This window comes from Citrobacter sp. RHB20-C16, from assembly GCF_013890155.1.
In the GTDB taxonomy this organism is placed as follows: Bacteria; Pseudomonadota; Gammaproteobacteria; order Enterobacterales; family Enterobacteriaceae; genus Citrobacter_A; species Citrobacter_A amalonaticus.
This window is the reverse complement of record NZ_CP057630.1, coordinates 3566586-3624256: the sequence shown is the minus strand read 5'-3', so window position 1 is coordinate 3624256 and position 57671 is coordinate 3566586. Positions and strand designations below refer to the sequence as shown.

53 protein-coding genes, 1 tRNA gene, 3 rRNA genes, 1 pseudogene and 1 other annotated feature (2 of these 59 cut by a window edge) are annotated in these 57671 nt (G+C 53.7%); of the genes and pseudogenes, 37 read left to right on the top strand and 21 right to left on the bottom strand.

Annotation, left to right across the window (positions count from 1 at the left end; all coding sequences use genetic code 11):
- Together HVX64_RS17370 and HVX64_RS17365 are read right to left on the bottom strand one after the other, a co-directional pair.
- On the bottom strand, positions 1-102 hold the 5' portion of the coding sequence (locus HVX64_RS17370) for an HlyC/CorC family transporter (protein ID WP_042999686.1). It extends 1185 nt beyond the left edge of the window; only the first 102 of its 1287 coding nucleotides appear in the window; it begins with the start codon at positions 100-102; its stop codon lies off the left edge, out of view.
- Between the two features lie 19 nt (positions 103-121).
- A complete protein-coding gene (locus tag HVX64_RS17365; RefSeq protein WP_042999687.1) occupies positions 122-913 on the bottom strand; it encodes an inner membrane protein YpjD in 792 nt (263 codons plus the stop codon).
- Positions 914-1078: 165 nt separating this feature from the next.
- Between HVX64_RS17365 and ffh the strand changes: the two genes are divergently transcribed.
- From ffh to HVX64_RS17330, 7 genes are all read left to right on the top strand, one after another.
- The gene (gene ffh / locus HVX64_RS17360) at positions 1079-2440 is read left to right on the top strand and encodes a signal recognition particle protein (protein WP_042325920.1); all 1362 of its coding nucleotides are present in this window, start codon (positions 1079-1081) and stop codon (positions 2438-2440) included.
- 270 nt (positions 2441-2710) lie between these two features.
- Positions 2711-2959 (top strand): 30S ribosomal protein S16, encoded by a 249-nt coding sequence (gene rpsP / locus HVX64_RS17355; protein WP_042325918.1) that lies wholly within the window; start codon positions 2711-2713, stop codon positions 2957-2959.
- Positions 2960-2977: 18 nt separating this feature from the next.
- On the top strand, positions 2978-3526 hold the full coding sequence (rimM, locus tag HVX64_RS17350; RefSeq protein ID WP_042325915.1) for a ribosome maturation factor RimM: 549 nt from the start codon (positions 2978-2980) through the stop codon (positions 3524-3526).
- A gap of 44 nt (positions 3527-3570) precedes the next feature.
- Positions 3571-4338: a tRNA (guanosine(37)-N1)-methyltransferase TrmD gene (trmD, locus tag HVX64_RS17345; RefSeq protein ID WP_042999689.1), complete on the top strand. Its 768-nt coding sequence runs from the start codon at positions 3571-3573 to the stop codon at positions 4336-4338.
- Between the two features lie 40 nt (positions 4339-4378).
- The gene (gene rplS / locus HVX64_RS17340) at positions 4379-4726 is read left to right on the top strand and encodes a 50S ribosomal protein L19 (protein ID WP_012134695.1); all 348 of its coding nucleotides are present in this window, start codon (positions 4379-4381) and stop codon (positions 4724-4726) included.
- A 135-nt stretch (positions 4727-4861) separates the two neighbouring features.
- The gene (locus HVX64_RS17335; protein ID WP_042999690.1) at positions 4862-5278 is read left to right on the top strand and encodes a DUF2946 domain-containing protein; all 417 of its coding nucleotides are present in this window, start codon (positions 4862-4864) and stop codon (positions 5276-5278) included.
- A gap of 56 nt (positions 5279-5334) precedes the next feature.
- Positions 5335-6693 carry a PepSY-associated TM helix domain-containing protein gene (locus HVX64_RS17330; protein WP_044255209.1) on the top strand — a complete coding sequence of 453 codons (1359 nt, stop codon included), beginning with the start codon at positions 5335-5337 and terminating at the stop codon, positions 6691-6693.
- A 3-nt stretch (positions 6694-6696) separates the two neighbouring features.
- Here HVX64_RS17330 and HVX64_RS17325 read toward each other — a convergent pair whose 3' ends face one another.
- The 4 genes from HVX64_RS17325 to HVX64_RS17310 all read right to left on the bottom strand — a co-directional run bounded on the left by HVX64_RS17325 (position 6697) and on the right by HVX64_RS17310 (position 9444).
- Positions 6697-7179 carry an OmpA family protein gene (locus tag HVX64_RS17325; protein WP_042999692.1) on the bottom strand — a complete coding sequence of 161 codons (483 nt, stop codon included), beginning with the start codon at positions 7177-7179 and terminating at the stop codon, positions 6697-6699.
- A 15-nt stretch (positions 7180-7194) separates the two neighbouring features.
- Positions 7195-8418, bottom strand: a complete 1224-nt coding sequence (gene dgcN, locus HVX64_RS17320; RefSeq protein ID WP_044255213.1) for a diguanylate cyclase DgcN — start codon at positions 8416-8418, stop codon at positions 7195-7197.
- Positions 8411-8929 carry a YfiR family protein gene (locus tag HVX64_RS17315; RefSeq protein ID WP_044255216.1) on the bottom strand — a complete coding sequence of 173 codons (519 nt, stop codon included), beginning with the start codon at positions 8927-8929 and terminating at the stop codon, positions 8411-8413. Before HVX64_RS17315 ends, dgcN begins: the two co-directional genes overlap by 8 nt.
- Before the next feature lie 140 nt (positions 8930-9069).
- Positions 9070-9444: a DUF2799 domain-containing protein gene (locus HVX64_RS17310; protein ID WP_042999695.1), complete on the bottom strand. Its 375-nt coding sequence runs from the start codon at positions 9442-9444 to the stop codon at positions 9070-9072.
- A 213-nt stretch (positions 9445-9657) separates the two neighbouring features.
- Here HVX64_RS17310 and aroF point away from each other — a divergent pair, with 213 nt between their 5' ends.
- On the top strand, positions 9658-10728 hold the full coding sequence (aroF, locus tag HVX64_RS17305) for a 3-deoxy-7-phosphoheptulonate synthase AroF (protein WP_042325901.1): 1071 nt from the start codon (positions 9658-9660) through the stop codon (positions 10726-10728).
- A 10-nt stretch (positions 10729-10738) separates the two neighbouring features.
- The gene (gene tyrA, locus HVX64_RS17300) at positions 10739-11860 is read left to right on the top strand and encodes a bifunctional chorismate mutase/prephenate dehydrogenase (protein WP_044255220.1); all 1122 of its coding nucleotides are present in this window, start codon (positions 10739-10741) and stop codon (positions 11858-11860) included.
- 101 nt (positions 11861-11961) lie between these two features.
- On the opposite strand, the gene pheA is transcribed toward tyrA, so the two are convergent.
- The 4 genes from pheA to bamD all read right to left on the bottom strand — a co-directional run bounded on the left by pheA (position 11962) and on the right by bamD (position 14718).
- Complete coding sequence (gene pheA, locus HVX64_RS17295) at positions 11962-13122, bottom strand: bifunctional chorismate mutase/prephenate dehydratase (protein ID WP_044255225.1); 1161 nt, start codon at positions 13120-13122, stop codon at positions 11962-11964.
- Positions 13123-13144: 22 nt separating this feature from the next.
- Positions 13145-13269, bottom strand: a sequence feature (Phe leader region).
- Positions 13221-13268 carry a pheA operon leader peptide PheL gene (pheL, locus tag HVX64_RS17290; protein WP_001386991.1) on the bottom strand — a complete coding sequence of 16 codons (48 nt, stop codon included), beginning with the start codon at positions 13266-13268 and terminating at the stop codon, positions 13221-13223. Its footprint overlaps the feature before it by 48 nt.
- 102 nt (positions 13270-13371) lie before the next feature.
- Positions 13372-13710 (bottom strand): ribosome-associated translation inhibitor RaiA, encoded by a 339-nt coding sequence (raiA, locus tag HVX64_RS17285; RefSeq protein WP_003031244.1) that lies wholly within the window; start codon positions 13708-13710, stop codon positions 13372-13374.
- A gap of 270 nt (positions 13711-13980) precedes the next feature.
- Positions 13981-14718: an outer membrane protein assembly factor BamD gene (gene bamD, locus HVX64_RS17280; RefSeq protein WP_044255229.1), complete on the bottom strand. Its 738-nt coding sequence runs from the start codon at positions 14716-14718 to the stop codon at positions 13981-13983.
- A gap of 131 nt (positions 14719-14849) precedes the next feature.
- On the opposite strand from bamD, the gene rluD reads away from it, so the two are divergent.
- From rluD to HVX64_RS17240, 8 genes are all read left to right on the top strand, one after another.
- Positions 14850-15830: a 23S rRNA pseudouridine(1911/1915/1917) synthase RluD gene (rluD, locus tag HVX64_RS17275; RefSeq protein ID WP_044255232.1), complete on the top strand. Its 981-nt coding sequence runs from the start codon at positions 14850-14852 to the stop codon at positions 15828-15830.
- Positions 15827-16558 (top strand): purine nucleoside phosphorylase YfiH, encoded by a 732-nt coding sequence (gene yfiH, locus HVX64_RS17270; RefSeq protein WP_042999701.1) that lies wholly within the window; start codon positions 15827-15829, stop codon positions 16556-16558. The genes rluD and yfiH overlap by 4 nt, the downstream gene beginning before the upstream one ends.
- A gap of 129 nt (positions 16559-16687) precedes the next feature.
- Complete coding sequence (gene clpB, locus HVX64_RS17265; RefSeq protein ID WP_044255236.1) at positions 16688-19261, top strand: ATP-dependent chaperone ClpB; 2574 nt, start codon at positions 16688-16690, stop codon at positions 19259-19261.
- Between the two features lie 467 nt (positions 19262-19728).
- Positions 19729-21270 (top strand): 16S ribosomal RNA (locus tag HVX64_RS17260).
- Between the two features lie 86 nt (positions 21271-21356).
- A tRNA-Glu gene (locus HVX64_RS17255) sits at positions 21357-21432 on the top strand.
- A gap of 196 nt (positions 21433-21628) precedes the next feature.
- A 23S ribosomal RNA gene (locus HVX64_RS17250) occupies positions 21629-24534 on the top strand.
- A 200-nt stretch (positions 24535-24734) separates the two neighbouring features.
- Positions 24735-24850 (top strand): 5S ribosomal RNA (gene rrf / locus HVX64_RS17245).
- Together the 16S, 23S and 5S rRNA genes with 1 tRNA gene alongside form the textbook arrangement of a ribosomal RNA operon.
- A 324-nt stretch (positions 24851-25174) precedes the next feature.
- On the top strand, positions 25175-26473 hold the full coding sequence (locus HVX64_RS17240) for an MFS transporter (protein ID WP_042999703.1): 1299 nt from the start codon (positions 25175-25177) through the stop codon (positions 26471-26473).
- Here the strand turns inward: HVX64_RS17240 and HVX64_RS17235 are convergent.
- The 5 genes from HVX64_RS17235 to trxC all read right to left on the bottom strand — a co-directional run bounded on the left by HVX64_RS17235 (position 26470) and on the right by trxC (position 32189).
- Entirely contained in the window at positions 26470-26793 is a 324-nt protein-coding gene (locus HVX64_RS17235; protein ID WP_043001845.1) for a YfiM family lipoprotein, read from the bottom strand. The genes HVX64_RS17240 and HVX64_RS17235 overlap by 4 nt on opposite strands.
- Before the next feature lie 44 nt (positions 26794-26837).
- On the bottom strand, positions 26838-28193 hold the full coding sequence (gene pssA / locus HVX64_RS17230; protein ID WP_044253171.1) for a CDP-diacylglycerol--serine O-phosphatidyltransferase: 1356 nt from the start codon (positions 28191-28193) through the stop codon (positions 26838-26840).
- Between the two features lie 113 nt (positions 28194-28306).
- A complete protein-coding gene (gene pat, locus HVX64_RS17225) occupies positions 28307-30967 on the bottom strand; it encodes a protein lysine acetyltransferase (protein ID WP_044253168.1) in 2661 nt (886 codons plus the stop codon).
- Between the two features lie 35 nt (positions 30968-31002).
- Entirely contained in the window at positions 31003-31701 is a 699-nt protein-coding gene (tapT, locus tag HVX64_RS17220) for a tRNA-uridine aminocarboxypropyltransferase (protein WP_042999706.1), read from the bottom strand.
- A gap of 68 nt (positions 31702-31769) precedes the next feature.
- Entirely contained in the window at positions 31770-32189 is a 420-nt protein-coding gene (trxC, locus tag HVX64_RS17215) for a thioredoxin TrxC (protein WP_042999707.1), read from the bottom strand.
- Positions 32190-32395: 206 nt separating this feature from the next.
- Here trxC and HVX64_RS17210 point away from each other — a divergent pair, with 206 nt between their 5' ends.
- Positions 32396-33433, top strand: coding sequence for a tRNA/rRNA methyltransferase (locus tag HVX64_RS17210; RefSeq protein WP_044253165.1), 1038 nt, complete (start codon positions 32396-32398; stop codon positions 33431-33433).
- Between the two features lie 32 nt (positions 33434-33465).
- Here HVX64_RS17210 and ung read toward each other — a convergent pair whose 3' ends face one another.
- On the bottom strand, positions 33466-34155 hold the full coding sequence (ung, locus tag HVX64_RS17205; protein WP_042999709.1) for a uracil-DNA glycosylase: 690 nt from the start codon (positions 34153-34155) through the stop codon (positions 33466-33468).
- A 317-nt stretch (positions 34156-34472) separates the two neighbouring features.
- Here ung and grcA point away from each other — a divergent pair, with 317 nt between their 5' ends.
- Entirely contained in the window at positions 34473-34856 is a 384-nt protein-coding gene (gene grcA, locus HVX64_RS17200) for an autonomous glycyl radical cofactor GrcA (protein WP_044253162.1), read from the top strand.
- A 44-nt stretch (positions 34857-34900) separates the two neighbouring features.
- Here the strand turns inward: grcA and srmB are convergent, their stop codons facing one another.
- Positions 34901-36235, bottom strand: a complete 1335-nt coding sequence (gene srmB, locus HVX64_RS17195) for an ATP-dependent RNA helicase SrmB (RefSeq protein WP_042999711.1) — start codon at positions 36233-36235, stop codon at positions 34901-34903.
- A 131-nt stretch (positions 36236-36366) separates the two neighbouring features.
- Between srmB and trmN the strand changes: the two genes are divergently transcribed.
- Positions 36367-37104: a tRNA(1)(Val) (adenine(37)-N(6))-methyltransferase TrmN gene (gene trmN / locus HVX64_RS17190; RefSeq protein ID WP_044253159.1), complete on the top strand. Its 738-nt coding sequence runs from the start codon at positions 36367-36369 to the stop codon at positions 37102-37104.
- Here the strand turns inward: trmN and nadB are convergent.
- Positions 37089-38711: an L-aspartate oxidase gene (nadB, locus tag HVX64_RS17185; protein ID WP_044253156.1), complete on the bottom strand. Its 1623-nt coding sequence runs from the start codon at positions 38709-38711 to the stop codon at positions 37089-37091. The two genes, trmN and nadB, sit on opposite strands and share 16 nt — an antisense overlap.
- Before the next feature lie 261 nt (positions 38712-38972).
- Here nadB and rseD point away from each other — a divergent pair.
- From rseD to acpS, 12 genes and pseudogenes are all read left to right on the top strand, one after another.
- Positions 38973-39138: pseudogene (gene rseD, locus HVX64_RS17180) on the top strand (rpoE leader peptide RseD).
- Complete coding sequence (rpoE, locus tag HVX64_RS17175) at positions 39135-39710, top strand: RNA polymerase sigma factor RpoE (protein WP_000003307.1); 576 nt, start codon at positions 39135-39137, stop codon at positions 39708-39710. Before rseD ends, rpoE begins: the two are co-directional and overlap by 4 nt.
- A gap of 30 nt (positions 39711-39740) precedes the next feature.
- Positions 39741-40391, top strand: coding sequence for an anti-sigma-E factor RseA (gene rseA, locus HVX64_RS17170; protein WP_042999714.1), 651 nt, complete (start codon positions 39741-39743; stop codon positions 40389-40391).
- A complete protein-coding gene (gene rseB / locus HVX64_RS17165; RefSeq protein ID WP_042999715.1) occupies positions 40391-41347 on the top strand; it encodes a sigma-E factor regulatory protein RseB in 957 nt (318 codons plus the stop codon). Before rseA ends, rseB begins: the two co-directional genes overlap by 1 nt.
- Positions 41344-41823 carry a SoxR-reducing system protein RseC gene (gene rseC / locus HVX64_RS17160; RefSeq protein WP_044253150.1) on the top strand — a complete coding sequence of 160 codons (480 nt, stop codon included), beginning with the start codon at positions 41344-41346 and terminating at the stop codon, positions 41821-41823. The genes rseB and rseC overlap by 4 nt, the downstream gene beginning before the upstream one ends.
- Positions 41824-42105: 282 nt before the next feature.
- A complete protein-coding gene (gene lepA / locus HVX64_RS17155) occupies positions 42106-43905 on the top strand; it encodes a translation elongation factor 4 (RefSeq protein WP_042999780.1) in 1800 nt (599 codons plus the stop codon).
- Positions 43906-43921: 16 nt separating this feature from the next.
- The gene (gene lepB / locus HVX64_RS17150; protein WP_044253147.1) at positions 43922-44896 is read left to right on the top strand and encodes a signal peptidase I; all 975 of its coding nucleotides are present in this window, start codon (positions 43922-43924) and stop codon (positions 44894-44896) included.
- Positions 44897-45169: 273 nt separating this feature from the next.
- Complete coding sequence (gene rnc, locus HVX64_RS17145; protein ID WP_042291512.1) at positions 45170-45850, top strand: ribonuclease III; 681 nt, start codon at positions 45170-45172, stop codon at positions 45848-45850.
- A complete protein-coding gene (gene era / locus HVX64_RS17140) occupies positions 45847-46752 on the top strand; it encodes a GTPase Era (RefSeq protein ID WP_042999782.1) in 906 nt (301 codons plus the stop codon). Before rnc ends, era begins: the two co-directional genes overlap by 4 nt.
- Positions 46753-46781: 29 nt before the next feature.
- Complete coding sequence (gene recO / locus HVX64_RS17135) at positions 46782-47492, top strand: DNA repair protein RecO (protein WP_043001853.1); 711 nt, start codon at positions 46782-46784, stop codon at positions 47490-47492.
- 16 nt (positions 47493-47508) lie between these two features.
- A complete protein-coding gene (pdxJ, locus tag HVX64_RS17130) occupies positions 47509-48240 on the top strand; it encodes a pyridoxine 5'-phosphate synthase (RefSeq protein ID WP_042999783.1) in 732 nt (243 codons plus the stop codon).
- Entirely contained in the window at positions 48240-48620 is a 381-nt protein-coding gene (acpS, locus tag HVX64_RS17125) for a holo-ACP synthase (protein WP_042999784.1), read from the top strand. The genes pdxJ and acpS overlap by 1 nt, the downstream gene beginning before the upstream one ends.
- On the opposite strand, the gene HVX64_RS17120 is transcribed toward acpS, so the two are convergent.
- Together HVX64_RS17120 and HVX64_RS17115 are read right to left on the bottom strand one after the other, a co-directional pair.
- Positions 48617-48877 (bottom strand): YfhL family 4Fe-4S dicluster ferredoxin, encoded by a 261-nt coding sequence (locus tag HVX64_RS17120; protein ID WP_042999785.1) that lies wholly within the window; start codon positions 48875-48877, stop codon positions 48617-48619. The genes acpS and HVX64_RS17120 overlap by 4 nt on opposite strands.
- Positions 48878-48932: 55 nt before the next feature.
- Positions 48933-49781, bottom strand: a complete 849-nt coding sequence (locus HVX64_RS17115) for a MurR/RpiR family transcriptional regulator (protein WP_042999786.1) — start codon at positions 49779-49781, stop codon at positions 48933-48935.
- A gap of 116 nt (positions 49782-49897) precedes the next feature.
- Here HVX64_RS17115 and murQ point away from each other — a divergent pair, with 116 nt between their 5' ends.
- The 4 genes from murQ to tadA are packed head-to-tail and all read left to right on the top strand — an operon-like array spanning position 49898 to position 53368.
- Positions 49898-50800 (top strand): N-acetylmuramic acid 6-phosphate etherase, encoded by a 903-nt coding sequence (gene murQ, locus HVX64_RS17110; protein ID WP_054176529.1) that lies wholly within the window; start codon positions 49898-49900, stop codon positions 50798-50800.
- Positions 50801-50802: 2 nt separating this feature from the next.
- Positions 50803-52167 carry a PTS transporter subunit EIIC gene (locus tag HVX64_RS17105; protein ID WP_042999788.1) on the top strand — a complete coding sequence of 455 codons (1365 nt, stop codon included), beginning with the start codon at positions 50803-50805 and terminating at the stop codon, positions 52165-52167.
- Positions 52168-52170: 3 nt separating this feature from the next.
- Entirely contained in the window at positions 52171-52806 is a 636-nt protein-coding gene (gene yfhb, locus HVX64_RS17100) for a phosphatidylglycerophosphatase C (RefSeq protein ID WP_042999789.1), read from the top strand.
- Positions 52807-52849: 43 nt separating this feature from the next.
- Positions 52850-53368, top strand: a complete 519-nt coding sequence (tadA, locus tag HVX64_RS17095) for a tRNA adenosine(34) deaminase TadA (RefSeq protein WP_072011051.1) — start codon at positions 52850-52852, stop codon at positions 53366-53368.
- A gap of 15 nt (positions 53369-53383) precedes the next feature.
- Here tadA and mltF read toward each other — a convergent pair whose 3' ends face one another.
- Positions 53384-54934 (bottom strand): membrane-bound lytic murein transglycosylase MltF, encoded by a 1551-nt coding sequence (gene mltF, locus HVX64_RS17090; protein WP_044253141.1) that lies wholly within the window; start codon positions 54932-54934, stop codon positions 53384-53386.
- Between the two features lie 261 nt (positions 54935-55195).
- On the opposite strand from mltF, the gene purL reads away from it, so the two are divergent.
- Positions 55196-57671 carry the 5' portion of a phosphoribosylformylglycinamidine synthase gene (gene purL / locus HVX64_RS17085; protein ID WP_044253138.1) on the top strand. 1412 nt of this gene lie beyond the right edge of the window, so only the first 2476 of its 3888 coding nucleotides appear in the window; its start codon is at positions 55196-55198; its stop codon lies off the right edge, out of view.

Genomic DNA, 57671 nt, shown 5'->3' with positions numbered 1-57671 from the left:
ATTCAGGGTCATCATTCCGGTTTCGGAACCGGAAAAATAAGCGGAGATAACCACCATGACGATCAATGTGACGATCAGCGTGGTGGTGGAGATGTGTTCCAGGGGGCGCCTCCTTTAAGGCTTAGCTGACAAACTGCTGCAATATCCGGCTACCAAAATAAGCCAGCGTCAGGATCCCGGCGCCTGCGACGTTAAACCACACAACACGACGACCGCGCCAGCCTTCATGATAATGTCCCCACAACAGAACAATATAGACAAACCATGCGATGATCGAGAGCACCGCTTTGTCGATATTTTCCATGCTGAACAGATTGTGCATGTAAAACAGGCCGGTACACAGGGTGAGCGTCAGCAGAACCACGCCAATCTGCGTGATGTGGAACATCTTGCGTTCGATGCTCATCAGCGGCGGCATTTCATTATTGAACGCCAGCTTTTTGTTTTTAAGCTGATAGTCGATCCACGCCAGTTGCAGCGCGTACAGTGCGGCGATAATGAGTGTCGCATAAGAGAACAGCGACAACCCGATGTGGACCATCATTCCCGGCGTGGCTTCAAGGTGGGTGATGAACTCGTTCGGCATAAAGGTCGCGAAGGCCAGATTGATCAGCGCGAAGGCATACACCACCGGCAACAGCAGCCAGCCACGGTTGCGCGAGGCGACAATCGTCATCACCGTACAGATCATCAGGCTGACCAGCGAACCGACGTTCAGCAGGCTCAGGTTTTGTCCGCTATCACCACCTGGCAGAATGCGGGCTTCAAGCGCAATGGCGTGACACACCAGCGCGACAACCGCAGAAAGAATGGCCATACGCCGCCAGCCGCTGTTTTTTTGCAGCAGAGCGGGGACGATCAGCGCGAGGCTGACGGAATAGGCGACAAGGGCGAGCAAAGCAAAAACGGGCATAGTGGTGTCGACAGTTGGCCAGTGAGAAAGAGAAGCAGTATAGCGTTACGTGACCGCGGCTCCAACCGTTGCATAACAACAAAGACGGCTTCATGTTATACTGCGACAAAATTCTGTTCATGTGTCGCTTGAGCGACCAACCGTTTCCACCCCAGGCGAGAGACAATGTTTGATAATTTAACCGATCGTTTGTCGCGCACGCTGCGCAATATCAGTGGCCGCGGACGCCTTACTGAAGACAACGTTAAAGAGACGCTGCGCGAAGTGCGCATGGCGCTGCTGGAGGCTGACGTTGCGCTGCCGGTAGTGCGAGAGTTTATCAATCGCGTAAAAGAGAAAGCGGTTGGGCATGAAGTTAACAAGAGCCTGACGCCAGGGCAGGAGTTCGTCAAGATTGTCCGTAACGAACTCGTGGCGGCGATGGGCGAAGAGAACCAGAGCCTGAATCTGGCTGCGCAGCCGCCAGCCGTGGTGCTGATGGCGGGCTTGCAGGGTGCGGGTAAAACCACCAGCGTCGGTAAGCTGGGTAAGTTCCTGCGCGAAAAGCACAAGAAGAAAGTGCTGGTCGTCTCCGCTGACGTATATCGCCCTGCGGCGATCAAACAGCTGGAAACGCTGGCCGAGCAGGTTGGCGTTGATTTCTTCCCGTCGGATGTCGGCCAGAAGCCGGTCGATATCGTTAACGCGGCGCTGAAAGAAGCCAAACTCAAATTCTACGACGTGCTGCTGGTGGATACCGCCGGTCGTCTGCACGTTGATGAAGCGATGATGGACGAAATCAAGCAGGTTCATGCTTCTATCAATCCAGTAGAAACCCTGTTTGTGGTCGATGCGATGACCGGTCAGGATGCGGCGAATACCGCGAAGGCGTTCAATGAAGCGCTGCCGCTGACCGGCGTGGTGCTGACTAAAGTTGATGGTGACGCCCGTGGCGGTGCTGCGCTCTCTATTCGTCACATCACCGGCAAGCCGATCAAATTCCTCGGCGTTGGCGAGAAAACCGAGGCGCTGGAGCCGTTCCATCCGGATCGTATCGCGTCACGTATTCTCGGCATGGGCGACGTGCTGTCGCTGATCGAAGATATCGAAAGCAAAGTTGACCGCGCGCAGGCTGAGAAGCTGGCGACGAAACTGAAAAAGGGCGACGGTTTTGATCTGACCGACTTTCTGGAACAGCTGCGCCAGATGAAAAACATGGGCGGCATGGCGAGCCTGATGGGCAAGCTGCCGGGCATGGGGCAGATCCCGGACAACGTGAAGTCACAGATGGATGACAAAGTGCTGGTGCGCATGGAGGCGATCATCAACTCGATGACCCTGAAAGAGCGCGCGAAGCCGGAAATCATCAAAGGGTCCCGTAAACGCCGTATCGCACAAGGCTGCGGTATGCAGGTGCAGGACGTTAACCGCCTTCTGAAACAGTTCGACGACATGCAGCGCATGATGAAGAAGATGAAGAAGGGCGGAATGGCCAAAATGATGCGCAGTATGAAAGGGATGATGCCGCCAGGATTCCCTGGTCGCTAAAAACAAGGGTATAAGGCTATCTTGTTTGCCATTTTAGTTCCGGGGTGTGCTCGAAATGCTCACGTACTACGTGTACGCTCCGCTTTTTGCGCACACGCCGAAACGAAACTGGCTTCACCGATATACGCCTTCTATCCCTTGCTTACTGTCCAGCATCAAGATGCTGATTGCAATTTCCCCAGAAATCAGTAAAATTTTCGGGCTTTTAATATGACACCGGGCTCCGTTCCTCGATGGGGCCCGGTTGTTTTATTCACACAAGAGGATGTTATGGTAACTATTCGTTTAGCTCGTCACGGCGCTAAAAAGCGTCCGTTCTACCAGGTTGTTGTTACTGACAGCCGTAACGCACGTAACGGTCGCTTCATTGAGCGCGTTGGCTTCTTTAACCCAATCGCTAGCGAAAAAGAAGAAGGCACTCGCCTGGATCTGGATCGCATCGCTCACTGGGTTGGCCAGGGCGCGACCATTTCTGATCGCGTTGCTACGCTGATCAAAGAAGTAAGCAAAGCAGCTTAATCTGTCACGGTGGTCATGATGAGCAAGCAACTCACTGCGCAAGCACCCGTGGACCCGATTGTCTTAGGGAAAATGGGATCGTCTTACGGTATTCGTGGTTGGCTCAGAGTGTTTTCTTCCACTGAAGACGCCGAAAGCATTTTTGACTATCAGCCCTGGTTTATCCAGAAGGCGGGTCAGTGGCAGCAAGTACAGCTGGAAAGCTGGAAGCACCACAATCAGGATCTGATCATCAAGCTGAAAGGCGTTGAAGATCGGGATGCTGCGAATCTGTTGACCAATTGCGAAATTGTCGTGGATTCTACGCAACTGCCAAAACTGGAAGAGGGTGACTACTACTGGAAAGACCTGATGGGCTGCCAGGTAGTGACCACTGAAGGCTACGATCTCGGTAAAGTCGTCGACATGATGGAAACCGGATCGAATGACGTCATCGTCATTAAGGCAAACCTGAAAGATGCGTTTGGTATCAAGGAACGCCTCGTGCCGTTCCTCGATGGGCAGGTTATCAAGAAAGTCGATCTCACTACGCGGACTATCGAAGTAGATTGGGATCCTGGTTTTTAAACCACCGGATAAGCGGTAAATGACGGCGTGATGGGGATTGGCTTGTGTTTATAGGTATCGTTAGCCTGTTTCCAGAAATGTTTCGTGCAATTACCGATTACGGGGTAACTGGCCGGGCTGTTAAAAATGGCCTGCTGAACATCCAGAGCTGGAGTCCTCGTGACTTCACGCATGACCGGCACCGTACCGTGGACGATCGTCCTTACGGCGGCGGACCGGGGATGTTAATGATGGTTCAACCCTTACGGGATGCCATTCATGCAGCAAAAAGCGCGGCGGGTGAAGGCGCTAAGGTGATTTATCTGTCACCTCAGGGACGCAAGCTTGATCAAGCAGGCGTCAGCGAACTGGCTACGAATCAAAAGCTGATTCTGGTCTGTGGTCGCTACGAAGGCATAGATGAGCGCGTGATCCAAACCGAAATTGACGAAGAATGGTCAATCGGCGATTACGTTCTCAGCGGTGGCGAGTTACCGGCAATGGTACTGATTGACTCCGTTTCCCGGTTTATTCCGGGGGTTCTGGGTCATGAGGCATCGGCAACGGAAGATTCCTTTGCGGATGGATTGCTGGACTGCCCGCACTATACCCGACCTGAAGTGTTAGAAGAGATGGACGTCCCGGCAGTGTTACTGTCAGGAAACCATGCTGAGATACGTCGCTGGCGCTTGAAACAGTCGCTGGGTCGCACCTGGCTTAGAAGACCTGAACTTCTGGAAAACCTGGCTCTGACTGAAGAGCAAGCAAGGTTGCTGGCGGAGTTCAAAACGGAACACGCGCAACAGCAACATAAACATGATGGGATGGCGTAAGCCCCCGATTATCAGTTTACCCAGGATAAGAGATTAAATTATGAGCAACATTATTAAGCAACTTGAACAAGAGCAGATGAAGCAGGACGTACCTTCCTTCCGTCCGGGTGATACCGTGGAAGTGAAAGTATGGGTTGTTGAAGGTTCCAAAAAACGTCTGCAGGCATTCGAGGGCGTGGTTATCGCTATTCGTAACCGCGGTCTGCACTCTGCATTCACTGTTCGTAAAATTTCCAACGGCGAAGGCGTTGAGCGTGTCTTCCAGACTCACTCTCCGGTTGTTGACAGCATTGCTGTTAAACGTCGTGGTGCCGTTCGTAAAGCTAAACTGTACTACCTGCGTGAGCGTACTGGTAAGGCTGCTCGTATCAAAGAGCGTCTTAACTAAGATATCGCTCAGGCGACATCCTGTTAGAAGGGCTGGCCAGTTGGCTGGCCCTTTTTTTATCTCCGTAATACTCACAACGTTAACTTTCAGTTCATAAATCATTTACAATGCCCCTCATTCTCTGCGGGAGGGACAGTGAATAACGGTAAATTTCGTCAGTCAGGTTTTCAGCGGCACGCGGCATGTCTCGCGTTGTTTGCGATCCTGCTGATTGTCATTGCCCCGCTAATCTCCGTTGCACTGCAAAAAGATCCAATGAGCGCGATGCCGGGTATGCATCATGAGATGAGTTCGATGGCGAAGCACACCGGGCATCACGGTGATTCTCCTTCCATTCCGATACCTGTCGATCACGGCGAAGCCTGTGGCTATTGTGTATTACTGGCTCATGTTCCAGGGCTTATCCTGGCGATGATGATTCTGCTCTGCGGCGTTCTGCTCAGAGTGCAATGTCAACCCACTCGTCCGACGGTAAAACACTGGTATTTCTTCCCCTGGCTGTATCCTGATACGCGCGCGCCGCCGCGCAGGTCCTCACTTTCCTGTTACTGAAAATAAGATTGACGCATAAGCGTCACGATACTCTTTTGCTTTTTCTGAGGAAAAGTATGACAACCTGCACACCGCGCGCGGCATGGATAACCCTGCTGCGACGCCTTCATTTCTATATCGGCCTGTTTGTCGGGCCATTTATCTTTGTTGCCGCACTGACCGGCACGTTGTATGTGGCGACGCCGCAACTGGAAGAGGCCATTTACGCTCAGGCACTTAACGGGACGACGCAGGGAGAGACGCAATTGCTGGCGGCACAGGTTGCGATCGCGCAGCAGGTGACCGGTGGGCACCTGCGCCTGCACGCCGTCCGCCCTGGATTGGAGCCGGGCGATACAACGCGCGTCATGTTTGCCGACCCTGCGCTGGCGGCTTCTGAACATCGGGCCATTTTTATCGATCCGGTAACCCTGGCCGTGAAAGGCGATATGCCGGTGTACGGCACCAGCGGTATCCTGCCGCTGCGGCAGTGGATTGATTATGCCCACCGTTCGCTATTGTTGGGGGAGGTCGGGCGTCTCTACAGTGAACTGGCGGCATCCTGGATGTGGGTGGCGGCGCTGGGCGGTATTACACTCTGGTCAGTAACGCGACCCCGGCGCCGGTTGAACAATCCGTTACAAAACCACCGTCGCTTGCACGTTACGCTGGGATGGCTGTTGTTAGTCGGAATGCTGCTGTTTTCAGCAACCGGACTGACCTGGTCGCAGTGGGCAGGCGGCAATGTGGATAAAATGCGCGCCGCGTTTGGCTGGCTGACGCCACAGCTTAACGCTCAACTTCATGGTGCTCGCCCGCTTCATGATGAGCACGCAGGCCACCATGGCGGCAGGGAGATGCCTGCGGCTCAGGTGAATATCCGTCAGTTCGATACCGTATTACAAACTGCGCAGACAGCTGGCCTCAATGCGCTTCGGATGGAAATTCGTCCGCCGAAGGATGCGCAGCACGGGTGGACGGTAACGGAAATCGATCGCCGATGGCCTACGCAGGTTGATGCCGTTGCCGTTGACCCGACGACGCTTCAGGTGACTGACCATACCCGATTTGCCGACTTCCCGCTGATGGCGAAGTTGACGCGCTGGGGTGTCGATTTTCATATGGGCATTCTGCTGGGATTGCCGAACCAATTACTGCTGATCGGTTTTGGCGTTGGCCTTTGCCTGATGATCGTGATTGGTTATCGGCTGTGGTGGATTCGCCGCCCTGCGGGCCCATCAGCCAGTCCGGCGCAGACGCTGGTTCAAAGCTGGCTCATGTTGAGCGTTTGGGGGCGTACAGGTGTTGGGTTACTGGCGATGACGCTCGGACTGGCAATGCCGGTGCTGGGGGGGAGTCTGCTGCTGTTTATGCTGGTCGACTGGCTGCGCTGGGTTCACGCGTCACGCGCGGGAATCGTGCAGCCAGCCGACTGAGGACTAAGGCGTGCTGATGACCACGGCGACACGGCGGTTTTCAGCGCGACCTTTCGCCGACTGGTTGCTGGCGATGGGGTATTTTTTCCCTAATCCCTGAGTGGTCAGATTGGTGCGCGGAATCTTCGCACCTTCTGACCACGCGTCCGCCACGACATTGGCGCGCTTGAGTGATAACGCCTCATTGTAGCTGTCCTCGCCATAGTTATCGGTATGCCCATCCATACGCGCATGATTCAGACCGACTGAAGCCAGACGAGCGGCCATCGACTGAATCTGCTGCTGGCTTTCCGCACGCAGTTTGTAGTCATTCTTATCAAACAGGATAGTGTCGGAAAGCCCCAGGGACCAGTCTCCCGCGGATTCAGTAAATCCGTACGATTGCATGGCTGCTATCTGCTCAGGGGTGAATTTGCCCTGTGGAGCCTGACAGCCTGCCAGCAGTAGTGTGGCAAGAATGAATGGGGATAAAAGACGCTTAAGCATGTGTGCATTCCTTTTTTATTTTATCGAGCGCACAGCGCGCTGATGTTTAGCCTGATACATATTACGATCGGCCAGTTCTTGTAATTTCTCGGCGGAAGCGTGCTCCCAGGTCAGCGCGTAACCCATACTCAGTGTCATACTGACTAAATGCCCGTTATGCAGGTCAAAAGGACGATTAAACTCTTGTGACAGCGCGGCGCTGATTCGCTGGACTTCATAGTCTGAATGGACGCCGTAAAGCACGACGGCAAACTCATCTCCGCCGAGGCGATAAGGAATATGGCGGTTGCCGCCAAATTCAGCCAGTCGTCTGGCGACTTCAATCAGCACGCGATCGCCTGCGGCATGTCCCCAGGTATCATTTATAAATTTGAAGTTATCGCCATCAAGAAACAGAAGCGCTGAGCTGCTACGGGCTGAATTGTCGTTCATCAGGGCGCTGATGCTGCTCCGGAACGCCGCCCGGTTTGCCAGCCCGGTCAGCGGATCGTGCAGCGCCGTTCGCAATAATTGTGCATTTTTGGCCTGCAAACGCAGCTGCCACTCTTCCATTTCATCCAGCAGGCTGTTGAAGTCCTGGGCAAAGTTGTGGAACTCTTCAATCCGCTCTTCAGAGACGCGGCGGGAGAAGTTACGGTTGGTACGCACATCGTGCACCACCTCGGTGATATTTTGCAGCGCCTCAACCACACCACGGTGCAGGTGACGCGTCAGCAAAATGGCAATACCGGAGGCCAGCAGAATCGACCCGGTAAGTACCGCCAGAGAAAGCCAGATGAAGTGGCTGATTAAGCTGTCGCGTGCGGTAAGTCGAACTTCACCGATAATTTCACCACTGTGCCAGACGGGCTGGGCGACGGGAAAGGGAAAGAGCCAGTGACTAATAAAATCCCCTAGCTTATCGTCGTTCTCCAGCGCGTTGTAGCGCCAGGAGGCAATGACATTCTGATTATTGTCGCGAACCTCAGCGGCGGAAAATTGCCCCTGTTGGCCGAGCGCGGCCAGCGTTTCTGCGGCGGCGGCATCATCGGCGAATACCAGCGCAGCTTCCAGACTATGGGTCATTGTCGCCGCCGTGAGCTCAAGGTTCCTTTGTGCATACTGTTTTAACGTCAGCACCGAGGCCACACATAGCAGCAGCCAGATCAAGGTCATGGTCACGATCACGCTGGTGATGTTAATGCGTCGCAACGCTCGCTTAAATGTGGGACGGGGGGTTGGGGAAAGATCCTTATCCATTTTTATTATTCCGTGCGAGCATCAATACATCCGGATTGACTCTTACGCCACTGCGTGACAAGGAATCCAGATTAACGGCGAATCTGACATCATTATTGTTAATAATCAGACAAAAGGTGCTGCCAATAATGCATTCGGCATTCTGTTCTGCAATTAATAACAACGCCTTAGACGGATATTTATTCGCTAATTCAACCTGAGCAGTGGGAGATTCGCTGCCGAAATAAACACCATCACAACGCGCAGTTAATGCTTCTTGTTCGGTGTAAATAATAACAGGTTGATAAGGCAGCGACGTATCACTGCTGTCTCCCAGGACGTTGACGAACCGGGAAGACGAGAAAATACACAGTCTGGGTGGCCCTGAGAGGGCAGGCCAGCGCGTATAGCTGACAATGCCAGAGACCATGGTGCGAACGTTCTTCGCCGCATCAGGGATGTCATTTGCAAAAACTGGCGATCCTGCCAGTAAGAGCACCAGCAGCATCAGGCATCGGTGAGAAGCGGACATAACGATTTCCTCACCAGCATCTTTTATCAGTCATCAAAATACATCCATGTTTTGTTTAAAGCAAAATAGCATTATTTTTGCGGAGCGTCATTATACCTTGTAGATTAACGTATACGCCTTAAGCTAAATCTGACTAAATATTAATTCAGACGTATTGAGCCAGCATTTTCATCGGCACCTTGTTGCCATGCTTCACGCAACTGGCTGGCATTTTCTACGGTATCGCAACTGGCAGGGAAGGTTTTCCCCGTTACGCCTCTGGCATAGACAAAATTTTGCTGACAGGTTTTACGCTGACCTTCTGCATAACCGTTGAGGTATTGCGAACGATCCACCTCCGGGTCGTTAAAGCTATCGGCCAGCGTTTCATTATCTTTAACCGCAACGCCGGAAATTGCATCTTCGATACCGGCGTCATACCAGTTGGTACTGGTCCATGTTGGCGCGTGGGTGTAAGGATCGATCTGGCAGCCACTAAGCAGAAAAATGACTGCGATACTGACTCTTCTCGTCATTGCTCGTTCTCCTGTTTTTCAAAGCATAGCGGACCGTACAATAACCGTGTGTAAATTATTATGTACGATGTGATGGGCTTTAAATCGAACAAATGTCTATTATGTAACGTAATGTTTACGTATTTTGGATTGATATCTTTACTCGTTGTGTTATCGTTACGTCATCCTCACTGAGGAAAACTATCGCAAACGAGCTAAAACAGGATCGCCATCATGCAAAAAGACGCGCTTAACAACGTACATATTACCGACGAACAGGTTCTGATGACCCCGGAACAACTTAAAGCGGAATTCCCGCTGAGCCTGGCGCAAGAGGCGCAAATCGCCCAGTCCCGCAAAACCATTTCTGACATCATTGCCGGTCGCGATCCGCGTCTGTTAGTGGTGTGCGGTCCGTGCTCCATTCACGATCCTGAAACGGCCCTGGAATATGCTCGTCGATTTAAAGCCCTTGCCGCAGAGGTCAGCGATAGCCTCTATCTGGTGATGCGCGTCTATTTTGAAAAACCCCGTACTACCGTTGGCTGGAAAGGGTTAATTAACGATCCTCATATGGATGGCTCTTTTGACGTTGAAGCAGGTCTGAAAATTGCGCGTCAACTGCTGCTTGAACTGGTCAACATGGGACTGCCGCTGGCGACGGAAGCGCTGGATCCGAACAGCCCGCAGTACCTGGGCGATCTGTTTAGCTGGTCTGCGATTGGCGCGCGAACCACGGAATCGCAAACGCACCGTGAAATGGCATCGGGTCTGTCGATGCCGGTGGGCTTCAAAAACGGCACCGACGGCAGCCTGGCGACGGCGATCAATGCCATGCGCGCGGCGGCGCAATCGCACCGTTTTGTCGGTATTAACCAGGCAGGTCAGGTTGCGCTGTTGCAAACCCAGGGCAACCCGGACGGGCATGTGATCCTGCGCGGCGGCAAAGCGCCTAACTACAGCCCGGCAGATGTCGCCCAGTGCGAAAAAGAGATGGAGCAGGCGGGACTGCGGCCGTCACTGATGGTAGATTGCAGTCATGGTAATTCCAATAAAGATTACCGTCGTCAGCCTGCCGTGGCGGAGTCGGTGGTTGCGCAAATTAAAGATGGCAACCGCTCAATCATCGGCCTGATGATTGAAAGTAATATTCACGAAGGCAACCAGTCCTCCGAGCAACCGCGCAGCGAAATGAAGTACGGCGTGTCCGTTACCGATGCCTGCATCAGTTGGGAAATGACGGACGCGTTACTGCGTGAAATTAACAAAGACTTGAACGGCCAGTTGGCGGCGCGCCAGGCTTAAGAGGTTCGTTATGGTTGCTGAATTGACCGCGTTACGCGATCAAATTGATGAAGTAGACAAGGCGCTGCTGGATTTGCTGGCGCGCCGTCTGGAACTGGTGGCAGAGGTCGGGGAAGTCAAAAGCCGCTTTGGCCTGCCGATTTATGTACCGGAACGCGAAGCCTCAATGCTGGCTTCGCGCCGAGCCGAAGCGGAAGCGCTCGGCGTACCGCCAGATCTGATTGAAGACGTACTGCGTCGAGTGATGCGTGAATCCTATTCCAGTGAGAACGATAAAGGGTTTAAGACGCTGTGTCCTTCGCTGCGCCCGGTGGTGATTGTCGGCGGTGGCGGTCAGATGGGACGGTTGTTCGAGAAAATGCTCACCCTGTCGGGTTATCAGGTGCGGATCCTCGAACAGCATGACTGGGATCGCGCGCAGGAGATCGTCGCGGATGCCGGCATGGTGATCGTGAGTGTCCCGATCCATCTGACGGAACAGGTGATCGCAACATTACCGCCGTTGCCCGCCGACTGTATCCTGGTCGATCTGGCGTCGGTGAAAAACGGACCTTTACAGGCAATGCTGGCGGCGCACGACGGGCCGGTACTCGGTCTGCACCCTATGTTTGGCCCGGACAGCGGCAGCCTGGCAAAGCAGGTGGTGGTCTGGTGCGATGGACGTCATCCGGAAGCTTATCAGTGGTTCCTGGAGCAGATTCAGGTCTGGGGCGCGCGGCTGCACCGTATTAGCGCCGTCGAGCACGATCAGAACATGGCGTTCATTCAGGCGCTTCGTCACTTTGCGACCTTTGCTTATGGTCTACATCTGGCAGAAGAAAACGTGCAGCTTGAACAGTTGCTGGCGCTCTCTTCTCCGATTTATCGCCTTGAACTGGCGATGGTGGGACGGCTGTTTGCTCAGGACCCACAGCTTTACGCCGATATCATTATGTCGTCGGAGAGCAATCTGGCACTGATTAAGCGCTATTACAAACGTTTTGGCGAAGCGATCAGTTTGCTGGAGCAGGGAGATAAACAGGCGTTTATCGACAGCTTCCGCAAAGTGGAGCACTGGTTCGGTGACTACGCGAAGCGCTTCCAGAGCGAAAGTCGTACGCTGTTACGCCAGGCGAATGACAGTCGACAGTAATGGCAGGATTATGCCGGATAGCGCCGCTAAAGTGCCTTATCCAGCCTATGCAACATAAACAACAGGCCGGACAGGCATACGCCCTCCGGCCTTGTTGCACGTTAGCTCGGATCGACTGGCACCACGTTCTCACTGGGATAGCAACCCAACACCTTCATGGAGCGAGTAATCTCGCCCAACTCCTTGAGCGCCTTCTGCATCTGTGGGGATTCCAGATTGGCCTGGATGTCGAGATAAAACATCTCTTCCCACGGATTGCCGTGTATGGGGCGGGATTCCAGTTTGGTCATGATCAGATTGTGGTTACGCATCACCAGTAGCGCTTCCACCAGCGCGCCCGCCTGTTGTCCTGTCGCCATCAGCAGCGTTGTTTTGGCTGGCACCTGGTCAGAAACATTGATCGCTTTACGCGCCAGCACGATGAAACGCGTGATATTTTGCGTCTGATTTGCCTCGATACGTTCAAGAACCTGTAAACCATGCAGCACGCCACCGGCTTCGCTTCCGAGCGCAGCAACGTGCGGAGAGTTCGCCTGAGCGACCTTTTCCATTGCGGCGGATGTGCTTTCGGTGTACTCAATTTTCCAGTGCGGATAACGACTGAGGAACTTGCTGCACTGCTGGAACGGCTGCGGGTGGCTGTACACCGTCTCAATGGTGTCGAGGTCCGTGGTACCGGAAACCAGCACGCAGTGATCGATAGCCACCGTCATCTCACCCACAATGGAGAGACTGGTGTGCTGGAGCAGATCGTAGACATCGTTAATCCCACCCGAGCTGGTGTTTTCAATCGGTACAACTGCGTAATCGGCCTGGCCGGTTTCAACCTGATTAAAGATATCGGCAAACTTTGTACAACCGCTCTCAATAAACTGCTCAAAGTGACGGGCAGCGTACTGACGTGCCGCAAGATGTGAGTAAGAGCCTTTTGGTCCCAGGAACGCCACGCGCGCAGAATGCGGGTTGATCTTATTCAGATGTTGCTGGAGCAGCGCCTGCTGGGTGAGAACGGAGTCTTCGATGATGAGTTGAAAAAGGCGGGTGATGTAGTGCGCATCCAGATGATGGGCTTTGCCAAGCGTAATCAATCTGTCCAGGAGATCGCGCTCGCGGTCGATATCCCGTACCGGGCGATGGGATTCGAGCTTGGCTTTGCCGACTTCAACTGCCAGCCCACGTCGCTCGGCCAGTAACGCCAGTAATTTTGCATCCAGCGCGCTGATTTTATCGCGCAGCGCCAGTAATGGGTTTTCCGATGTCATAGTGTTGCCTTTATTGTTATCAATAAAAAAGGCCCCCCGGTGTGGGAGGCCTTAATGTTCGTCTTCGCATTCTTTTTCACACGACGAAAGCCTCCCATTCAGGGGAAGGTAAAAAAGAATGCGAAGAAGAACGGAGTGTGTTTCATATCAGTTTCCTTAAGTGATGTCAGTAAAGTACCCGTACTGTTTTCACCCTGTCAACAAAAAACGCGCCCGAAGGCGCGTTGGCGATACACTCAATGTAAGGGACTACTCTTCTTCTGCTTCGACGAAGTTGGCGTCTTTTACTGAAGTTGTTGCACGACGGGCTTCGCCTTTGTGCTGCACTTTATTGAGCTGCCGTTCCAGCTTGTTGATCAAATCGTTAATAGCGGTATACATATCTTCGTGTTTTGCGCTGGCGACCAGATGTCCGTTCGGTGTATTGATGGTGGCATCAGCAATGAAACCCTGTGGCTCCTTGGACAGAATGATATGTGGATTAATGAGATGGGTTTGCCATTTTTCAAGTTTGGCGAGACGGTCTGCGACATGTTGGCGAATTGCCGGAGTAATTTCCATTTGTTTACTGGTAATGTTCATTGTCATAAATTTTACCTCTTGTCTTTCCCGTCTTGGTGATTCCAGCATACCGTTCCTAATGTCAAAATGTGTGATTTAAATCACATTATTTTGTCACTTTTTGTCAAGGGTACCTTTTTGTGAGTTATCGCAGGAAGAGGTGATTTTTAACTTGAGGAAAGCCAGAAAGCAGGCCATATTTGATGAGTTGCGTCACGCAAAAGTCATCAGCGCCACGACGCGAAACGGATAAAAAAACGGCAGCTCAGCGCTGCCGTTTTTGCATCTGAAAATCGATCAGGTGTTGCTGCTGTTAGCGGCGATAATCTTCGCCACTTTGTCAGCCTGCGCCGTCATCTGCATTTCGCGATAGGCATTTTCCATCAACGGCAGGGCATCACGCGTTGCCTGCGTATCCGGGAAATCGCGCAGCATACCTTCTACACGGTTAACCACGGCAACCCATGCACCGCGCTGAGTGTAATAATCCGCAACGGAGTACTCATATTTCGCCAGACGATCTTTCAGGAACACCAGACGTTTGGTGGCGTCGGTGGTGTACTGGCTGTTCGGATAACCGCGAACCAGTTTCGAAAAGTCATTGAACGCAGCTCGCGCATGCTGAGGGTCACGGTCGCTACGATCAACACCAAAGAACCCTTGTAATGCGCTGTCATCTAACGCCATATTGGTCAGGCCACGCATATACATGACATAATCAATGTTAGGATGAGTTGGATTCAGGCGGATAAAGCGATCGATAGCAGCCTGAGCAAGCGGCAGATCGGCGTTTTTGTAGTAGGCGTAGATGAGATCTAACTGCACCTGCTGAGAATAAGGACCAAATGGATAGCGGTTATCCAACGCTTCCAATTGCGTTATTGCCTGTTTCCAGTTACCGTCCTGCAGCTTTTGCTGAGCAGTCGCGTAGATTTCATTAGGCGGATTATCGGGCACCTCTTCCTTTGAACCAGAGCAACCCGCCAAAAACAGGCTCAACGTGGCTGCTGCCACCAGATATTTCATGCGCGTCATGACGTTTTGACTTTCCTCAAAATGTTTTACGGGAGATTCTCTGTTCCTGCTCCCGGTTAAGACCAGCTACAATAGCACACTATATTAAACGGCAAAGCCGTAAAACCCAACGTTAAACGAAGAAGCTGTATATGGCACAACGAGTACAACTCACCGCAACGGTATCCGAAAATCAACTCGGTCAACGCTTAGATCAAGCTTTGGCCGAAATGTTCCCTGATTATTCGCGATCGCGCATAAAAGATTGGATTCTTGATCGGCGCGTGCTGGTCAACGGTAAACTTTGCGACAAACCAAAAGAAAAAGTGTTAGGCGGAGAACGGGTCGCCATCGATGCTGAAATCGATGAAGAAATCCGCTTCGAGCCTCAGGATATCCCACTGGATATCGTTTATGAAGATGATGACATCATTGTTATCAACAAGCCACGCGATCTGGTTGTTCATCCTGGCGCGGGCAACCCAGACGGCACGGTTCTGAATGCATTACTGCATTATTATCCGCCAATTGCTGATGTCCCACGCGCAGGTATTGTCCATCGCCTGGATAAAGACACCACCGGGCTGATGGTAGTGGCGAAAACCGTTCCGGCGCAAACGCGGCTGGTGGAAGCGCTGCAACTGCGTGAAATTACCCGTGAATACGAAGCGGTAGCGATCGGTCATATGACGGCTGGCGGCACGGTGGAAGAACCTATCAGCCGTCACCCGACGAAGCGTACTCATATGGCGGTGCATCCGATGGGTAAACCAGCGGTCACGCACTATCGCATCATGGAACACTTCCGTGTGCACACGCGTCTGCGCTTGCGTCTGGAGACCGGACGTACGCACCAGATCCGCGTGCATATGGCGCATATTACCCATCCGCTGGTGGGCGATCAGGTATACGGTGGCCGTCCACGTCCGCCGAAAGGCGCGTCGGAGACATTTATCTCGACATTGCGTAAATTCGACCGTCAGGCGCTACATGCCACCATGCTGCGTCTGTATCACCCGATTTCCGGTATCGAAATGGAATGGCATGCGCCGATCCCACAGGATATGGTGGAACTGATTGACGCGATGCGTGCGGATTTCGAAGAACATAAGGATGACGTGGCCTGGCTATGAGTGAGCTTATTGTCCCGCAGTGGCCTCTGCCGAACGGTGTGGCGGCCTGCAGTTCGACCCGTACCGGTGGTGTGAGTTTGCCGCCGTATGATGCCTTAAACCTGGGCGCCCACTGTGGCGATAACCCGGAGCATGTCGAAGAGAACCGCAGACGCCTGTTTGCTGCGGGCAATCTGCCTTCAAAACCGGTCTGGCTGGAACAGGTGCATGGAAAAGACGTCCTGAAGCTGACCGGCGAGCCTTACGCCTCTAAACGGGCTGATGCGTCATACAGTAATACGCCGGGTACCGTTTGTGCGGTAATGACGGCAGACTGTCTGCCCGTACTCTTTTGTAATCGGGCAGGAACGGAGGTGGCGGCAGCCCATGCGGGCTGGCGTGGATTATGTGAAGGCGTACTGGAAGAGACGGTGGCCTGCTTTGCTGATAAGCCTGAAAATATTCTTGCCTGGTTAGGCCCGGCGATTGGTCCTGCGGCGTTTGAAGTCGGACCTGAGGTGCGCGAGGCGTTTATCGCCAAAGAGACTAATGCGCATGAAGCCTTTGAGCCTCACGGCGAAAAATATCTGGCGAATATTTATCAGCTTGCCCGTCAGCGCCTGGCAAATGTCGGCGTTGAGCAAATTTATGGCGGCGACCGCTGTACTTTTAGTGAAAATGAGACTTTCTTCTCTTATCGTCGCGACAAGACCACGGGGCGTATGGCAAGTTTTATTTGGCTGATATAACCTAAAGAATCAAGACGATCCGGTACGTGTAATTTTCTTTTCACATAATTCAGGTCAATAACCTTGAATAATTGAGGGATGACCTCATTTAATCTCCAGTAGCAAATTTGACCTGTTATGGGAGGAGTTATGCGTCTGGATCGTCTTACTAACAAATTCCAGCTTGCTCTTGCCGATGCCCAGTCGCTCGCACTGGGGCACGACAACCAATTCATCGAACCTCTTCATTTAATGAGCGCCTTGCTGAATCAGGAAGGGGGATCGGTACGTCCTTTATTAACCTCTGCCGGTATTAATGCCGGACAGTTACGCACCGCCATCGATCAGGCGCTGAGTCGTTTACCGCAGGTGGAAGGCACTGGCGGCGACGTCCAGCCCTCTCAGGATCTGATGCGTGTTCTGAATCTTTGCGACAAGCTGGCGCAAAAGCGAGGGGACAACTTTATTTCGTCAGAACTGTTCGTTCTGGCGGCGCTTGAGTCGCGTGGCACACTGCCCGATTTACTGAAATCGGCTGGCGCAACGACCGCGAATATTACTCAGGCAATTGAACAAATGCGTGGAGGTGAAAGCGTGAACGACCAGGGGGCTGAAGACCAACGTCAGGCCTTGAAAAAATACACTGTCGATCTGACTGAGCGTGCCGAGCAGGGCAAACTTGACCCGGTTATCGGCCGTGATGAAGAGATCCGCCGGACCATTCAGGTTCTGCAGCGTCGTACAAAAAACAACCCGGTGTTAATCGGTGAGCCTGGTGTCGGTAAAACGGCGATTGTTGAAGGACTGGCACAGCGAATCATTAATGGTGAAGTCCCTGAAGGGTTAAAAGGCCGTCGCGTACTGGCGCTGGATATGGGCGCGCTGGTGGCAGGGGCAAAATACCGCGGTGAATTTGAAGAACGCTTAAAAGGCGTACTCAACGATCTTGCCAAACAGGAAGGGAATGTCATCCTGTTTATCGACGAATTGCACACCATGGTGGGCGCAGGTAAAGCGGATGGCGCAATGGATGCCGGGAACATGCTGAAACCGGCGCTGGCGCGTGGGGAACTGCACTGCGTAGGGGCGACTACGCTCGACGAGTATCGGCAGTACATCGAAAAAGATGCGGCGCTGGAACGTCGTTTCCAGAAAGTGTTCGTGGCTGAGCCGTCAGTGGAAGATACCATTGCGATACTGCGTGGTCTGAAAGAACGTTATGAACTGCATCACCATGTGCAGATTACTGACCCGGCAATCGTCGCGGCCGCCACGCTGTCTCATCGTTACATTGCCGATCGCCAGTTGCCGGATAAAGCCATCGACCTGATCGATGAAGCGGCATCCAGCATCCGTATGCAGATTGACTCTAAGCCGGAAGAACTGGACAGACTCGACCGCCGCATTATCCAGCTCAAGCTGGAGCAGCAGGCATTAATGAAAGAGTCTGATGAGGCGAGTAAAAAACGCCTCGATATGCTTAACGAAGAGCTGGATGATAAAGAGCGTCAGTACTCTGAATTAGAAGAAGAGTGGAAAGCGGAAAAAGCGTCGCTCTCCGGAACACAAACGATCAAAGCCGAGCTGGAACAGGCGAAGATTGCTATTGAACAGGCGCGTCGTGTTGGCGATCTGGCGCGGATGTCAGAACTGCAATACGGTAAAATTCCTGAGCTGGAAAAACAGCTGGAAGCCGCGACGCAGTCGGAAGGTAAAACCATGCGTCTGTTGCGTAATAAAGTGACGGATGCGGAAATTGCCGAAGTGCTGGCGCGCTGGACCGGTATTCCGGTCGCGAGAATGCTGGAAGGCGAGCGCGAAAAACTGTTGCGTATGGAGCAAGAGTTACATAGCCGTGTGATCGGTCAGAATGAAGCGGTCGAAGCCGTATCGAATGCGATTCGTCGTAGCCGTGCCGGTCTTGCCGATCCAAACCGCCCGATTGGCTCGTTCCTGTTCCTCGGCCCAACCGGGGTCGGTAAAACCGAGCTGTGTAAGGCGCTGGCAAACTTTATGTTTGACAGTGATGATGCGATGGTGCGGATCGACATGTCCGAGTTTATGGAGAAACACTCCGTATCACGTCTGGTGGGTGCGCCTCCGGGATATGTCGGTTATGAAGAGGGTGGCTACCTGACAGAAGCGGTTCGTCGTCGTCCTTATTCCGTTATTCTGCTTGATGAAGTTGAGAAAGCGCATCCTGATGTGTTCAACATTCTTCTGCAGGTACTGGATGATGGTCGTCTGACCGATGGACAGGGGAGAACGGTCGACTTCCGTAATACGGTGGTCATTATGACCTCTAACCTGGGTTCCGATTTGATTCAGGAACGCTTTGGCGATCTCGACTACAGCCATATGAAAGATCTGGTGTTAGGTGTGGTGAGTCACAACTTCCGCCCGGAATTCATCAACCGTATAGATGAGGTTGTGGTATTCCATCCGTTGGGTGAACAACACATCGCGTCTATTGCGCAGATCCAACTGCAGCGTCTGTACAAACGTCTGGAAGAGCGTGGCTATGAAATCCACATCTCTGATGAAGCGCTGAAACTGCTGAGCGCAAATGGTTATGATCCGGTGTATGGGGCGCGTCCGTTGAAACGTGCAATCCAGCAGCAGATCGAAAACCCGCTGGCGCAGCAAATCCTGTCTGGAGAGTTAATTCCAGGCAAAACGATTCGTCTTGAGGTAAACGACGATCGGATTGTCGCAGTACAGTAATTCTTGATGAAATAATTAATGGGCTCTTCGGAGCCCATTTTTGTTTAAAAAACAGGCTAAAATGATGGTTTATAGAGTGGTTTGCCTGGAAAGTGAGCAGTCGATAAGTTTTTTGTATTTTTGACTTGTCAGCCCGAAATAACTCCCTATAATGCGCCTCCACTGACACGGAATAACGGCACACAAGCCGCCGGGTCAGCAGGGTTCTCCGGTGAAAACCAGTGATGAACACCGACAGAGAAAAGCGAAATAAATGCTTGACTCTGAAGCGGGAAAGCGTATTATGCACACCCCGCGCCGCTGAGAAAAAGCGAAGCGGCACTGCTCTTTAACAATTTATCAGACAATCTGTGTGGGCACTCAGAGTGACATGGATTCTTAACGTCGCAAGACGAAAAATGAATACCAAGTCTCAAAGAGTGAACACGTAATTCATTACGACGTTTAATTCTAGGAGCATCAAACTTAAATTGAAGAGTTTGATCATGGCTCAGATTGAACGCTGGCGGCAGGCCTAACACATGCAAGTCGAACGGTAACAGGAAGCAGCTTGCTGCTTTGCTGACGAGTGGCGGACGGGTGAGTAATGTCTGGGAAACTGCCCGATGGAGGGGGATAACTACTGGAAACGGTAGCTAATACCGCATAATGTCGCAAGACCAAAGAGGGGGACCTTCGGGCCTCTTGCCATCGGATGTGCCCAGATGGGATTAGCTAGTTGGTGAGGTAACGGCTCACCAAGGCGACGATCCCTAGCTGGTCTGAGAGGATGACCAGCCACACTGGAACTGAGACACGGTCCAGACTCCTACGGGAGGCAGCAGTGGGGAATATTGCACAATGGGCGCAAGCCTGATGCAGCCATGCCGCGTGTATGAAGAAGGCCTTCGGGTTGTAAAGTACTTTCAGCGGGGAGGAAGGTGTTGTGGTTAATAACCGCAGCAATTGACGTTACCCGCAGAAGAAGCACCGGCTAACTCCGTGCCAGCAGCCGCGGTAATACGGAGGGTGCAAGCGTTAATCGGAATTACTGGGCGTAAAGCGCACGCAGGCGGTCTGTCAAGTCGGATGTGAAATCCCCGGGCTCAACCTGGGAACTGCATTCGAAACTGGCAGGCTTGAGTCTCGTAGAGGGGGGTAGAATTCCAGGTGTAGCGGTGAAATGCGTAGAGATCTGGAGGAATACCGGTGGCGAAGGCGGCCCCCTGGACGAAGACTGACGCTCAGGTGCGAAAGCGTGGGGAGCAAACAGGATTAGATACCCTGGTAGTCCACGCCGTAAACGATGTCTATTTGGAGGTTGTGCCCTTGAGGTGTGGCTTCCGGAGCTAACGCGTTAAATAGACCGCCTGGGGAGTACGGCCGCAAGGTTAAAACTCAAATGAATTGACGGGGGCCCGCACAAGCGGTGGAGCATGTGGTTTAATTCGATGCAACGCGAAGAACCTTACCTGGTCTTGACATCCACAGAACTTGGCAGAGATGCCTTGGTGCCTTCGGGAACTGTGAGACAGGTGCTGCATGGCTGTCGTCAGCTCGTGTTGTGAAATGTTGGGTTAAGTCCCGCAACGAGCGCAACCCTTATCCTTTGTTGCCAGCGGTTAGGCCGGGAACTCAAAGGAGACTGCCAGTGATAAACTGGAGGAAGGTGGGGATGACGTCAAGTCATCATGGCCCTTACGACCAGGGCTACACACGTGCTACAATGGCATATACAAAGAGAAGCGACCTCGCGAGAGCAAGCGGACCTCATAAAGTATGTCGTAGTCCGGATTGGAGTCTGCAACTCGACTCCATGAAGTCGGAATCGCTAGTAATCGTGGATCAGAATGCCACGGTGAATACGTTCCCGGGCCTTGTACACACCGCCCGTCACACCATGGGAGTGGGTTGCAAAAGAAGTAGGTAGCTTAACCTTCGGGAGGGCGCTTACCACTTTGTGATTCATGACTGGGGTGAAGTCGTAACAAGGTAACCGTAGGGGAACCTGCGGTTGGATCACCTCCTTACCTTAAAGAACCTGCCTTTGTAGTGCCCACACAGATTGTCTGATGAAAAGTAAAAAGCAAGGCGTCTTGCCGAAGCAGACTTCAGTGTCCCCTTCGTCTAGAGGCCCAGGACACCGCCCTTTCACGGCGGTAACAGGGGTTCGAATCCCCTAGGGGACGCCACTTGCTGGTTTGTGTGAGTGAAAGTCGCCGGCCTTTGTATCTCAAAACTGACTCAGCGAGTCATGTTTGAGATATTTGCTCTTTAAAAATCTGGATCAAGCTGAAAATTGAAACGACACACTGTTAATGGTGTGTTCGAGTCTCTCAAATTTTCGCAACACGATGATGAATCGAAAGAAACATCTTCGGGTTGTGAGGTTAAGCGACTAAGCGTACACGGTGGATGCCCTGGCAGTCAGAGGCGATGAAGGACGTGCTAATCTGCGAAAAGCGTCGGTAAGGTGATATGAACCGTTATAGCCGGCGATGTCCGAATGGGGAAACCCAGTGCAATTCGTTGCACTATCGTTAACTGAATCCATAGGTTAACGAGGCGAACCGGGGGAACTGAAACATCTAAGTACCCCGAGGAAAAGAAATCAACCGAGATTCCCCCAGTAGCGGCGAGCGAACGGGGAGCAGCCCAGAGCCTGAATCAGCATGTGTGGTAGTGGAACGGTCTGGAAAGGCCGGCGATACAGGGTGACAGCCCCGTACACAAAATTGCATGTGTTGTGAGCTCGATGAGTAGGGCGGGACACGTGGTATCCTGTCTGAATATGGGGGGACCATCCTCCAAGGCTAAATACTCCTGACTGACCGATAGTGAACCAGTACCGTGAGGGAAAGGCGAAAAGAACCCCGGCGAGGGGAGTGAAAAAGAACCTGAAACCGTGTACGTACAAGCAGTGGGAGCCTCTTTATGGGGTGACTGCGTACCTTTTGTATAATGGGTCAGCGACTTATATTCTGTAGCAAGGTTAACCGAATAGGGGAGCCGAAGGGAAACCGAGTCTTAACTGGGCGTTAAGTTGCAGGGTATAGACCCGAAACCCGGTGATCTAGCCATGGGCAGGTTGAAGGTTGGGTAACACTAACTGGAGGACCGAACCGACTAATGTTGAAAAATTAGCGGATGACTTGTGGCTGGGGGTGAAAGGCCAATCAAACCGGGAGATAGCTGGTTCTCCCCGAAAGCTATTTAGGTAGCGCCTCGTGAATTCATCTCCGGGGGTAGAGCACTGTTTCGGCTAGGGGGCCATCCCGGCTTACCAACCCGATGCAAACTGCGAATACCGGAGAATGTTATCACGGGAGACACACGGCGGGTGCTAACGTCCGTCGTGAAGAGGGAAACAACCCAGACCGCCAGCTAAGGTCCCAAAGTCATGGTTAAGTGGGAAACGATGTGGGAAGGCTCAGACAGCCAGGATGTTGGCTTAGAAGCAGCCATCATTTAAAGAAAGCGTAATAGCTCACTGGTCGAGTCGGCCTGCGCGGAAGATGTAACGGGGCTAAACCATGCACCGAAGCTGCGGCAGCGACACTAAGTGTTGTTGGGTAGGGGAGCGTTCTGTAAGCCTGTGAAGGTGTGCTGTGAGGCATGCTGGAGGTATCAGAAGTGCGAATGCTGACATAAGTAACGATAAAGCGGGTGAAAAGCCCGCTCGCCGGAAGACCAAGGGTTCCTGTCCAACGTTAATCGGGGCAGGGTGAGTCGACCCCTAAGGCGAGGCCGAAAGGCGTAGTCGATGGGAAACAGGTTAATATTCCTGTACCAGGTGTTACTGCGAAGGGGGGACGGAGAAGGCTATGTTGGCCGGGCGACGGTTGTCCCGGTTTAAGCGTGTAGGTGTGTGTTCCAGGTAAATCCGGTTCACTTTAACACTGAGGCGTGATGACGAGGCACTACGGTGCTGAAGCAACAAATGCCCTGCTTCCAGGAAAAGCCTCTAAGCATCAGGTAACATCAGATCGTACCCCAAACCGACACAGGTGGTCAGGTAGAGAATACCAAGGCGCTTGAGAGAACTCGGGTGAAGGAACTAGGCAAAATGGTGCCGTAACTTCGGGAGAAGGCACGCTGATATGTAGGTGAAGCGATTTACTCGTGGAGCTGAAATCAGTCGAAGATACCAGCTGGCTGCAACTGTTTATTAAAAACACAGCACTGTGCAAACACGAAAGTGGACGTATACGGTGTGACGCCTGCCCGGTGCCGGAAGGTTAATTGATGGGGTTATCCGTAAGGAGAAGCTCTTGATCGAAGCCCCGGTAAACGGCGGCCGTAACTATAACGGTCCTAAGGTAGCGAAATTCCTTGTCGGGTAAGTTCCGACCTGCACGAATGGCGTAATGATGGCCAGGCTGTCTCCACCCGAGACTCAGTGAAATTGAACTCGCTGTGAAGATGCAGTGTACCCGCGGCAAGACGGAAAGACCCCGTGAACCTTTACTATAGCTTGACACTGAACACTGGTCCTTGATGTGTAGGATAGGTGGGAGGCTTTGAAGCGCGGACGCCAGTTCGTGTGGAGCCGTCCTTGAAATACCACCCTTTAATGGCTGGTGTTCTAACGTGGGCCCGTAATCCGGGTTGCGGACAGTGTCTGGTGGGTAGTTTGACTGGGGCGGTCTCCTCCTAAAGAGTAACGGAGGAGCACGAAGGTTAGCTAATCCTGGTCGGACATCAGGAGGTTAGTGCAAAGGCATAAGCTAGCTTGACTGCGAGCGTGACGGCGCGAGCAGGTGCGAAAGCAGGTCTTAGTGATCCGGTGGTTCTGAATGGAAGGGCCATCGCTCAACGGATAAAAGGTACTCCGGGGATAACAGGCTGATACCGCCCAAGAGTTCATATCGACGGCGGTGTTTGGCACCTCGATGTCGGCTCATCACATCCTGGGGCTGAAGTAGGTCCCAAGGGTATGGCTGTTCGCCATTTAAAGTGGTACGCGAGCTGGGTTTAGAACGTCGTGAGACAGTTCGGTCCCTATCTGCCGTGGGCGCTGGAGAATTGAGGGGGGCTGCTCCTAGTACGAGAGGACCGGAGTGGACGCATCACTGGTGTTCGGGTTGTCATGCCAATGGCACTGCCCGGTAGCTAAATGCGGAAGAGATAAGTGCTGAAAGCATCTAAGCACGAAACTTGCCCCGAGATGAGTTCTCCCTGACCCTTTAAGGGTCCTGAAGGAACGTTGAAGACGACGACGTTGATAGGCCGGGTGTGTAAGCGCAGCGATGCGTTGAGCTAACCGGTACTAATGAACCGTGAGGCTTAACCTTACAACGCCGAAGCTGTTTTGGCGGATTGAGAGAAAATTTTCAGCGTTGATACCGGATTGTAGTGCGCAATAGTTTGCGCAGCGGCAAGGCGGCAAATGAAGTGACGGAAGGAGCATACATGAGTATGTGACTGAGGTTCACGAATGCAGCCAACGCAGCTGATGCGATAAAATATTGCGTACTGAGCACAAAAGAATTTGCCTGGCGGCTGTAGCGCGGTGGTCCCACCTGACCCCATGCCGAACTCAGAAGTGAAACGCCGTAGCGCCGATGGTAGTGTGGGGTCTCCCCATGCGAGAGTAGGGAACTGCCAGGCATCAAACAAGTGAAGAGCCCATCCTGACGGATGGGCTTTTTGCGTTTCTGCGCTGCAAATTTGGAGTGTGGCTTTGCCTTATCCGGCCTGCAGTCAGGGCGAGGCTCCGTGGTTAACGGACGCGACCGTCCAGAATAGTCGAACCTCTGCGCGCGCCGTCACGATGAATCTCATCAACTGATCCCTGCGCTTACTCCTAAATTCTTTCCCTGCTAATTAAAACCGCGATCGCTGTCACACAACAACATATAACAATTATATAACATTTCTTTTACTAAAAAAGACAGCAAACACAACCGGATCTTTGGCAGGAGTACAACTTTAATGACTGAAAGCAGTGTAACTGCGAACGGGTCACTGACTGATAGTGATACCCGTCGTCGCATATGGGCAATTGTAGGCGCGTCATCCGGAAATCTGGTTGAATGGTTTGATTTCTATGTCTACTCGTTTTGCTCGCTCTATTTTGCCCACATCTTCTTTCCTTCCGGAAACACGACAACGCAGCTACTACAAACCGCAGGCGTTTTTGCTGCCGGGTTTTTAATGCGTCCGATTGGTGGTTGGCTATTCGGTCGTATCGCCGATAAACATGGTCGTAAAAAATCCATGCTTTTGTCCGTTTGTATGATGTGTCTGGGATCGCTGGTGATCGCCTGCCTGCCAGGTTATGAAACCATTGGAACCTGGGCTCCGGCGCTGTTACTGCTGGCGCGTTTGTTCCAGGGATTATCTGTTGGTGGGGAGTATGGCACCAGCGCGACCTACATGAGTGAAGTTGCTGTCGAGGGCCGTAAGGGGTTTTACGCCTCTTTCCAGTACGTCACACTTATCGGTGGTCAACTGTTGGCGCTGCTGGTTGTGGTTGTCTTACAGCAGACTATGGAAGATTCAGCCCTCAGAGAGTGGGGCTGGCGTATTCCTTTCGCATTAGGCGCAGTACTGGCGATTGTGGCGCTCTGGTTACGTCGTCAACTGGATGAAACATCAAAGCAGGAAACGCGTGCGCTGAAAGAAGCGGGCTCGCTGAAAGGGTTATGGCGTAACCGTAGAGCGTTCATCATGGTGCTCGGGTTCACCGCGGCGGGATCGCTGTGCTTCTATACCTTCACTACCTATATGCAAAAGTATCTGGTAAACACCGCAGGTATGCATGCCAATGTGGCAAGCGGCATTATGACGGCGGCGCTATTTGTTTATATGCTTGTGCAGCCGCTGTTTGGTGCGTTGTCAGATAAAATTGGCCGACGTACCTCCATGCTGTGTTTCGGCGCGCTGGCAACCCTGTTTACTGTCCCCATTTTGACCGCGCTTCAGAATGTGACTTCGCCGTATGCAGCATTTGGTCTGGTAATGTGCGCGCTGCTGATCGTCAGTTTCTACACCTCGATCAGCGGTATATTGAAAGCTGAAATGTTCCCGGCACAGGTTCGCGCATTAGGAGTGGGGCTTTCTTATGCCGTGGCGAATGCTCTGTTTGGTGGTTCGGCGGAATATGTGGCGCTGTCGCTGAAGTCTGTCGGTATGGAGACGTCGTTCTTCTGGTATGTCACCGTTATGTCGATCGTCGCATTTTTGGTTTCGTTGACGTTGCATCGCAAAGGGAAAGGTCTGCGCCTCTAGTGATGCGCCATTTGCCAGAGTGTATAGCCGGTCGTTGCACCGGCGACATCCCAGGCAAAGTCTTTCCAGCTCCAGCCGCTCCCTGCGGGGCGGCTATCCCAAAGCTCCTTTGACGCCCCCAGACTGACCGAGAACATAAACCCTATCATCGCACTGTGATCGCGGCTGATTCCCTGATGTTGCGCGTACTCATTACCTGCGGCTGAGAGCATCGCGGAAGCAATAAAGTGCTGTGCTTTGTCCTGCCCACTCCAGCTATCCTGCGCCATATGGCTACAGCCTGACAGAATAAAGGCGCTCAGAAGAAAAATAACGCGCACCATGCCCCCATAGAAAAAACCCCGTTCAGGACGGGGTTTCACTTTTACAGAATACGGCTTATCAGCCTGTCGATTCGAATACGACGTAATCGACGGATCAGTTTGCGAACTTTTACCGGGTAATCGGCAATGCTCTGCAAGTCACGATAGTGTTTAACGACCGTGGTATGCGTACGAATTAGCGCCAGCTCTTTCTCGCGCTGTGCAGCCAGCTCTTGCTTAGGATCGTGGATCAGGATTGCATTTTCCAGATCCAGACGCCAGGCGCGCGGGTTGAGGTTGTTCCCGGTCAGCAGCATCCACTTGTCATCGATCCACATCCCTTTGAGATGGTAGGTATTGTCGTCATCTTTCCACAAGCGAACGACCAGTTGATCGGTATTGACATAATACTGCAAACGACTCAGGAAACGACGCAGGTTAATCTCATAGAGATAGGGCAATGCGCCAATTATCTTAAATGGTTCATTTTCCGGGATATAAAAATCGTTGGCGGTTTTATCCCCCACAATGATCTCAACTTTCTTCCCTTCGCGCAGCAGTTGAATGATGTTGCGAACAAGAATTGCTGGCAGGTTGAAATAGGGGGTGCAAATCGTGAGCTTATGCTCCGCACAGGGCATAAGGTGGAAAATGGTTTTGTTCAGCAGGCTGGATTTCCCCAGACCGACCAATGGCGTCACGGACAGCTGTTCATTATCGGCATCGCCCTGGAAGTGATAAGCCGCGTCACGAAGCTCCTGGCGGTATAAACGAATGTCGTTTTTAATCTCCGGGCTTTTCGGACGCTGGGTATTATCCAGACGATTTACGCCACGACCGTTCATCAGGTTCTGGGTCACCCACTCGAACATGATGTCTGCCATTCTGGCGTTGCGGATTAGCTGATAGCGGTCATAGCGATATTTATCGTGCTGATGCAGATAGACATCGTTAAGACTGGCGCCGCTGTACAGGACGCTATCATCAATGATAAAGCCTTTAAAGTGCAGCACGCCAAGGGCTTCGCGGGTATTGATCGGCACACCGTATACCGGCACATCGACACCCGGATTTTCATGCGCCATTCGGCAATACCAGTCGGCGTTGGTATTGGATGCTGCCGCGCCAATACGTCCACGCTGCGCACGATGCCAGTCGACGAGTACCCGAACATCCAACTCAGGACGCTGCCGTTTCGCCTCGTAAAGCGCGCTAAGAATGCCTTTGCCACCGTCATCCTGTTCCAGATACAGGGCAATAATGCAAATGCGCTGCTTCGCGCTGGCTATCTTTTCCAGCAGGGTCTCCCTGAACCTGGCGGGAGCATAAAAGAAATCGACATCATCAACTGATTGAGAAATCTTAGGTAGTTGGGCAAGGTGTTGTTGATGTTTATTACGCTTAAATTTTGACAACATCACAGTGCATTTCTTCTCTGTTCATTGAAGGGTCCTCTGTGCTATGCAGACGACATAAGCGGGCAATGATAACACCGTCCCCGTTAAAGTGGTCAACATTTCCAGTACCTTACTCACGATTCCTCGGGCGGAGCCAGATCCAGCGACAGCCCGACGATTCCCTCTTCGAGCTGGATATCCACGCTAAACCCAAGCTTACGCGCCAGCGCGACCATGCCACGATTATTTGGCATCGTAATACCATTCAGCCTTCTCAGTCCGTGATCTCGTGTATAGGTAATCAATTTTTCCAGCAATCGACGACCCAATCCTAACCCTTTGAGATCGGAACGAACCAGTACGGCAAATTCCGCATCAATATTATCCGGATCGGAGATCGCTCGCGTCACACCCAGGATCTCTTCCGTTCGTTCTACGCGCCTCACTGCAACAAACGCCATTTCCCGATCGTAGTCGATTTGCGTCATGTTGGCTAAATCTTCATGAGTAAATTCATTGATCTCGCTGAAATAGCGGTAATAAAGATCTTCTTTGGTGACCTGGGAAATAAACTGCTGAAGCTGGGGTTCATCTTCTGGCAGGATAGGTCGGAACAGACATTGCTCGCCATTTTTCATCTCCACCCACTCTTCCAGTTGATGCGGATAGGGGCGAATGGCAAGACGACTTTCGTTATCGCCCTCGAATGGGGCGATATCCAGCGTGACATCCAGGGCGGTAAACTCACCGGCGGAGGCCAGCAGCGGGTGAATATCCAGACGCTGGATCTCCGGGCAGTCGACAATCAGGTTTGAGACCTGAACCAGCAACTGACTTAACCCCGCGACATCCAACGGGCGCAGCGCACTGCGGCCACGGATCTTTTTATTCTTGATCGCCTGAATCACTAAATAACGCGCCAGGTTCATGTTTAGCGGCGGTAATGCCACCACGGCCTGCTCTTCAGGCCGCCACTCAACGCCGCCTTCACCCAACATGATCAATGGGCCAAATACGGGATCGTGCTCAACCACCACGCGCAGTTCCTGCGCTCCCGCACGGTTCGCCATACTTTGCACCAGCAGACCGTGGATCCGCGCCTGTGGCCAGGTCATTTTCACACGATCAATAATTGCATTGGCTGCCTGTTGAACTTCGTTTGCCGTACGCAGGTAGAGCATTACGCCCTGAACTTCAGATTTGTGCGGGATGTCCGGTGAACGCAGCTTCAGCGCGACCGGGTAGCCAATCTGTTCTGCAATATGGACGGCCTCGATGCTGTCGCCGGCAATCCAGGTCGGGAGCGTATGTAAGCCATAAGCCTGCAGGATCGGCTGAACCTCATGGGTATCGAGTGAGGTTGCTCCATCGGCAATCGCCTGCTGAAGCAGATCATGCGCCTGGGCCGTATTGGAGGTCAGATTGCTGGGCAGAGCTGGCGTTTCACGCAGCTGTTTCTGGTTGCGCCGGTATTCGACCATATGCATAAATGCAGTGATCGTCCCTTCCGGAGTACGATAGGTAGGGAGTCCGGCTTCACTGAACAGTCTACGGGCTTCCTGAGAGGAAAACTCGCCACACCAGTTGGTCAATAGCGAGACAAATTTTCCACGCGGGTGGTGCTTAACGGTTCCAATCAGCGTTTGTGCACACTCAGTGGCGGGGGCGGCGGCACTGGGGGAGTGAATCACCATCAGAGCGTCAAAGTCCTGGCTGGCGAGCAGAATGTCCAGCGTTCGGGTGTAATGCTCAATGCTGGCATCATCACGCAGGTCCAGCGGGTTGGCGATCTCGACATGGGCAGGCAGAGCATCGCGTAGTTTCTGGCTGGTCTCTTCACTCAGCATGGCGAGCTTGCCGTTGCGGGACCAAAGTTGATCAAGCGCAAGCGCCGCAGGCGCGGCACCGTTACTGATGATCATCAGCCTGTCACCGCGCAGAGGACGCATATGGCTGAGCGTTTCCACTGCGGAAAAGAGCTCATGGGTATCTTTCACGCGCAGCAGACCGGCGCGTTGAATGGCGGCATCCCAGGCCGGATCCATTCCGGCGCTGGTATGCAATAACCGCTGCGCTGCCGGGCTGCGACCGCTCTTAATCACCAGAATGGGTTTGTTGCGCGCGGCGCTACGGGCAGCGGATACAAAGTGCCGGGCATCGCTGAGATGTTCGAGATAAAGCAAAATAGCGCTGGTTTTGCTGTCACGCGCCAGATAATCCAGCAGCTCATCGACATCAATATCCAGGCTGTCGCCGAGGGCGATAAAATAGGAAAACCCCATTTCCCGCTGCTGTGCCCAGTCGAGAATGGTATTGGAAACCGCAGCGGACTGAGAAATAAAGGCCAGTTTGCCGCGCTTAATCGGGACCGGCGAGAAGCTGGCATTCAACCCCTGCCAGGGGGCCAGCAGGCCAAGACTGTTAGGGCCGAGCAGACGCATGTTGTAGCGTTGCGCACAGGTTAGCAGTTCCGCATGTTGCGCGCCTGGAGCCGAGAGAATAATGCAGGTTTTACAGCCTTTTTCCCCAAGCGCTTCCAGCAAGGCCAGATTACGGCTGGCATTGGTACACAGCACGGCAAGGTCGGGGGTGAAGGGCAGACTGGCAATATCGGGCCAGGCCAGGACGCCCAGAACGGCTTTCCAGGCAGGGGTTACCGGCAAAACGGGACCGTTAAATCCTCCTGCCAGCAGATTGCGCATCATCAGATATCCCGCCCGATTGGGCTTCATCGATGCCCCGATCACCGCGATCGATTTTGGTCGCAGAAGTGCTTCCAGTCCTCGCTGACTCATACCGGTTTCCCTTACACAGAAGTGACCGAATGATTCTAAACGCTTTCTGCTGATTCTGCTGTGATGCTTCCCTGATGTTGGGTTTTTCCCGCGAGGTAGCGCGTTTTAAAACGGGTAAAGTGCTCGCCGAGGCTGCTTGCTGCATCGGTATCACCGGCCAGATCCAACAGCGCAATGGCGACTTCAGCGGTACAATACTGCCCTTCGGCATGGACTTCACGCAGGTGATAGGCCGACAACCGCGACAGATCCACCGAGATCACGGGGAGAGAGTCGAGATACGGGCTTTTACGGAACATCTTACGCGCTTCCGGCCAGGTGCCGTCGAGCATAATAAACAGCGGAGGCTTACCTGTCGGTGGAGTGGAAATCACCACACGTTCAGCATCGGCATAGGAGGCGGGGAACACTACCATCGGCTGATACGTCGGGTTTTTCACCAGATCCAGCAAGGCCTGCGGTGGTTCTGTCCGCGACCACTGAAACGCGGCAGTATCCGGTAAAATATCGGCGATCAGACGCCCGGTATTGCTCGGTTTCATCGGTTCAGTATCAAACATCACCAGACAAAAACGGCTCGTTGCCTGAGAAGGCGACAGCGTCGCGCACAGGCAAAGTTTCAGCGGAAGCAAGCAGCGCTGGCAGCGACGAATACGATTGCCTCGGGCGAGAAAAGGGCGAGTGGCGCGCGCCAGACGTTCAGCGCGAAGCGTGAGAACAGCGTTTTCAGTCATAGAGAATGCGTTGAAAAACGCTATTGTCGCAGAGGTGAAAACGGGGCACAAGATGCGCCCCGCAGAGTTTACAGTGACTCGTTCAGCCAACTATCAAATGGCGCTTTGGGAACCGCGCCGTTCAGCATGTCGACAACCTGACCGTTTTTGAAGATCATAATGGTGGGAATACTACGGATACCAAAGCGTGCACTGAGCTCTCGTTCCGCTTCCGTGTTGATCTTCACGAAGCGAACTTTGCCGCTGCGTTCTTCGGCGACATCTTCAAAGATCGGGGCGAAGTTACGGCATGGGCCGCACCACGGTGCCCAGAAATCGATTACGACGGGCAGATCGTCTTTGAGCAGTTTATCCAGTGTTTCACCGGTCGCATTGATCACCTCCCCGTCGAACAGGTCGTGACCACAGCGTCCGCATTTTGCCGCATCCTCAACCCGATCGTCGGGAATGCGGTTGATGGCCTGGCAGCTGGTACAAACGGTATTCATAACTAACCTCTGGATGCGTCGGGGTATTGAACGGCAGAGACGCCGGTATGTTTCTAATATGTTACATATTATCGATGAGACTGTTTTAAACGACAATCTGTTTTATTCAATGAGTACAATAGTCATAAGCTTTTAAATGAAATAATGGCTAACCTGGCGCACATCGGGTAATCTGCGCGCTTCGCGCAGCGCTGGTGGAGAAAAGCATGAACGATGAATTGAAAAACAAAAGCGGCAAGGTCAAAGTGATGTATGTCCGCAGTGATGATGATTCTGATAAACGTACCCATAACCCGCGTACCGGGAAAGGTGGCGGACGTCCAGGAAAATCTCGTGCCGACGGTGGCCGTCGCCCCGCCCGCGATGAAAGAACCCCTCCGAGCCGCGATCGCAAGCGTGAAGACTCACCGTGGCGGACCGTGTCCCGCGCGCCGGGTGATGAATCGCCTGAAAAAGCCGATCACGGTGGTATCAGCGGTAAAAGCTTTATCGATCCTGAAGTCTTACGTCGTCAACGTGCAGAAGAGACCCGCGTTTACGGTGAAAATGCCTGTCAGGCCCTGTTCCAGAGTCGCCCGGACGCGATTGTCCGCGCCTGGTTCATTCAGAGCGTCACGCCGCGCTTCAAAGAAGCATTACGCTGGATGGCGGCAAACCGCAAAGCGTACCATGTGGTTGATGAAGCGGAACTGGCGAAAGCTTCAGGTACCGAACATCACGGCGGTGTCTGCTTCCTGATTAAAAAACGTAACGGCACGACGGTGAAACAGTGGGTAAGCCAGGCGGGCGCGCAGGACTGTGTGTTAGCGCTGGAAGCTATTTCTAACCCGCACAACCTCGGTGGCATGATGCGTAGCTGCGCGCACTTCGGTGTGAAAGGCGTAGTGGTGCAGGATGCGGCGCTGCTGGAGTCCGGTGCGGCGATTCGTACTGCAGAAGGTGGTGCCGAACACGTTCAGCCGATTACCGGCGACAGCATCGTTGATGTGTTGGATGATTTCCGTCAGGCGGGTTACACCGTGGTGACAACGTCCAGCGAACGCGGTAAGCCGCTGTTTAAAACTGAACTGCCAGAGAAAATCGTCCTGGTGTTAGGTCAGGACGTTGATGGTTTGCCGGATGCGGCGCGCGATGCCAGCGATCTGTGCGTTAAAATCGACGGTACGGGGAATGTTGAAAGCCTGAACGTCTCGGTGGCAACCGGTGTGCTGCTTGCCGAATGGTGGCGTCAGAACAAAGCCTGATGGAAAAATGCCAGCGATTCGCTGGCATTTTTTTATTCGCTCTCCGCCGGTAAAACGGGCATCCAGTCAATCGGCTTCTCGCCGCGTTGTTCCAACCACTGATTCGCCAACACAAAATGGTTACAGCCAAAAAATCCACGATGCGCCGAGAGCGGTGAAGGATGAGGCGCTTTCAGGACATGATGACGTTTTTGATCAATGATCGCGCCTTTCTTCTGCGCATGAGAGCCCCAGAGCAGAAAAACCACCCCTTCACGATGTTGATTAATCAGGCCGATCACTTTATCGGTGAACGTTTCCCATCCCAGACTGGCATGAGAGTGCGCCTGACCCGCCCGCACGGTTAATACCGTATTAAGCAGCAGAACGCCCTGATGCGCCCAGCTTTCCAGATAACCGTGGGCAGGACGAGTGAAACCGGGGATCGACCCCTCCAGTTCCTTATACATATTCAGCAGCGAAGGAGGAGTAGCAATACCGGGGCGGACAGAAAACGCCAGACCATGCGCCTGTCCGGGACCGTGGTAGGGATCCTGTCCAAGGATCACGACCTTGACATCACCCAGCTCGGTGAAACGAAACGCATTGAACACATCTTTTTGCGGCGGATAAACCGTGATCCCGGACTGACGCTCTCCGGCGACGGTATGCAGCGTATTGATAAAGTAGGGCTGCTGTTTCTCTTCAGCCAGCACATCGTGCCAGGTTAATTCAGTGGCCATCTCGCTCTCCTGCGAATTCTCGATCGTCATAGCTTAACTGCTTCTTTCGACGGCGCAAAATTCTCTCCGCGATGATGTGCGCTATGCACTTAATAAAGTTGAAAATTTATGTAAAAAGTTTATGTCTTCACATGGCGTAAGTTGATGTAAAACAATAAAATCACTTCATCCCCCTATTCGACATGTGGATTTTATTGATTTAAATCAATGAATCGAGGGTGTTAGGGGGGTATATATACACTCAAGCAACAATGGTTTTACCAATTGGCCGCGAGCCGGCCAACCCTAATCAAATACTTTGCCGGGGAGGCATCACAATGATTACAGGTATCCAGATTACTAAAGCCGCTAATGACGATCTGCTGAATTCCTTCTGGCTGCTGGACAGCGAAAAAGGCGAAGCGCGTTGCATCGCAGCGAAAGCCGGTTTTGCCGAAGATGAAGTGGTAGCGGTCAGCAAACTGGGTGAAATTGAGTACCGCGAAATTCCGATGGAAGTGAAACCGGAAGTTCGTGTGGAAGGTGGCCAGCACCTGAACGTTAACGTTTTGCGTCGTGAAACGCTGGAAGATGCGGTTAAGCATCCGGAAAAATACCCGCAGCTGACTATCCGTGTTTCGGGTTATGCCGTGCGCTTTAACTCACTGACGCCGGAACAACAGCGCGACGTTATCGCTCGTACCTTTACTGAAAGCCTGTAAGGCTTAACGTTTAAATAAAAACGCCGGGAAATCCCGGCGTTTTTTTATTCTTCGTTTGACTCCTGCGGCGTCGTTGCCGTACTCGGCTTGCGACGTTTACCAATGTTCCTGGTATCGCGATGGCGTTTCTTCACGCGCGGTTTATCTTTGTCTTTCTCTTTTTTCTTCTCTTCACGTTTCGCGAGTGCTTTTTTCGACGGTTTGCCCGTCATCTTTTCGCTCGGAGCGCGTGAGGTTGGGCGCAACTCATCAATCACCCTGGATTTCAGCGGTTCTTCAATGTAGCGACCAATTTTCAGCAGCAGCAGGTGATCGTGCGCTTCGACCAGCGAGATTGCGGTGCCCTTGCGACCGGCGCGGCCAGTACGGCCAATGCGGTGCAGATAGGTGTCTCCGCTACGCGGCATGTCGAAGTTAATCACGTGGCTGACGTCAGGAATATCGATCCCGCGTGCGGCAACATCGGTGGCGACCAGCACGTTAACGCGACCGTCAGTAAGACGCTTAATGCCTTCGTTACGCTTGATCTGCGCCATCTCACCTTCGAGATAGCAGTTGTTGATCCCCGCCAGACGCAGCTTTTCAGCCAGTTCGTGCACGCGCTCGCGCTTGCGGACAAACACAATGGTACGGGTGGCGTCGTCTTGCTTCAGCAGGTGCTTCAGCAGTTCGAATTTATGTTCGACGTTATCCGCGCGGTAATACCACTGGTGGATCTTCTTACGTTCGCGGGTGGATGGCGTAGCGGAGACTTCGACTGGCTCTTCCAGCAGACGTTCGGCAAAATCTTTAATCGCATCGCCTTCCAGCGTGGCGGAGAACAGCATCGTCTGTTTGCGCCAGCGCGTTTCCCCGGCGATGTGCTCGATGTCCTGGGCAAAGCCCATATCCAGCATTCGGTCGGCTTCGTCGAGGATCAGCGTTTCGACGGCGCGGCAGTCAAAATTCTCTTCTTTAATATACTGCAGCAGACGTCCGGTGGTGGCGACCACGATATCCTGGTTTTCACTGAACACTTCGGCGTGGTTCATGTAGGCTACGCCGCCGGTAATTGTCGCGATATCCAGATGGGTGTTTTTGGCCAGTTCACGGGCATGATCGGCGACCTGCATCGCCAGTTCGCGAGTCGGAGTCAGGATCAAAATACGTGGCGGACCGGATTTTTTACGCGGGAAGTCGAGCAGGTGCTGCAACGCTGGCAGCAAATACGCCGCCGTTTTACCGGTGCCTGTCGGCGCAGAACCGAGTACGTCACGGCCTTCGAGTGCAGGCGGAATGGCGGCAGCCTGAATGGCGGTCGGGCGAGTGAAACCTTTTTCCTGGAGGGCATCCAGCAGGCTTTCATCGAGTTCAAGTTCGGAAAAAGTCGTTACAGTCATGTTCTACCTCTGTGTGGGGCGCTGATTATAGACGTTACGGCTGCAATCTTCATCTGTTTGTATGGATATCGCTTCTCAGGTATTGTTTTCACCAGGTGCTGTTGCCGTTTTTCCTGCAAGGTTTTTAATTCATGCCTCAGTCTACATCCGTCCTTCGTCGTAATGGATTTACTTTTAAACAGTTTTTTGTCGCGCACGATCGTTGTGCGATGAAAGTCGGAACAGATGGGATTCTGTTAGGGGCATGGGCACCGGTGGCGGGCGTAAAGCGGATCCTCGATATCGGTACCGGCAGCGGACTGTTGGCGCTGATGCTGGCGCAGCGTACTGATGAAAGCGTCACCGTTGATGCCGTTGAACTGGATAGCGACGCCGCCGCGCAGGCGCAAGAAAACGTTACCCAGTCGCCGTGGGCGGATCGGGTAACGGTGCAGGCGGAAGATGTCCAACATTGGGCGGCACGGCAGACCGTTAAATATGACCTTATCATCAGTAACCCGCCGTATTACGAGCAGGGCGTCGAGTGTGCTACACCGCAGCGGGAACAGGCGCGTTATACCACGATGCTGGATCATTCTGCGCTGTTAGCGACGGCGACGGGGCTGATCACGGAAGAGGGATTCTTGTGTGTTGTGTTGCCGGAAAATATCGGCAATACCTTCACGCAGCAGGCGTTAAATATGGGCTGGCATTTACGGCTACGCACCGACGTTGCTGAAACGGAGGCGCGGTTGCCGCATCGGGTGCTGCTGGCATTCTCCCCTAAGAAGGGGGAATGCTTTAGCGACAGGCTGGTGATTCGCGGGCCGGATCAGCGTTACTCCGAAGGTTATACGGCGCTGACCCAGGCATTTTATCTGTTCATGTGAGCCGTTAACGGCGAGAGCACAGACGGGCCAGATTCCTCCAGCAGTGCCGGATAATCGAGCGTGTAGTGCAGACCGCGGCTCTCTTTGCGCATCATCGCACAGCGCACAATCAGCTCGGCGACCTGAACCAGGTTGCGTAACTCCAGCAAATTATTCGAGACGCGGAAATGGGCGTAATATTCGTCGATCTCCTGTTGTAACATAGTGATACGACGCAGGGCCCGCTCCAGACGTTTGGTGGTGCGCACAATCCCCACGTAGTCCCACATAAACAGCCGCAGCTCATGCCAGTTATGCTGAATCACCACCAGTTCGTCAGGGTTGTCCACGCGACTTTCATCCCAGGCGGGCAGGGCGCTTACGCCACGGGCGTAAGGCATTCGTCTGTCGATATCTTCCGCTGCGGACCAGCCGTACACCAGACACTCCAGCAGCGAGTTTGAGGCCATCCGGTTCGCGCCGTGCAGGCCGGTGTAGCTCACTTCCCCGATCGCATACAGGCCGTCCACATCGGTACGACCAAAGTCGTCAACCATCACGCCGCCGCAGGTGTAGTGTGCTGCTGGCACGATGGGCACTGGTTCTTTGGTCAGGTCGATACCCAGCCCCAGCAGCTTTTCGTAAATCATCGGGAAATGCTGACGCACAAAGGCTTCTGGCTTATGGCTGATATCAAGGAACATACAGTCCGCACCGAGACGCTTCATTTCATGGTCGATAGCGCGGGCGACGATATCGCGCGGCGCCAGTTCCCCTCGCGCGTCAAAGTCTGGCATAAACCGCGTGCCGTCCGGGCGTTTGAGATGAGCACCTTCTCCGCGCAGCGCTTCGGTAAGCAGGAAATTACGTGCCTGGGGATGATACAGCGCGGTAGGGTGGAACTGATTAAATTCGAGATTCGCAACCCGGCATCCGGCACGCCAGGCCATCGCAATACCGTCGCCGGAGGAAATGTCCGGATTCGTTGTATATTGATACACCTTTGATGCGCCGCCGGTCGCCAGCACGACAGACTTCGCGTGACAGGTTTCCACCGCCTCTTTATTCCGGTTCCAGACCCATGCCCCCACGACGCGTCGTGTGCCGGGCAGGCCAATTTTGTCGGAGATGATTAAATCGACGGCATTACTGCGTTCCAGTACCCGGATGTTCGGATGGCTTTGCGCCTTGCTGACCAGCGTGGTTTCCACCTCTTTACCGGTGGCATCAGCGGCATGCAAAATGCGACGATGGCTATGACCACCTTCACGCGTCAGATGGTAACTCTCTTCACCGTTAGGCTGCACCTGGGTATCAAATAGCACCCCCTGATCAATCAACCACTGTACGCAGGGGCGGGCGTTGCTGGCGACAAACTCCACCGCATGGCGATCGCAAATACCGGCGCCGGCAATGAGCGTATCTTCGACATGTGAATCAATGCTGTCGGTTTCATCGAAAACGGCGGCAATCCCGCCCTGCGCATAGAAAGTGGAGCCTTCGCTGACGGGACCTTTACTCAGCACGATAACCTGGTGCTTTTCAGCCAGGCGCAGCGCCAGCGAGAGTCCGGCAGCGCCGCTACCAATAATTAACACGTCACAAGAAAGTTCAGGCGTAGTTTTCATGATATTTTGTTTAATGTACTAAACAGTGTTTGGCCAGCATAGCACCAGAATCTGCGATTCAGCACGTTTTATTTTCAGTGTTGTTGTAATGACTAAACAAAACGGTGCGATGTAAAAGGATGTCAGGTGGGGAAACCATTTTGCGCGGCGGGCCGTAAGCATCAGATTAGAGGATGAAATAAAGTGGCCGTTGGGTTACTCTGCAACCGGTTTATGGGCATTTTTAAAGATAGTGCGTTGTTCAGACTCGGTAGACTTATAATGAGAGATAATGACCGTCTACAACATGACAAACAAAAAACAGATGCGTAACGGAACTTTACAAAAACGAGACACTCTAACCTGTTGCTTGCTCATAGTGCAGCTAATGGAGTGGCGTTTCGCGAACGCGTGGAAATTTGGTTTGGGGAGACTTTACCTCGGATGAGCGAGCAGTTAACGGACCAGGTCCTGGTTGAACGGGTCCAGAAGGGAGATCAGAAAGCCTTCAATTTACTGGTAGTACGCTACCAGCATAAAGTGGCGAGTCTGGTTTCCCGTTATGTCCCGTCGGGCGATGTTCCCGATGTGGTGCAAGAATCATTTATTAAAGCCTACCGTGCGCTGGACTCGTTCCGGGGAGATAGTGCTTTTTATACCTGGCTGTATCGCATTGCGGTGAATACAGCGAAGAATTACCTGGTGGCTCAGGGGCGTCGTCCGCCATCAAGCGATGTTGATGCGATTGAAGCAGAAAACTTCGAAAGTGGCGGTGCGCTGAAAGAAATTTCGAACCCTGAGAACTTAATGTTGTCAGAAGAACTGAGACAGATAGTTTTCCGAACTATTGAGTCCCTCCCGGAAGATTTACGTATGGCAATAACCTTGCGGGAGCTGGATGGCCTGAGCTATGAAGAGATAGCCGCTATCATGGATTGTCCGGTGGGTACGGTGCGTTCACGTATCTTCCGAGCGCGGGAAGCTATTGATAATAAAGTTCAACCGCTTATCAGGCGTTGACGATAGCGGATACTGGAAAAGGTATTAGGCATGCAGAAAGAAAAACTTTCCGCTTTAATGGATGGCGAGACGCTGGATAGTGAGTTGCTTAACGAACTGGCTCACGATTCGGATATGCAAAAAACCTGGGAAAGCTATCACCTGATCCGTGATTCAATGCGGGGTGATACACCTGAGGTGCTTCATTTCGATATTTCCGCTCGCGTAATGGCCGCTATTGAAGATGAGCCGGTACGCAATACGGTGCCATTCATTCCAGAGGCCCAGCCTGCGCCGCAGCAATGGCAGAAAATGCCATTCTGGAAAAAAATGCGTCCGTGGGCCGCGCAACTTACCCAAATGGGCGTTGCCGCGTGCGTATCGCTTGCAGTTATCGTTGGTGTCCAGCACTATAATGGACAATCTGAAACGTCCCAGCAGCCTGAAACGCCGGTCTTTAATACTTTGCCGATGATGGGTAAAGCCAGCCCGGTAAGCTTGGGAGTACCTTCTGATGCGACCGCGAATGGTGGGCAACAGCAGCAGGTACAGGAGCAGCGTCGTCGGATCAACGCCATGTTGCAGGATTACGAACTGCAACGCCGACTGCACTCCGAACAGCTTCAGTTTGAGCAGGCACAGACACAGCAAGCAGCTGTTCAGGTGCCAGGAATTCAAACTTTAGGAACGCAATCGCAGTAATGAAGCAACTTTGGTTTGCCATGTCACTTGTGACGGGTAGCCTGTTCTTCTCTGTCAACGCCTCGGCCAATACTGCGTCCGGGGCGTTGTTGCAGCAGATGAATGTGGCGAGCCAGTCACTCAATTACGAGCTGTCATTCGTCAGCATCACGAAACAAGGCGTTGAGTCTCTGCGTTATCGCCATGCTCGCCTGGAAAATCGTCCGCTTGCGCAGCTGCTGCAAATGGATGGTCCGCGTCGTGAAGTGGTCCAGCGCGGAAATGAAATTAGCTACTTCGAGCCTGGACTCGAACCGTTCACTCTGAACGGTGACTACATCGTCGACTCCCTGCCGTCGCTTATCTATACCGATTTCAAACGTCTTGCTCCCTACTATGATTTTATTGCTGTGGGTCGTACCCGAATTGCCGATCGCCTGTGCGAAGTGATTCGCGTGGTCGCGCGTGATGGTACGCGTTACAGCTATATTGTCTGGATGGATACGGAAACGAAGCTGCCGATGCGGGTCGATCTCCTCGATCGCGATGGCGAAACGTTAGAGCAATTCCGGGTGATTGCCTTCACCGTGAATCAGGATGCCGGTAGCGGCATGCAGACGCTGGCGAAAGCCAGTTTGCCGCCGCTGCTCTCTGTTCCGGCGGGTGAAAAAGCCAAATTCAGCTGGAATCCGACCTGGCTTCCGAAAGGGTTTAGCGAAGTGTCCAGCGGGCGCAGACCGTTGCCAACGATGGACAACATGCCGATTGAATCGCGTCTCTACTCCGACGGTCTGTTTAGCTTCTCTATTAACGTCAATCGGGCAACTCAGGCCAGCACCGACCAGATGCTGCGCACCGGGCGCAGAACGGTCAGCACCAGCGTACGCGACAACGCGGAAATTACCATCGTGGGTGAATTGCCGCCGCAGACAGCGAAGCGCATTGCCGACACCATTAAGTTCGGAGCCGCGCAATGATCAAAGAGTGGGCTACCGTGGTGTCATGGCAAAACGGTGAGGCATTGGTGAGCTGTGATGTGAAAGCGTCCTGCAGCAGCTGCGCTTCACGTTCAGGATGTGGCACCCGCGTGCTGAATAAACTCGGGCCGCAGACCACGCATACCATTGTGGTGGCGAGCGATGTGCCGTTAGAACCTGGGCAGAAAGTGGAGCTGGGGATTGCCGAAGGCAGTCTGTTAGGTTCCGCCATGCTGGTTTATCTGTCGCCGCTGGTGGGGTTATTCCTCATCGCCTCCCTGTTTCAGGTGCTGTTTGGCTCAGATCTCGCGGCGTTAAGCGGCGCGATACTGGGCGGCGTCGGCGGATTCCTGATTGCCCGTGGCTATTCCCGCAAGCTGGCTGAACGCGAAGCCTGGCAACCCGTTATTCTTAATGTTGCTCTCCCATCCAGTACGATTCGCGTTGAAACGCCCTCCACCGAAACGGCACCATGATATTCTTGCCGGATGGCGGTTTCGCCTTATCCGACTTACAAACGGTCAGCAAGTCCAGTAGACCCGATAAGCTTGCGCCATCGGGCATCATGCTTCTCTTACGATGTTTTACATCAGAAAAGCGATGCCGTTTCCAGTTCCCGCTATCCTGACTTTATGAACATTTCCTCGCCTCAGCGTTGTAGTGTAGAATGCGGCGTTTCAGTTAAACAGACGTTAAGCTCAGAACAGCGACTTCTCAAAGCCTGTCCAACCAGGCGTAAGGCACAATAATTACACTATATGAAGAACATACGTAACTTTTCGATCATTGCTCACATCGACCACGGTAAATCGACGCTGTCTGACCGTATTATTCAGATCTGCGGTGGCCTGTCTGACCGTGAAATGGAAGCGCAGGTTCTCGACTCGATGGATCTTGAGCGTGAGCGCGGTATTACTATCAAAGCGCAGAGCGTAACGCTCGATTTCAAATCCGCTGATGGTGAAACATACCAGCTTAACTTCATCGACACCCCAGGCCACGTTGACTTCTCGTATGAAGTTTCTCGTTCGCTTGCCGCTTGTGAAGGCGCACTGCTGGTGGTGGATGCCGGGCAGGGCGTCGAAGCGCAAACCCTGGCAAACTGCTACACCGCGATGGAAATGGATCTCGAAGTGGTGCCGGTCCTCAATAAAATTGACCTGCCAGCCGCCGATCCCGAGCGTGTCGCCGAAGAGATTGAAGACATCGTTGGTATTGATGCGACTGATGCCGTGCGCTGCTCGGCGAAAACTGGCGTGGGCGTGACCGACGTTCTGGAACGTCTGGTGCGTGATATTCCGCCGCCGCAGGGCGATCCGGATGGACCGTTACAGGCGCTGATCATCGACTCCTGGTTCGATAACTATCTCGGCGTTGTCTCGCTGGTGCGTATTAAAAACGGTACCCTGCGTAAAGGCGACAAAATCAAAGTGATGAGTACCGGTCAGACCTATAACGCTGACCGTCTGGGGATCTTCACGCCTAAACAGGTTGATCGTACCGAGCTGAAGTGCGGCGAGGTAGGTTGGCTGGTGTGTGCGATTAAAGACATCCTCGGCGCACCGGTTGGCGATACCCTGACTCAGGCACGTAACCCGGCAGAAAAAGCGCTGCCAGGCTTCAAAAAGGTAAAACCGCAGGTTTATGCGGGCCTGTTCCCGGTCAGCTCTGATGATTACGAGAACTTCCGCGACGCGCTGGGCAAGCTTAGCCTCAACGACGCCTCTCTGTTCTATGAGCCGGAAAGTTCTACTGCGCTGGGCTTCGGCTTCCGCTGTGGCTTCCTTGGTCTGTTACACATGGAGATCATTCAGGAGCGTCTGGAACGTGAATACGATCTCGACCTGATCACCACCGCGCCGACGGTTGTGTATGAAGTCGAAACCACCGCGAAAGAGACGATTTACGTCGACAGCCCGTCCAAGCTGCCACCGCTGAATAACATCTATGAGTTGCGCGAGCCGATCGCGGAATGTCACATGCTGTTGCCTCAGGCATACCTCGGTAACGTGATTACCCTGTGTATTGAGAAGCGTGGCGTGCAGACCAACATGGTTTACCACGGTAACCAGGTGGCGCTGACTTATGAAATCCCGATGGCTGAAGTGGTACTCGACTTCTTTGACCGCCTGAAGTCCACCTCACGCGGTTATGCGTCTCTGGATTACAACTTTAAACGCTTCCAGGCCTCCGACATGGTGCGTGTTGATGTCTTGATCAACAACGAACGTGTCGATGCGCTGGCGCTGATCACTCACCGTGATAACTCGCAGAGCCGTGGTCGCGAGCTGGTGGAGAAGATGAAAGACCTGATCCCACGTCAACAGTTCGATATTGCGATCCAGGCGGCGATCGGGACGCATATCATTGCGCGTTCTACTGTGAAACAGTTGCGTAAAAACGTTCTGGCAAAATGCTATGGCGGCGATATCAGCCGTAAGAAAAAGCTGTTGCAGAAGCAGAAAGAAGGTAAGAAGCGGATGAAGCAGATCGGTAACGTTGAGCTGCCTCAGGAAGCGTTCCTCGCCATTCTGCATGTCGGCAAAGACAGCAAATAATCCTTAAGGAGTTGGCATGGCGAATATGTTTGCCCTGATTCTGGTGATTGCCACATTGGTCACGGGCATTTTATGGTGCGTGGATAAATTTATCTTCGCACCAAAACGTCGGGAGCGTCAGGCGGCGGCACAGGCTGCAGCCGGAGATTCACTGGATAAGGCAACGCTGAAAAAAGTCTCGCCGAAGCCTGGCTGGCTGGAAACTGGCGCTTCGGTTTTCCCGGTGCTGGCTATCGTGCTGGTTGTGCGTTCGTTCATCTATGAACCTTTCCAGATCCCATCGGGTTCGATGATGCCGACGCTGTTGATCGGTGACTTTATTCTGGTGGAGAAATTTGCCTACGGTATTAAAGATCCGATTTACCAGAAAACCCTGATCGAAACGGGTCATCCCAAACGCGGTGATATCGTGGTCTTTAAATACCCGGAAGATCCACGGCTGGATTACATCAAGCGAGCGGTCGGTTTGCCTGGTGATAAAGTGACCTATGATCCGGTCGCGAAAGAAGTGACTATTCAGCCGGGTTGCCGTTCGGGTCAGGCGTGTGAGAACGCCCTGCCGGTCACCTATAGCGATGTTCAGCCGAGCGATTTTGTGCAGACGTTTGCACGTCGTAACGGTGGTGAAGCCACCAGTGGTTTCTTTGAGATCCCGCTGAGTGAAACGAAAGAGAACGGTATTCGTCTGTCCGAGCGTAAAGAGACGCTGGGCGACGTGACGCACCGTATTCTGACCGTGCCGATTGCTCAGGATCAGGTGGGGATGTATTACCAGCAGTCCGGGCAGCCGCTGGCGACCTGGATTGTGCCGCCGGGCCAGTATTTCATGATGGGCGACAACCGCGATAACAGCGCGGACAGCCGTTACTGGGGCTTTGTCCCGGAAGCGAATCTGGTCGGTAAAGCCACTGCCATCTGGATGAGTTTCGACAAACAAGAAGGCGAATGGCCGACTGGCGTTCGTTTAAGCCGCATTGGTGGTATCCACTAATTGCCGCGAATCGTTCACGTTGTCGTCGTTATGACGGCAACGTGAATTATTTCTTCGATAAATCTGCCCAGGCTAACGACATCCCTCGTCGTTGTGTATAGAATATTCCCCCGAAGTTTCAGGTTGGCGCCTCCAGGTCGCCACGGCACACGAAACAGCGTTGGTCCCCCTATATGAGCGTACATAAGCTGCTTAACGCGGCCGGAAGGATGCTACATATATCAGGTCTGTTTCGTGTGCTGAATTGTTGACGCATTTATTTATTGGTATCGCATGAACCCCATCGTAATTAATCGGCTTCAACGGAAGCTGGGCTACACTTTTACTCATCAGGAGTTGTTGCAGCAGGCATTAACCCATCGCAGTGCCAGCAGCAAACATAACGAGCGTTTAGAATTTCTTGGCGACTCAATTTTAAGTTTTGTGATTGCAAATGCGCTGTATCACCGTTTCCCGCGGGTGGACGAGGGTGATATGAGCCGTATGCGCGCGACGCTGGTGCGCGGGAATACGCTGGCTGAATTAGCCCGCGAGTTTGATCTGGGCGAATGTCTGCGCTTAGGGCCTGGCGAACTGAAAAGCGGTGGCTTCCGTCGCGAATCGATTCTGGCCGATACCGTCGAAGCGTTGATTGGCGGGGTTTTCCTTGACAGTGACATTCAGACCGTCGAAAAGCTGATCCTCAACTGGTATCAGACTCGTCTGGACGAAATCAGTCCTGGCGATAAGCAAAAAGATCCGAAAACGCGTTTGCAGGAGTATTTGCAGGGTCGCCATCTGCCGCTGCCGTCTTATCTGGTGGTACAGGTGCGTGGTGAAGCGCACGATCAGGAATTTACTATCCACTGCCAGGTCAGCGGCCTGAGTGAACCGGTGGTTGGCACTGGTTCGAGCCGTCGCAAGGCGGAACAGGCTGCCGCCGAACAGGCGTTGAAAAAACTGGAGCTGGAATGAGCGACGAAAAAACCTATTGCGGATTTATTGCCATCGTCGGTCGTCCGAATGTTGGCAAATCCACGCTGTTGAACAACCTGCTCGGGCAGAAGATTTCGATCACCTCCCGTAAAGCGCAGACTACGCGTCACCGTATTGTCGGGATCCATACCGAAGGGCCCTGGCAGGCGATTTACGTCGATACCCCCGGTCTGCACATGGAAGAAAAACGCGCGATTAACCGTCTGATGAACAAAGCGGCCAGCAGTTCCATTGGTGATGTTGAACTGGTGATCTTTGTGGTGGAAGGCACCCGCTGGACGCCGGATGACGAGATGGTGCTCAATAAACTGCGTGATGGTAAAGCGCCGGTGATTCTGGCCGTCAATAAAGTAGATAACGTGCAGGAAAAAGCCGATCTGCTGCCGCATTTGCAGTTCCTGGCAAGTCAGATGGACTTCCTCGACATCGTACCGATCTCTGCGGAAACCGGGATGAATGTCGACACCGTCGCGGGCATCGTGCGCAAGCATCTGCCGGAAGCGGAGCATCACTTCCCGGAAGATTACATCACCGATCGCTCACAGCGTTTTATGGCTTCTGAAATCATCCGTGAAAAGCTGATGCGTTTCCTTGGCGCTGAACTGCCGTACTCCGTGACTGTGGAAATCGAACGCTTCGTGTCAAACGAGCGCGGCGGTTATGACATCAACGGGCTGATCCTCGTTGAGCGCGAAGGGCAAAAGAAGATGGTTATTGGCAACAAAGGGGCCAAAATCAAGACCATCGGTATTGAAGCGCGTAAAGACATGCAGGAAATGTTCGAAGCCCCGGTTCATCTTGAACTGTGGGTGAAAGTGAAATCCGGCTGGGCCGATGACGAACGCGCGCTGCGCAGTCTCGGTTACGTCGACGATCTCTAAACCTGCGCTCCGAACAGGCGACGAGTATGATGGAGGGCTGGCAGCGCGCATTTGTCCTGCATAGTCGCCCCTGGAGCGAAACCAGCCTGATGCTGGACGTCTTCACGGAAGAGTCGGGTCGCGTGCGTCTTGTTGCTAAAGGCGCACGTTCTAAGCGCTCTAATCTGAAAGGTGCCCTTCAACCTTTTACCCCCCTGTTAGTCCGCTTTGGCGGACGTGGCGACGTCAAAACGCTGCGTAGCGCGGAAGCGGTTTCTCTGGCGCTCCCTCTGAGCGGTATCACGCTGTACAGCGGCCTGTACGTCAACGAACTGCTCGCCCGCGTGCTGGAGCACGAAACCCGCTTTTCTGAACTCTTTTTCGATTATCTGCATTGCATTCAGGCACTGGCGGGGGCTACGGGAACGCCGGAACCCGTGCTGCGTCGTTTTGAACTGGCGCTGCTCGGCCACCTCGGTTACGGAGTTGATTTCCTGCACTGTGCGGGCAGCGGTGAGCCGGTGGATGACACCATGACCTACCGCTATCGCGAAGAAAAAGGCTTTATCGCCAGCGTTGTGATTGACAACAGCACCTTTACCGGACGCCATCTGCGGGCGCTGGCAGAACGCGAATTTCCGGATGTTGATACGCTACGCGCGGCGAAACGCTTTACCCGCATAGCGCTGAAGCCGTATCTTGGTGGTAAACCCTTAAAGAGCCGCGAATTATTCCGGCAGTTCATGCCGAAGCGAACATAAAATCACGAGGATTGTCATGGCTGAATTACTGTTAGGCGTCAACATTGACCACATTGCCACGTTACGTAATGCACGCGGTACTGCATATCCGGATCCGGTTCAGGCGGCATTCATTGCCGAGCAGGCGGGGGCTGATGGCATTACCGTCCATTTACGTGAAGATCGCCGTCACATTACCGACCGCGATGTCCGCATTCTGCGCCAGACGCTGGACACGCGTATGAACCTGGAAATGGCGGTGACGGAAGAGATGCTGGCGATTGCCGTGGAAACCAAACCGCATTTTTGTTGCCTGGTGCCGGAAAAGCGCCAGGAAGTGACCACCGAAGGCGGTCTGGATGTGGCCGGGCAGCGCGACAAAATGCGTGATGCCTGTAAACGTCTGGCTGACGCCGGGATCCTTGTGTCGCTGTTTATTGACGCCGATGACGCGCAAATCAAAGCGGCTGCTGACGTCGGCGCACCGTACATTGAAATTCATACCGGCTGCTATGCGGATGCGAAAACCGATGCGGAACAGGCGCAGGAACTGGCGCGCATCGCGAAAGCCGCCACCTTTGCCGCCAGCCTGGGGCTGAAAGTCAATGCGGGACACGGCCTGACCTATCACAACGTCAAAGCCATTGCCGCACTGCCGGAAATGCACGAGCTGAATATCGGTCATGCGATTATCGGTCGTGCGGTGATGAGCGGGCTGAAAGACGCCGTCGCGGAAATGAAACGTTTGATGCTGGAAGCGCGCGGCTAATGGCCATTCTTGGATTAGGCACCGATATCGTGGAGATTGCGCGCATTGAAGCGGTGATCTCCCGTTCCGGTGACCGGCTTGCCCGACGAGTGCTCAGCGCTAACGAGTGGGCTATCTGGGAAACGCACCAGCAGCCGGTGCGTTTTCTGGCAAAACGCTTTGCCGTCAAAGAGGCGGCGGCGAAAGCTTTTGGTACCGGTATTCGCAATGGGCTGGCATTTAATCAGTTTGAAGTGTTTAACGACGAACTTGGTAAACCGCGCTTGCGATTATGGGGAGAGGCGTTAGCGCTGGCGGAAAAACTAGGCGTTGCGCATATGCACGTAACGCTGGCCGACGAACGTCACTATGCCTGCGCCACGGTCATTATCGAAAGTTAGATTTTATCGGCGTGGTGCATCTGGACAAATTTGTCCCACAGTTGTTCTTCTGTTTCGACATGTGCCGGGTCTTTGAGGATCGTATTGGGGATCGGGCACACCTTCTGGCAGGTGGGCGTGTCGTAATGCCCGACGCACTCGGTGCATTTGTCGCTGTTAATCTCATAGATGCTGTCACCCATCGAAATGGCCTCATTTGGACATTCGGGTTCGCACATATCGCAATTGATGCATTTTTTCGTGATTAACAGGGCCATCAGGAAACTCTCAAAACAACACAAACCGGGCGGGCATTATACGCGCATTCCTTGCTCAGACCAGTTTTTTTACCAGCGCCTCGCTGTGGCGAATACGTTCAGGTGCGTGCTCCAGATCCTGCTGTACCAGCGCCATAAAAAGCAGATCGGTGAGCATCATTTGCGCGTGGGTTGAAGAGATCGCCGCACTGCGGGTGGCCTGTTCTTCCGCGATGGTATACAGGCAGTGGCTGGCGCGCTGCTGAAGCCCATTAGGGGTGAAACCCGTGATCGCCAGGATCTGCCCGCCGACGCGTAAAGTCTCTTCTGCCGCCAGGTTCAGTTCTCGGCGTTCGCCGCTGTAGGAAATCGCTAACAGCAGATCGTCCGGCGTCAGCGCCTGAACCGTGGCCAACAGCGCATGCATATCGCGCTCAACAATAGCGTTCAGGCCAATTTTCATCAGCTTCCAGGCAAAATTCTGCGCTACCAGACCGGAGGCACCAATCCCGGTTAACACGATCCGACGGGCGTTACGCAGCATCGTCACGCTTTCGCTCAGCTTCTCTTCCGTGTTGACATCCAGCGTGGCATGCATCGCCGCCACATTCTCTTTGATCAATTTCTCGCCGACCAGACGCAGGGGATCGTCGCCACGGATCTGGTTATGCACTGGCACCGAATGCGGGTTCGGATTGCTGACCAGCGCTTCGCTGATCGCCAGTTTCAACGCCGGAAATCCCTTATAGCCGAGCTTTTGTGCGAACTTCACCACGCTCGACTGACTGACGCCCGCTTCGGCGGCCAGTTGCTGAGAGCTAAGGTGGCGGGCAGTGTCGGGTTGTATCAGAAGATAGTCCGCGAGTTTTTTATCGCTCTGCGCAAATCCCGGGTAGCGCTGGCGGATGCGAATTAAACAGTTCATGGTCTCTCCTGACGAAAACGTGATGGCGGCGACAAAATGAAATTTCACTCGCCTGTACGAATATTATATTCCATTATTGGTCGTTAATATGAATTAAAAATTCCTGAGGAGCAAACATGAATCTCGGCGCTTTAGTATCAGAAACCCGTAATCCGCAAACAATGGACCTCGACGCGTTATCAACGCTGGATCTGGTTCACCGTTTTAATCAACAGGATACGCTGGTAGCGAAAGCAGTAAAAGCAACATTGCCCGATGTTGCGAGCGCCGTCGATGCCGCGGCTGAAGCGTTAAAATCCGGTGGTCGGATTATCTATATGGGCGCAGGGACCAGTGGGCGACTCGGCGTGCTGGATGCGTCTGAATGCCCACCGACGTTTGGCGTTCCTCATGGTCTGGTGGTGGGGCTAATCGCCGGTGGTCCGGGAGCGTTGCTGAAAGCCGTTGAAGGGGCAGAAGACAACGCGCAGCTCGGTGAAGACGATCTTATTGCCCTGAACCTCGTGCCGCAGGATCTGGTGGTTGGGCTGGCGGCATCAGGGCGTACGCCGTATGTCATCGGTGGACTGAAATATGCCCGCAAAACGGGTTGTACCACGGTTGCTATCTCCTGTAATCCGGACTCGCCGATTGCGCAGGAAGCGGATATTGCGATTTCACCCGTAGTAGGGCCTGAGGCGCTGACAGGCTCAACGCGTCTGAAATCCGGTACCGCGCAAAAGCTGGTGCTCAATATGATCTCCACTGGGGCGATGGTGAAGTTTGGCAAGGTGTACCAGAACCTGATGGTGGATATGAAAGCCACCAATATCAAACTGATGGACCGCGCGTGTCGAATGGTGGTTGAAGCCACAGGCATTGCCCGCGCTGAGGCGGAAACGCTGCTCAGACAGACCGATTTTGACGTGAAACCGGCCATTCTTATGGCGCTGAGCGGTCTCAATGCTGATGCGGCGCGCGAAAAACTGGCCGCCCATCAGGGATTCTTACGCGCTGCGTTAGCTGATTCATCGAGGTAACTATGGATAAGATGGCGACCCTTGCCAGCGATATTCTGCTGGGAATAGGCGGAGAACAAAATATTCTGCGTCTGGAAAATTGTATGACGCGCGTCCGGGTGGAAGTGAAAGACGATACGCTGTTGGATATCCCGCATCTGAAACAGCTACCGGGCGTCAGTGGCTACGTGAAGCAGGGGGCGCAGCATCAGATCATCGTCGGACCCGGAAAGGCGGCAAAGGTCGTTGATGCCATGCGAGCGCTGTTGGCGCAGGGGAGTGCGCGCCCGGCAGTCGATGACATTGAGCGCACGAAATCGCAGGCCAAAGCAAAGTACAAAGCGCCGATGAGCGATGCGCTACGCAAGCTGGCGAATGTTTTTATTCCCCTGATCCCGGCGTTTATCGCCTCCGGTTTAATCACCGGCATCATTAACATTCTCAAACGCCCGGATATCGTCGGCGATTTCGCCACCCATTACCCCAACATGCTGGGGCTGATGGGGATCTTCGGCAGTGCAGTTTTCGCCATCATGAACATTCTGGTGGGGGTGAATACCGCCAAAGTCTTCGGTGGTTCGCTGGCGATGGGCGGCGTGATGGCGGGCATTCTGTCGAGTCCGCAACTGGCGCAAATTACGCTGTTTGGTGAAGCGCTCCAGCCAGGCCGTGGTGGGGTGATTGCCGTGCTGCTGGTGGTGGCGCTGATGTGCTGGATCGAGCGTAAATTCCGCGACGTGTTACCCGGCTCGCTGGAGCTTATCCTCAATCCGCTACTGACGACCATCATCACCGGCTCGATTGCGATTGTGGCGCTGCAACCGCTGGGCGGCTGGATTTCGGAGTCTATTGCTCACGGCGCGTCCTGGGCTATCGATCGCGGCGGCTTTCTGGTCGGCGCGGTTCTGGCGGGAACCTTCCTGCCACTGGTGCTGACGGGGCTGCATCAGGGGCTGGTGCCGATTCACGTTGAGCTGGTGCAGGCGCATGGCTATAACGCGCTCTTTCCCATTCTGGCGATGGCGGGCGTCGGGCAAGTGGGCGCGGCAATTGCCGTGCTAATGAAAACCCGTAACGCGCGGTTGAAAAAAGTGATTAAGGGGGCGTTACCGGTGGGATTACTCGGTATTGGCGAACCGCTGATTTTTGGCGTCACGCTTCCTCTGGGCAAACCGTTTATTGGTGCCTGTCTTGGTGGCGCAGTAGGCGGAGCGCTGATCAGCTACTGGAAGGTCGCCACCGTCATCACCTTCGGTATTTCCGGATTACCGCTGGCGTTAACGATTGTTGCCGGAAAAGTGATGTTCTATCTGTTAGGCTATTTAGTAGCAGTGATAGCCGGGTTCCTGTTTACCTGGCTGTTAGGATTCAACGATCCCGAGGAGTAAGGTTTGACCAATCATGCGCGTCGTGTCGTTTTTTTTGATTTGGATGGTACGCTACATCAGCAGGATATGTTTGGCAGTTTCCTGCGCTATCTGTTGCGTCGCCAGCCGCTGAATGCGCTGCTCGTGCTGCCGTTGTTGCCCGTGATTGTCGGTGCGTTATTGATTAAAGGACGCGCTGCGCGCTGGCCGATGAGTCTGCTGTTGTGGGGATGTACCTTCGGCCACAGCGAGGCCAGTCTACAGGCCAGGCAGGCCGATTTTGTTCGATGGTTCCGACAGAACGTTACGGCGTTTCCTCAGGTACAAGAGCGTCTGACCACCTATCTGCTCAGCTCCGATGCCGATATCTGGCTCATCACCGGTTCGCCGCAGTCGCTGGTGGAACAGGTTTATGTTGATACGCCGTGGCTGCCGCGCGTGAATCTGATCGCCAGCCAGATGAAGCGGGGGTACGGCGGTTGGGTGCTGACCCTGCGCTGTCTGGGGCATGAAAAAGTTGCACAGCTGGAGCGTAAAATCGGCACGCCACTGCGCCTTTACAGCGGCTACAGCGACAGCAATCAGGACAACCCGCTGCTCTATTTTTGCCAGCACCGCTGGCGCGTCACGCCTCGTGGAGAACTCCAGCAACTGGAATAGTTGAAAGACGAAGGGTATCGCGACCCTGTATAATGCGCCCGCAATGATTACCGGAGTAACCCCTTTGTCAGATGTTGAATTTAGTCACGAATACTGGATGCGTCATGCGTTAACGCTGGCGAAGCGCGCCTGGGATGAACGTGAAGTCCCGGTCGGTGCCGTATTAGTGCACAACAATCGCGTGATCGGTGAAGGCTGGAACCGCCCGATTGGCCATCACGATCCCACCGCGCACGCAGAGATCATGGCGCTACGTCAGGGCGGCCTCGTCCTGCAAAATTATCGTCTGATTGACGCGACGCTGTATGTGACCCTTGAGCCGTGCGTCATGTGCGCTGGTGCGATGGTACACAGCCGTATCCGCCATGTGGTGTTCGGCGCGCGCGATGCAAAAACCGGCGCTGCCGGTTCGCTGATGGATGTTCTGCATCATCCGGGAATGAACCATCGCGTTGAGGTCACTGAAGGAATATTGCGTGAGGAGTGTGCGACGCTGCTCAGCGATTTCTTCCGCATGCGCCGTCAGGAGATCAAAGCGTTGAAGAAAGCCGCAAGCCAGTAGGCATTGCGGTTCTGTTTACTCTTTGTCCTCTTTCTTCTGCGGTAAACGCAGCAGCGACGGCGAGTGCGTCAGATAACTGGATGACGATTGCGACAGGAAGGCGGCGAGTGGTCGCCGCTGTTTGCCAAATTCCGTTGGTGAGACGACCGGATACTCTTGTGCCAGTTTCATCTCTTCAGCCAGTTGCTTTTCTTTCTCCTGCAAATAGCCCTGCAGGCTTATCTGATATTTACGGATGTTTTCAACGTAGGCGTAGGCCTCATGTCCGCGCGCATAGCCGTAGGTCAGCTTGCTGTAATACTGTTTTTGACTGAGCAACGGCAGACGCTGTTTGACGTCTGCCCAACTGTCCGGGTTTCCCTTCGTTTTGGCTGTCAGCGCACGCGCATCAAGCATATGCGCATAACCCATGTTATAGGCCGCCAGCGCAAACCAGATACGCTCGTTCTCGGGTACGGTGTCCGGCACTTTACTCATCATGTCCTGTAAGTAGCGTGCTCCACCGCTGATGCTCTGCTCAGGATCGGTTCTGTCGGTCAGACCGAGACTTTGTGCGGTGTTTTTGGTGAGCATCATCATGCCGCGCACGCCGGTTGGTGATGTGGCCTGCGGATCCCAATGCGATTCCTGCCAGGAGATCGCCGCAAGCAGCTGCCAGCCAATCTCCTGGGCGTGTTTTTCAAACAGAGGTTTCAGGTCGGGGAGCATGGCATCAACCGCGCGCAGAAAGGTGCGGGTATCGACATAGTCAAAATCATCGCCGTGCCCCAGATATTTTTCTTCGAGACGGGCCAGGGAGCCGTCCTCATTCATGCCGTTGAAGAAATCGAGCAGGGCGGCAGACAGCGTGTTGTCATCATCCAGCTGACTAAACCAGGTCACCGGCTGTTCGTCGGTGATATCCAGCGCAACAGCAAGTTCGGGATGAACGCGTTGGTAGAGGCTGATGGCGACAGAGTCGGCAATGGTGTAATCCAGCTGTCCGGCAATCACCGCATCCAGCAGTTCCGTTGAGCCTTTTTTCTCATCGATCCGCCAGCTCAGCTCAGGGTATTTTGTCTGTTTCAGCGTTTGCAGATCGTTTGCCACCACGTGTCCCGGCGTGATAGTGAGTTGACTTTCCGTCACGCTGCCCAACGTACGGGGACGATACTGACCCACTTTGTAGACCAGTTGCTGGGATACCGAATAGTAAGTCGGCCCTGGCTGATAGTTTTTCACTCGTTCACTGTTGTAGACCAGCCCGGCCGCCAGCAGGTCGGCGTCACCATTATCCAGATCGTCAAACAGCTGGCTGATGTTCTGGCGGACGGTAATCTTCAGTTTTACCCCCAGATAGCTGGCGAACTGCTGCGCCAGCTCGTAATCGAGCCCGTACGGCTTACCGTCGAGTTTCGCCCAGGTGAGCGGCGACTCAATTGTGCTCACGCGCAACTCTCCCCGCGACTGGATCGCGGCGATACGATTATCGGCTTTACCGAACCAGGGGATAGAGGGCCAGAGGGCCGCCGCCAGCAGCAGCGTCAGTATGCCGATGAACAGATAATTAATCTTTAATTTTTTCAATTAGTTAATTCTCTGAACCGTGCGTTGCCTCAGGATGGGAAAAAGAATAGAAAGGCCAGGAGTATTCATCAATGAGCGGCATTTTGCTTAAACTTGCGCCAGTTGGCAACTAATTACAGCCATTGGCAGCATCGTATGACAATAACGGCGGTGGATTTTATTTCGACGCAAACGGTTTCGTCGGCGGCTCAGATTCTTTATAATGACGCCCGTTTCCCCACTTGGGCACACCGAAAGCTTAGCTTAGAAGACGAGAGACTTATGATGGAAATTCTGCGTGGTTCGCCTGCACTGTCCGCATTCCGTATTAACAAACTGCTGGCACGTTTTCAGGCTGCCAACCTCCAGGTAAGCAATATTTACGCCGAGTACGTCCATTTCGCTGACCTGAACGCTCCGTTGAACGAGGATGAGCACGCGCAGCTTGCCCGTCTGCTGAAATACGGTCCCAGCCTGAGCAGCCACACCCCGGAAGGGAAACTGCTGCTGGTGACGCCGCGCCCTGGCACCATCTCCCCCTGGTCTTCCAAAGCGACAGATATCGCCCATAACTGCGGTCTGCAACAAATTGACCGTCTGGAACGCGGCGTCGCTTATTACGTTGAGGCCTCCACGCTAAGCGCTGAGCAGTGGCAGTGGGTTGCCGCTGAACTGCACGATCGAATGATGGAGACGGTGTTCTCTTCGTTAACCGATGCGGAAAAACTGTTTGCTCACCATCAGCCGGCGCCTGTTGCAAGTGTTGACCTGCTGGGTGAAGGCCGTCAGGCGCTGATTGATGCTAACCTGCGTCTCGGTCTGGCGCTGGCGGATGACGAAATTGATTACCTGCAGGACGCGTTTACCCGACTGGGGCGCAACCCGAACGACATCGAACTCTACATGTTTGCGCAGGCGAACTCTGAGCACTGCCGTCACAAGATTTTCAACGCCGACTGGATCATCGATGGCAAGCAACAACCGAAGTCGCTGTTCAAGATGATCAAAAACACCTTTGAAACCACACCGGACCACGTGCTTTCCGCGTATAAAGATAACGCGGCGGTGATGGAAGGGTCTGAAGTGGGGCGTTACTTTGCCGACCACGCGACCGGTCGCTATGACTTCCACCAGGAGCCGGCGCATATCCTGATGAAGGTGGAAACCCATAACCACCCGACGGCGATCTCGCCGTGGCCGGGGGCGGCGACTGGTTCCGGCGGTGAAATCCGTGATGAAGGGGCAACCGGACGCGGCGCGAAGCCAAAAGCGGGTCTGGTAGGCTTCTCCGTTTCTAACCTGCGCATTCCGGGCTTTGAGCAGCCGTGGGAAGAAGACTTCGGCAAGCCAGAGCGTATTGTGACCGCGCTGGATATCATGACTGAAGGCCCGCTGGGCGGCGCGGCGTTTAACAATGAATTTGGTCGTCCTGCGCTGAACGGCTATTTCCGTACTTACGAAGAAAAAGTGAACAGCCACAATGGCGAAGAGCTGCGCGGTTATCACAAGCCGATCATGCTGGCGGGCGGGATTGGTAACATCCGTGCCGATCACGTACAGAAAGGCGAGATCGTCGTCGGGGCGAAGCTGATCGTTCTCGGCGGTCCGGCGATGAATATCGGCCTGGGCGGCGGCGCGGCTTCCTCGATGGCCTCCGGCCAGTCTGACGCGGATCTTGATTTTGCCTCGGTACAGCGTGATAACCCGGAGATGGAACGCCGCTGCCAGGAAGTGATCGACCGCTGCTGGCAGTTGGGTGACGCCAACCCGATCCTGTTTATCCACGACGTTGGCGCCGGCGGTCTGTCGAACGCGATGCCTGAACTGGTTAGTGACGGTGGACGCGGCGGTAAATTCGAACTGCGTGACATCCTCAGCGATGAGCCGGGTATGAGCCCGCTGGAGATCTGGTGTAACGAGTCCCAGGAACGTTACGTGCTGGCTGTGGCGGCGGACCAACTGCCGCTGTTCGACGAGCTGTGTAAGCGCGAGCGCGCGCCGTATGCGGTAATTGGTGAGGCGACCGAAGAACAGCATCTGTCGCTAAACGATCGTCACTTCAACAACCAGCCTATCGATCTGCCGCTTGACGTACTGCTCGGCAAAACGCCGAAGATGACCCGCGACGTTCAGACGCTGAAGGCGAAAGGTGAGGCACTGGATCGTGCTGACATCACCATTGCGGATGCAGTTAAACGCGTTCTGCATCTGCCGACGGTGGCGGAAAAAACCTTCCTGGTCACCATTGGCGACCGTACTGTGACCGGGATGGTGTCTCGCGATCAGATGGTCGGTCCGTGGCAGGTGCCGGTGGCGAACTGCGCGGTGACCACCGCCAGCCTCGACAGCTACTACGGTGAAGCGATGTCGATCGGCGAACGTGCGCCAGTGGCGCTGCTCGACTTCTCCGCTTCTGCCCGTCTGGCGGTCGGGGAAGCATTGACCAATATCGCGGCAACGCAGATTGGCGATATCAAACGCATTAAGCTTTCCGCTAACTGGATGGCCGCAGCCGGTCACCCGGGCGAAGATGCCGGTTTATACGAAGCGGTGAAAGCGGTCGGTGAAGAACTCTGTCCGGCGCTGGGTCTGACGATTCCGGTGGGTAAAGACTCGATGTCGATGAAAACCCGCTGGCAGGAAGGCAACGAACAGCGCGAAATGACCTCGCCGCTGTCGCTGGTGATTTCCGCTTTTGCTCGCGTGGAAGATGTGCGTCATACCATCACCCCGCAGCTTTCTACTGAAGACAACGCGC

Excerpts from the sequence above, each read along its gene's own strand:
- HVX64_RS17365 (WP_042999687.1), bottom strand. The coding sequence starts at position 913 with ATGCCCGTTTTTGCTTTGCTCGCCCTTGTCGCCTATTCCGTCAGCCTC.
- ffh (WP_042325920.1), top strand. The coding sequence starts at position 1,079 with ATGTTTGATAATTTAACCGATCGTTTGTCGCGCACGCTGCGCAATATC.
- rpsP (WP_042325918.1), top strand. The coding sequence starts at position 2,711 with ATGGTAACTATTCGTTTAGCTCGTCACGGCGCTAAAAAGCGTCCGTTC.
- rimM (WP_042325915.1), top strand. The coding sequence starts at position 2,978 with ATGAGCAAGCAACTCACTGCGCAAGCACCCGTGGACCCGATTGTCTTA.
- rplS (WP_012134695.1), top strand. The coding sequence starts at position 4,379 with ATGAGCAACATTATTAAGCAACTTGAACAAGAGCAGATGAAGCAGGAC.
- HVX64_RS17330 (WP_044255209.1), top strand. The coding sequence starts at position 5,335 with ATGACAACCTGCACACCGCGCGCGGCATGGATAACCCTGCTGCGACGC.
- HVX64_RS17325 (WP_042999692.1), bottom strand. The coding sequence starts at position 7,179 with ATGCTTAAGCGTCTTTTATCCCCATTCATTCTTGCCACACTACTGCTG.
- dgcN (WP_044255213.1), bottom strand. The coding sequence starts at position 8,418 with ATGGATAAGGATCTTTCCCCAACCCCCCGTCCCACATTTAAGCGAGCG.
- HVX64_RS17315 (WP_044255216.1), bottom strand. The coding sequence starts at position 8,929 with ATGTCCGCTTCTCACCGATGCCTGATGCTGCTGGTGCTCTTACTGGCA.
- HVX64_RS17310 (WP_042999695.1), bottom strand. The coding sequence starts at position 9,444 with ATGACGAGAAGAGTCAGTATCGCAGTCATTTTTCTGCTTAGTGGCTGC.
- aroF (WP_042325901.1), top strand. The coding sequence starts at position 9,658 with ATGCAAAAAGACGCGCTTAACAACGTACATATTACCGACGAACAGGTT.
- tyrA (WP_044255220.1), top strand. The coding sequence starts at position 10,739 with ATGGTTGCTGAATTGACCGCGTTACGCGATCAAATTGATGAAGTAGAC.
- pheA (WP_044255225.1), bottom strand. The coding sequence starts at position 13,122 with ATGACATCGGAAAACCCATTACTGGCGCTGCGCGATAAAATCAGCGCG.
- raiA (WP_003031244.1), bottom strand. The coding sequence starts at position 13,710 with ATGACAATGAACATTACCAGTAAACAAATGGAAATTACTCCGGCAATT.
- bamD (WP_044255229.1), bottom strand. The coding sequence starts at position 14,718 with ATGACGCGCATGAAATATCTGGTGGCAGCAGCCACGTTGAGCCTGTTT.
- rluD (WP_044255232.1), top strand. The coding sequence starts at position 14,850 with ATGGCACAACGAGTACAACTCACCGCAACGGTATCCGAAAATCAACTC.
- yfiH (WP_042999701.1), top strand. The coding sequence starts at position 15,827 with ATGAGTGAGCTTATTGTCCCGCAGTGGCCTCTGCCGAACGGTGTGGCG.
- clpB (WP_044255236.1), top strand. The coding sequence starts at position 16,688 with ATGCGTCTGGATCGTCTTACTAACAAATTCCAGCTTGCTCTTGCCGAT.
- HVX64_RS17240 (WP_042999703.1), top strand. The coding sequence starts at position 25,175 with ATGACTGAAAGCAGTGTAACTGCGAACGGGTCACTGACTGATAGTGAT.
- pssA (WP_044253171.1), bottom strand. The coding sequence starts at position 28,193 with ATGTTGTCAAAATTTAAGCGTAATAAACATCAACAACACCTTGCCCAA.
- pat (WP_044253168.1), bottom strand. The coding sequence starts at position 30,967 with ATGAGTCAGCGAGGACTGGAAGCACTTCTGCGACCAAAATCGATCGCG.
- tapT (WP_042999706.1), bottom strand. The coding sequence starts at position 31,701 with ATGACTGAAAACGCTGTTCTCACGCTTCGCGCTGAACGTCTGGCGCGC.
- trxC (WP_042999707.1), bottom strand. The coding sequence starts at position 32,189 with ATGAATACCGTTTGTACCAGCTGCCAGGCCATCAACCGCATTCCCGAC.
- HVX64_RS17210 (WP_044253165.1), top strand. The coding sequence starts at position 32,396 with ATGAACGATGAATTGAAAAACAAAAGCGGCAAGGTCAAAGTGATGTAT.
- ung (WP_042999709.1), bottom strand. The coding sequence starts at position 34,155 with ATGGCCACTGAATTAACCTGGCACGATGTGCTGGCTGAAGAGAAACAG.
- grcA (WP_044253162.1), top strand. The coding sequence starts at position 34,473 with ATGATTACAGGTATCCAGATTACTAAAGCCGCTAATGACGATCTGCTG.
- srmB (WP_042999711.1), bottom strand. The coding sequence starts at position 36,235 with ATGACTGTAACGACTTTTTCCGAACTTGAACTCGATGAAAGCCTGCTG.
- trmN (WP_044253159.1), top strand. The coding sequence starts at position 36,367 with ATGCCTCAGTCTACATCCGTCCTTCGTCGTAATGGATTTACTTTTAAA.
- nadB (WP_044253156.1), bottom strand. The coding sequence starts at position 38,711 with ATGAAAACTACGCCTGAACTTTCTTGTGACGTGTTAATTATTGGTAGC.
- rpoE (WP_000003307.1), top strand. The coding sequence starts at position 39,135 with ATGAGCGAGCAGTTAACGGACCAGGTCCTGGTTGAACGGGTCCAGAAG.
- rseA (WP_042999714.1), top strand. The coding sequence starts at position 39,741 with ATGCAGAAAGAAAAACTTTCCGCTTTAATGGATGGCGAGACGCTGGAT.
- rseB (WP_042999715.1), top strand. The coding sequence starts at position 40,391 with ATGAAGCAACTTTGGTTTGCCATGTCACTTGTGACGGGTAGCCTGTTC.
- rseC (WP_044253150.1), top strand. The coding sequence starts at position 41,344 with ATGATCAAAGAGTGGGCTACCGTGGTGTCATGGCAAAACGGTGAGGCA.
- lepA (WP_042999780.1), top strand. The coding sequence starts at position 42,106 with ATGAAGAACATACGTAACTTTTCGATCATTGCTCACATCGACCACGGT.
- lepB (WP_044253147.1), top strand. The coding sequence starts at position 43,922 with ATGGCGAATATGTTTGCCCTGATTCTGGTGATTGCCACATTGGTCACG.
- rnc (WP_042291512.1), top strand. The coding sequence starts at position 45,170 with ATGAACCCCATCGTAATTAATCGGCTTCAACGGAAGCTGGGCTACACT.
- era (WP_042999782.1), top strand. The coding sequence starts at position 45,847 with ATGAGCGACGAAAAAACCTATTGCGGATTTATTGCCATCGTCGGTCGT.
- recO (WP_043001853.1), top strand. The coding sequence starts at position 46,782 with ATGGAGGGCTGGCAGCGCGCATTTGTCCTGCATAGTCGCCCCTGGAGC.
- pdxJ (WP_042999783.1), top strand. The coding sequence starts at position 47,509 with ATGGCTGAATTACTGTTAGGCGTCAACATTGACCACATTGCCACGTTA.
- acpS (WP_042999784.1), top strand. The coding sequence starts at position 48,240 with ATGGCCATTCTTGGATTAGGCACCGATATCGTGGAGATTGCGCGCATT.
- HVX64_RS17120 (WP_042999785.1), bottom strand. The coding sequence starts at position 48,877 with ATGGCCCTGTTAATCACGAAAAAATGCATCAATTGCGATATGTGCGAA.
- HVX64_RS17115 (WP_042999786.1), bottom strand. The coding sequence starts at position 49,781 with ATGAACTGTTTAATTCGCATCCGCCAGCGCTACCCGGGATTTGCGCAG.
- murQ (WP_054176529.1), top strand. The coding sequence starts at position 49,898 with ATGAATCTCGGCGCTTTAGTATCAGAAACCCGTAATCCGCAAACAATG.
- HVX64_RS17105 (WP_042999788.1), top strand. The coding sequence starts at position 50,803 with ATGGATAAGATGGCGACCCTTGCCAGCGATATTCTGCTGGGAATAGGC.
- tadA (WP_072011051.1), top strand. The coding sequence starts at position 52,850 with ATGATTACCGGAGTAACCCCTTTGTCAGATGTTGAATTTAGTCACGAA.